The sequence below is a fragment of the Plantactinospora sp. CNZ320 genome (genome assembly GCF_002846275.1).
This window is the reverse complement of sequence record NZ_PJMP01000001.1, coordinates 4408762-4464503: the sequence shown is the minus strand read 5'-3', so window position 1 is coordinate 4464503 and position 55742 is coordinate 4408762. Positions and strand designations below refer to the sequence as shown.

Below are 55742 nucleotides of genomic sequence, written 5' to 3'. Positions count from 1 at the left end.
CAGCAGATGCACCCGCGGACCGCCTGCGGCAGGCGTTTCGGGCATCACGACCGGTTGAGCACGCTCTTCCAATCTGAAGGTTCGATGCCTAGCTGGCGATGCACCACGGGATCATCGTCGTACCGGCCTGCTACGGTGCGCCGCAGTTGGCCGGTCAGAGCAACCCCATGTGGGACAGCGCGGCTACGGGGGGCGGGCACTGGTAGGTCCCCGGAGTGATCCCGGGACTGAATATGGGACACCGCGACCCGCCCCCCGCCACGAGCCGAGGTGAGCGGTCCGCATCCAGTCCGCAAGAGGTCGACGGACGGCGGGGGAGTGGTGCGAGATGTCGAGAGGCGTTCCCGCTGCTAGACCCCCACGCGCCCAGGTCGCCGGAGCTGGAAATTTGATCTCGTAATGCGTAGGTCGACGGTTCGATTCCGTCAGGCGGCTCAGAGAGGGGTCCTGACCAGCAGAAATGCCGGTCAGGGCCGCATGTTTATCTATATGATTTTTGAATCAGTCCCCGCCCCCCAAAACGTCTGTCGGCGACCACGTTCGACATGTCGGCTGGTGGGGCGCCGCTGGCGTGCAGGGCTACGCGCTCGGTGCGGGTCCGTGACCTCGGCGTCCAGGCCCGTTGGCCGCCTGACTTGTGGGGCTTCTTCGACGCACGGCCGGCTGCGCTGCCTCCGTCGCGTACTGCGGACGGGATCGACGTACGGTGCCGTCTACCGGGAGCCGGATCACACCGTGCTGAGGGCGGGCTCCCGATCCCGTCGGTAGGAGTAGAGGGCGATGCCCAGTCCGGCCACGGTGAGCGCCGCGCCGACCAGGTAGATCGACGAGAGCCCGAGCTGGCTGTCGATCACCCTTCCACCGAGCCAACCGGCGAACGCGGCGGCGACCTGGAACCCGGAGGCGTTGACTGCCACCGCGAGTGTCGGCGCCACGGTGGCGGTGGAGAGCACCCGCGTCTGCATGCCGGGGATGATGGCGAAGCCCAGCGCGCCGAGAAGGAAGAGGAGAACCATCATCACCGGCTGGACCCCGCTGACGAACCAGGACAGCGCCAGCGTGCCGGCAAGGGCAGCGAGCAGACCGATGAGCGACGGCATCAGGGCCTTGTCCGACAGCCACCCGCCCACAAAGTTTCCGACAACCGCCCCGGCGCCGTAGACCAGGAGCAGCGCGGGGATGGTGCCGGCCGCGAACCCGCTGACGTCGGTGAGCAGCGGCGCGACGTAGCTGAAGACGGTGATCAGCCCGACGTTGCCCATCGCGGTGAGGGCGATGGCGAGTTGCACGTTGCGGTTGGCCAACACCCGGAGTTCGCCGAGGATCGACCCGGTGGCGGTGGCCGGCTGCGCGGGGAGGAACCGGAGGACCAGCAGAGCGGCGACGATGCTCACCGCCGCCACCGCGGCGAAGGTCGACCGCCAGCCGAAGTTCTGACCGATGACGGTCCCTACCGGGGTGCCGAGAATGATGCCGAGATTCATCCCCAGGGCCACCTTGGCGATCGTGGACGCCGCCTTGCCCGGCTCCGCCATGGAGACCGTGGTGGCGATCGCCACGGCGAAGAACGTGGCGACGACCGAGCCGGCGACGAAGCGCGCAGCCAGGAGAACCCCGTAGTTCGGGGCCAGTGTGGACCCCAGGTTGCCGAGCACCGAGACGGCCACGAGCGCCATGATCAGCCGCTTTCTGGCAGTCCGGGCGGTCAGCACGGTGACCACGGGTCCACCGACGATCATGCCGACGGCGTACGCCGTGATCAGCAGCCCGGCTGCGGCGATCGACACCGAGAGGTCAGCGGCCACGTCCGGCAGGATGCCAGCGATCACGAACTCGCCAGTCGTGAGACTGAAGACGACCAGCATGAGGGCGAAGACAGGCAGCGGCACGAGGCGCTCCTACGAGTCTAGTTCGAATAATACGAACTAGAACTATAATAGCTCGAAGTAGGCGCGCTAGACTTGGGGCATGGCAGCGCATCTGGATGGGCAGGTGGACACCCAGATCGACCGGGACGTGTGCAAGCTCGTCCACGAGTTCGCGCACCGGCTCGACGTCCATGTGCGCCGCGTTGCCGACGCGGTGGGCATCACTGCGTCTCAGGTCGTCGCGCTCCGCGAGCTGTCCGAGCCGATCACCGCGCGGACGCTCGCCTCCCGGATGTCCTGCGAGCCGTCGAACGCGACCTTCGTCCTCGACCGGCTGGAGCAGCAGGGCCTCGTCCAGCGTCAACCGCACCCCACGGACCGACGGGCCAAGCAGATCGTGCTGACGCCCGACGGCCACCGGGTCCGGGCCAACGTGCTCCGGCGCCTGCACGACGCGTCCCCGCTGACCCGCCTCACCACCGACCAGCAGGATTCCCTCCGCCAGCTGCTGCAGAAGCTGGTCGAGCAGGCGTAGGGCGGCCCCTGGCTCCGCCGCACCGGGCCCGTTGACGGGCGCCGGCTCCGCCGACGTCGGGTCGGGGCGCCCACGAGGACCGTCAGCGACCGAGTCGACAGCGGGCGCCCCGCTTCCACCTCACTGTCCGACGCTGACACGGCCCGGGGACCGGCGAGGCCGGGCGGACGACCCTCCGGCACGGACGCCGGCGACGGTCACCTCCAGTTCAGAAGCGCTGCCAGCCGCCCCGACGAGGGAATCCACTGTTCGTACCTGGCGCGGGCGAGAGGCAGGAGAGGGTCAGAGCGCGGCGATCTGCTCGATGGATTGGGCGGCGATGGCAGGCAAGGTCGGATCTCCGGACCGGGCGTAGGTATCGCTCACGCTGTCGACGAACTTGATTGCGTGCGCCTCAGGGATGTTCGCTGCACGCAGCATGATCTCGTCAAGGCTCTGGCGGGTGTCGGCGTGCGGGGTGGGCTGTCCGTCGGCCGGGGCGTAGGCGGCGGTAACCGCGGCTGTTGCCGCCCAGGCCGCGTCGAGGCTCGACTTCCAGAGCGTTGGCGGTAGAGCCGGCAGGGCACGAAGGACTGCGTTCGGCGCGGTCGCAGCATGCACGAGCATGACAGGGCGGGCGTACCCGTGTGTGCCGTGCCGGAAGACTGCGGCATCGACGATGGCCGCGAGCCGGGTGGGCACGTCGTCACTGTTGCTGCCGGGTACTGCGCCGGCTGTTTCCGGCCACCGGGTCAGGTCTGCCAGTTGAGCGAGGCGGGCCCGGATGCCGAACCGCTGGTCGGGTACGCGAGGTACCGCGTCGAGCGCGGCCCGGGCGTCGGTCGAGGAGTACGGCCCGGCACCGGGCGGTGCGAGTGGTTGCCACCGGGCAGCCCAATATGCCAGCCCTTGACCAAGTTCGGCGACGCGCGGTTCGGTTTCCTCGTCGAGTAGCGCGCGTATCGCGTGGCCGACCCGGATCACCCCGTGGGTCGCGCCTGCGGCGATGCCAGGCAGGAGGCGCGGCCACCACCGGATCAACACGTCCCGCCAGGGTTCACCGGCCAGTTCACGGTCGAAGTAGTTCAGCCAGTCGCCCGTACGAACCGGATCGCCGAGCGGGTCACGCCACTCATCCCGTGCGATGGTCTCGATACCCCGAGGTCGCTCTTCCAGTTCGTCCGCGTAGGCGTCGATCCATCGATGAACGGCCCGATGGTGACCGTGATGCACCATTGCCTCCACCGCCATCGGGGCGTGGTTGGACAGCCAACCGTCCCGCTCCGGGCCGGTATGACGCAACCGTTCGTACGCTTCGTCAAGGACCGAATCCGTCATATGAACGAGTCTTCAACTTGAAGCTGGGTTGAAGTCAACCAGAGCGGTGTGGTGGAGGCCCCCCTCAGGCGGGCCAGGAGGCGAGCGCGATGTCGACGATGCCGTGCAACTGCTCCCGGCTCGCCCCGTCGCGGGCCTGGATGGAGAGTCCGTACAACACCGAGTGGTAGTAGCCGGCCAGCAGCCCCGGGTCGACCTTCTCGTCCAACTCACCCGAGGCCACGGCTCGGGCGAACCGGTCCCGCAGCGCCGACTCGTCGCGGCGGCGGAGGTCGGCGACGAATTCCTGCACGGGATCGTTGGCCTCGGTGCAGTTGATCGCCGACAGCACGACCATGCATCCGCCCGGCATGCTGGGGTCGGTGAAGCGGTCGGCGCTCTCGCGCAGCATTGTCTCCACGACCGTCCGTGCGGTCCCGCCGCCGGTCAACGCGCGTCGGGCGATCGAGCCCTCGGTCTCGCCGTAGAGCTCGACTGCGGAACGGAACAGGGTCTGCTTGTCGCCGAACGCGGCGTACAGGCTCGGCGGGTTGATCCCCATCTGGGTGGCCAGGAAGTTGACCGAGGTCGCCTCGTACCCCCGCTCCCAGAACGCCCGCATCGCCAGCCGCAGGCCCTGTTCCCGGTCGAAGGCACGCGGCCTGCCCCGTGTCGCCACCGAACCCACCTCCCGTCGCCCCTTCTTGACCCTAGACGGTGCCGAAGCTAGCCTTTTATTTAGCGAGCGCTATAAAAATAGCTCCGACGGCTTCGTGCCGACCAGGGATCCGGCGAGGGCCGGGTGCGGCCGCTCACGGCCTGCGCATCGACGAGGGGGAAGTGGCATGCCAGGTTCGAGTGAGACGCTCCCGGATCTCGACGCCGAGACCGCGCCGCCGGCCCGGCCGGAGCTTCCGTCCTGGGGCTTCCGGGTCTGGGCGATGCTCATCGTGGTGTGTGGCGCGTTCATGCTGGACGCGCTGGACAACATCATGATCGGCATCGCCACCCCGCCCATCCAGGCGGAGTTCGGCATCTCGAACACCACCCTCCAGTGGGTCGTCAGCGCCTACGTCCTGGGCTTCGGCGGCTTCCTGCTCCTCGGCGGCCGGCTCGCCGACCTGGTGGGCAGACGCCGGGTCTTCCTGGTCGGTGTGGCGGTGTTCGCCGTCGGCTCGCTGCTCGGCGGGCTGGCCGACAGTGGGACGTTGGTCATCGTCGGCCGTTTCGTGATGGGCGTCGGTGCCGCCTTCACCGCGCCGGCAGCCCTGTCGATCATCATCACCTCTTTCCCCGCCGGTGCGCAGCGCAACAAGGCCCTGGGCATCTACACCGCCTGCGGGGCGGTCGGCTACTCGACCGGAGTCGTCGTCGGTGGTCTGCTCACCGAACTCGGCTGGCGGTGGGTGTTCCTGCTGCCCGTACCGATAGTGGTGGCGGCCTTCGTCGGCGCGTTGCTGCTGGTCCCGGCCGACCCCGCGTTGGTCAGGGGCCGCCGGTACGACGTGGCGGGCGCGGTGACCAGTACCGCTGCGATGCTGCTGCTGGTGTTCGCCATCGTGCAGGCGCCCGAGTCCGGCCTCCTCGCCCCGCGTACGGCGGGTGCCTTCCTCGCCGCCGTGGCGCTGCTCGTCGCCTTCGTGATGATCGAACTCCGGATACCGGAACCGCTGCTGCGGCTCGGGCTGCTGCGGGTCGGGTCACTGGTCGGGGCCAGCCTCGTCGCGGCCTCCATCCTCGGCACCTACATGAGCTTCCAGTTCATCGGCGGGCTCTACCTCCAGTCGTTCCTCGGATGGTCGCCGCTACAGATGGGCCTGGCGTTCCTCCCCGTCGGCCTGCTCATCATGGCCATCGCGCCCCGGGCGGGGACGCTGATCGGCAGGTTCGGCGTACCCGGCATGATCTTCCTCGGCTTCGTCGCCTACACGCTGTCCTACGTGTTGTTCCTGCGCATCGGGGAGACCACGTCCTACCTGTGGGTCGTCCTCCCCAGCGTCGTGCTGATCGGCATTGCCTTCCCGTTCTCGTTCCCCGCCGCGAACGTGCTCGCGACCTCGGAGGTCTCCGACGAGGAACAGGGCGTTGCCGCCGGCATCCTGCAGACCGGTTACCAGGTCGGCGCGGCCATCGTGCTCGCCATCGTCGCCGCCGTCTCCGCCACGGGCCACGGGGGTGGCGAGGAGCTCAAGAACCTGGACTACTACCGGAACGCGGTCTGGGTCATTCTCGCCATCTCAGCGTTCACGACCGTCCTCACCGCCGTTCCCGTCATCCGCGCCGTGATCCGACGCCGACGCTCCCAGCGTGGTTGACCCTCCCGGCGACCTCCACCGGGTGACCACTCCGCGCCGGTCCGGCGGTGCGTGTCGGCCTTCGGGGTGGTCGGGATCACCTCTACCTCGCCTGGCGAGCGTGCTTGTCACGGCTGCGGACCGTGGTAATTTAACTGCATGCACATGCAGACACCTGGGGCGGAGCCCGGACCTGCCGGCAGGCTCAGTGCGGCCTGGTCCCAGGTCGCCACGTTCGCGTCGGCGGTGGACGCCGGTCTGGGCAAGTGGCTGCTGGATGGCTACAGCGTCGGGCTCACGGAGTACCGGGCACTGGAGTACCTCGCCCAGGCTCCCGACAACGAGCTGCGGGTGAACGACCTCGCCCAGCGGGTCGGCTTGAACCAGAGTTCCGCCACGCGGCTGGTGAGTCGTCTGGAGGCGAAGGGGCTGACCCGGCGCGACCTCTGCCCCAATGACGGGCGCGGGGTCTACGCCGTCATCACCGAACAGGGAGAGGCCCTGATCCGCCAGGTGCGCGGTCGTTACGAGGAACGGGTCGGCGAACTCCTCGGTGAGGTGGCGGCGAGCTACCCCGAGCCCGACGCGAACCGGCTTGCCCGGACCCTGCGGGAGATCGGCGACCTCGTCCACTCCCGGTGACCATCCGCTGGTGGGGATGCAGGACCATCTTCAACGCCGAAATATGCATGTACATGCAGTATATTGATCCGAGAGGAGGGTGTGCAGGTGAACACCACGGTTGAGGTGTTCGTGGACTACGTGTGCCCGTACTGCTTCCTGGTCGAGGGCGCGGTTGCGGAGTTGCAGCGCGAACGTGACGTGACGATCGTCATCCAGCCGTTCGAGTTGCGACCCGATCCGGTGCCGACGTTGCGGCCGGAGGACGACTATCTGCCACGAGTCTGGAACGCGTCCGTCTACCCGATGGCGCGGCGGCTGGGCGTGGACATCGCCCTGCCCTCGGTATCTCCGCAGCCGCGTACCGCCAAGGCGTTCCTGGCCCTACAGCTGGCAAAGGAACACGGCGTCGCACGGGAGTACTCGTCGACGGTGTTCCGGGCGTTCTTCCAGCACGACCGCGACATCGGCGAGGACGAGGTGATCGTCGAGATCGCCACCTCGGTTGGCCTCGACCGGGCCGAGGTGGAACGTGCGCTGGCGAGTACCGAGCGGCGCGCCCGCCACCTCGCCGATCAGCGGTACGCGGCCGAATCGGTGGGCGTGACCGCTGTCCCCAGTTTCCGCATCGGCGGCCGACTCTATTCCGGGGTGCTGGACGCGGATCGGCTGAAGGAAGCCGTCGATGCTGCGGCCGGTCGGGAGCTGCTGCCATGAATTCGACCGACGCCGCGCTGGCGCGGCTCATGGCGGACGCCGTGGAGTTCAGTATCCGGCATGTCGAGGCCGGCGGCCTGCCGTTCGTGGGTGTGCTGATCGACGATGACGGTTACGTGTCGGCGCCAGGTGTCAATCTCGTGCAGGAAACGGGAGACCCGACCGCCCATGCCGAGATCGTCGCCATGCGGGCCGCGCTGCGCGATCGCGGAGGCGACGACCTGACGGGCACCTGGCTGCTGGCGACAGGCGAGCCGTGCGGTCTCTGCTACCGCTTCGCCCTCGATCACCGGGTAGGGCGCGCCTACGTCGCCGTCGACAGCGACACCGTCGCGGAGCACGGCTTCGACTACCGCGGCAGCTACCCCGCGTTCCGGATCGACCGTTCAACCATGCCCCTCGTCGTACGTCGCCTGCCGGTCGCACGGGCACTGGAGCCGTTCGAGCGCTTCCGTTCTCTCGGACAGGCCGGCACGCGCACCCCCGCTACCTCGGCAAAGAACCTGAAAGGAAAATCATGAGCTGGCTCTACCTGGGCATCGCCGTGCTCTTCGAGATCACGGTGGCCCTGTCGGCAAGCAAGGCGAAGGGCTTCACCCATCAGCGGTGGACCATGGCGACTCTGCTCAGCGGCGCGATCGCGACCTTCTTCCTCAGCTTGGCGCTCCTGACCTTCGACGTGGGGGTCGGTTATGCGATCTGGACCTCGGTGGCCGGCGTCGGAATCGTCATTGTCGGCGCGCTCTTCCTCGGACAGCGCCTGAACGGGAAGAAGCTCCTCGGCATCCTCATCGTCATCGCTGGCGTCGTCGGGCTGCAACTCAGTGGGGCAGCGTGACGACCAGCCGGCTCCCCACCACCAGCCACCCGCTCTTCCCCGCCCCTTCGTTATCCGGAAAGGACTGACCCATGACCGCGACAGTTGCCAGGCACAACACAAAGGCCGGAGCCTGGCTCGTGCTGCTCCTGGCCGGAGCCTTCGAAGTCGGCTACGCGCTCAGCGTTGGAGGCAGCAGAGGATTCACCGTGCTGAGCTGGTCCATCTCCGCCGTCGTGTTCTTCCTCCTGACGCTCTTCTGCCTCAGCGTCGCCCTGCGGAACATCGATGTCGGGATCGGTTACGCCGTCTGGGCCGGCATTGGCGCCGTCGGCGCGGCCGTCCTCGGTCCGGTCTTCTTCGACGAGTCACTCACACCCACCCGGGCGTTCTGGCTGGCTGTGATCATCGCGGGAGTCGTCTGGCTGAAGCTCGCAGACAGCGCCAAGCTCGAAACAAAGAAGACCCGGGCGGCGGCGTACGACGCCATGCCGTGAAGCATCCGTAGGCGAACGCCGGTGCGGCGGCCCAACCGGAAGGAATCTCGTAGGGGTGAGACTCCGGCCGCTTTCCGAGGGCCGCCGGTACCGACATTCGGCCCGAAATAGCGGAACACCCCGGCACGGAGGGTTAGAGGGCGGACAATTCGGGTACAGCAGCGCCAGCAGTATGCGGAGACGTCGACCTGAAGCATGACGAGGACGTCGGGTAGGACGGCTGCGGCGCCGGAATCCGCTGAGCCCTGGGAGGCGACGATGATGGAGAGCCGATTCAAGGTGCTTGGGCACCCGGTCCATCCGATGCTTGTGATGTTCCCGATCGCCCTCTTCGTCTCCGCCACGATCTTCGACGTCATCGACGTGGCCGGCGGCCCGGACTTCCTCGGTGAGCTGGCGTACTGGAACATTCTGGTCGGCCTGATCGGCGGGGTACTGGCGGCGGCGGCCGGCGCGGTGGACCTGCTGGCCGTGCCGTCCGGTACCCGGGCCAAGCGGGTGGGGGTGGCGCACGCGGCGACCAACCTCGCCGTACTGCTGCTCTTCGCCGCCGTCTGGGCGGTACGGCTGGCCGCCGACACCCGGGAGGCCGGCGGTGCCCTGGTCGCGATCGAGGTGGTGGCGGTCGCCGGTGCGGGACTCGGCGCCTGGTTCGGTGGCGAACTGGTGGACCGGCTCGGCGTCGGGGTTGACCCGGACGCCGACCTGAACGCGCCGAGTTCGCTGCGCCCCCGGACGACCGCCGCCGCGTCGGCGGACCGAACCGAGGAGCGGTGACCCGCGCGGGCGACGACCGGGCCGACCGGGGTGATCGCTACGGGGATTCCGGGCGGGTCGATTCGACGAGTGGCAGGACGCGACGGGAGGGAACACGGCGGCATGGATGAGCCAGGACGTGGCAGCGGGGACCGGGGCTGGGATCCGCGCGGTGAGTTGCAGGCACTCCGGGCGGAACTCGGCCGGCTGGTCGGCTCCGCGCTGGTCGGCGGCCGGGGTGGGCAGCCCGACGTCGAGCTGACCCCGAACGACGACGGCTGGACTGTGGTGGCCCGGCTGCCCGGGGTGGCTCCGGAGGAGGTGGCGCTGGAACTCGACGACCGCGAGCTGTGCATCCGGGCCCGTTCCGAGGCCGAGGTCAACGCCGATCACGGGATGGCCGGCAGCGGATCGCAGACCCGGGCCTTCGAGCACCGGGTGCAGTTGCCGGCGCCTGTCGACCCGGACCGGATCGACGCCGTGATGGACCACGGCCTGCTCACGGTCGCGCTGTCGAAGGCACCCCGGCCGGGTCGGCGGACCATCACTATCGGCAGCCGGCGCCACGACCCGGGCCAGCGCGCCGGGGGTACCGGAGGCCAGCGCGCCGGGGGCACGGCCGGAGCCGGCGTCCGGCCCGAGACGGTGGACCCGGCCGCTGACCGGGAACTGCACCGCCCGGACACCGCCGCTGGTACCCCGTCCACCGGATTCACGGGCTGAGCGGGCGGCGGAACCGGACCCGATGATCGGCAAGGTGCGCGACCTCGTCGGTGACGTCGAGCGGATCGCCGTTCTCCGGGCCAACGCGCTCGGCGACTTCATTTTCGCGTTACCGGCGCTCGACGCGCTGCGGGCCGGTTATCCGGATGCCGAACTGGTGCTCATCGGCGCGCCGTGGCACGAGCGCCTGCTCCGGGACCGGCCCGGCCCGGTCGACCGGGTACTCGTGGTGCCGCCCGCGCACGGCATCCGGGTTGCCGGGGCGGACGAGCCGGAACCGTCGGCGGAGTCGATGGCGCAGTTCCTCGACGTCGCCCGCCGGGAGCGCTTCGACCTCGCGCTCCAGATGCACGGTGGCGGGGCGAACTCCAATCCGCTGGTCGCCGCGCTCGGTGCCCGGGTGACCGCCGGGCTGCGCAGCGAGGACGCCCCGCCGCTGGACCGCTGGCTGCGGTACGTCTACTACCAGCCGGAGGTGGTCCGCTACCTGGAGGTCGCCGGCCTGGTCGGCGCCAGTCCGACCAGCCTGGTGCCCCGGCTCGTCGCCACCGAGGCGGACCTGGCCGAGGCGCACCGCGTGCTGGGTGAGCCGGTAGGTCCCCGGATCGCCCTGCACCCCGGTGCGAGCGACCCGCGTCGCCGCTGGCCGCCGGAGCGCTTCGCCGAGGTGGCCGACCACCTGGCCGACGAGGGGTACGAGGTGCTGGTGACCGGTACCCCGGACGAGCGTGACCTTGCCGCGCAGGTGGTGGCGGCGGCCCGGCTGCCGGTCCGCTCGGTGGTCGGCGAGCTCTCCCTCGGCGGCCTGATCGGCTGTTACGCCGGCTGCGAGGTGGTGGTCTCCAACGACACCGGGCCGGTGCACGTCGCCGCCGCACTGGACACCCCGACGGTCGGCATCTTCTGGGTCGGCAACCTGATCAACTGTGCCGTCCCGCTGCGCGCCCGGCACCGGCCGATCGCCTCGTGGACCCTCAACTGCCCGGTCTGCGGCCAGGACTGCAGCCGGGAACTCTATCCGGCCCGGGACGGCGGGCCGGCCTGCCCGCACCGGGTCTCCTTCGTCACCGACGTACCGGTGGTGGAGGTGCTGGCCGCGGTGGCCGACCTGACCCGCCCCGGCGACAGGTCGAGCTGAGCGGGCGGTAGACCCGGCCCGGTCAGGGGTGGCCGCGGTGCCAGGTCACCTCGGGAAAGTGCTCCCGGACCTGGTCGGCGAAGCGCGGGAAGTTCTCCCCGGTCAGTCGATCACCCCAGCTGGCCAGCAGCTCGCCGAACGAGGTGGCCCGCTCGCCAGGTGAGACGTACAGCCACCCCTCCGCGTCCTCGCCGTCGCCTCGGGGGCGCAGGTTGACGTACACCTCGTCGTCGTGTTGCCCGACGATGAGCCGCCCGGCCGGGCAGGGGTACTCAAGCGAACTGAAGCGCCCGATCGAGATGGAGAACTCGTCGGGACGCCAGCCGGCCCGGCGCAGCGCCTCGGCCATCCCCCGGTGCATGCCCGGCTTGTCGTCGTCCGAGTCCGGCCACGGGTCGACCAGGTCGACGAAGCGCTTGTCCTCGCGCAGCGCGGCGAAGTCGTCGTCGGCACGGATCTGCGGCCGCAGCGAGCTGTTCAGCTCCAACGCCTTCGCGATGTCGGCGAGCGCCGGTTCCGGCCGACCGGTCAGGGCATAGCCGCAGGCCCGGGTGTAGAAGGCGTTCGCGTGCTCGGGTAGCAACCGGACCGCCTCGGTGGCGGCGTCGATCGACTCCTGGTGTCGCCCCTCCTTGACGGCGAGCAGCGCCAGCACGTACCAGCCCCGGCCGTACTCCGGCAGGGTCCGGGTGGCGTACCGGCACACCTCCAGCGCATGCTCCTTCCGGCCGGTCGCGTGTAGCACCTCCGCGTACTGGACGTACGCCGGGCCGCTGGCGAAACCCAGTTCGCCGCAGCGCAGGAACGCCCGCCCGGCCTCGTCCGGGTCGGCGATGCCGATGGTCGTACCCCGAAGCAGGTGCGCCGGCCCGTGGGCCGGATCCCGCTGGACCGCCGCGGTGAAACTCTGTGCCGCCAGGTCCCGCCGGTCGTCGGCGAGGGCGGCGAGGCCACGTTCCCACCACAGTTCGGCGGTGTCGTTGCCCGGTTGGCTGAGCAGCCCTTCGATCGTCTCGATCGCCCGGGGCAGCGGGATGGTGATGTCGTCGTCGAGGTCCGCGATGGGGAAGACGACCGGCTCCAGTTCGTCTTCCCCCGGCTGGTACATCGCGCAGCAGAGGTCGAGCGCGGCGACGAACCGCATGAACGTCTCGGCGTTCACCTGGCGCGTCCAGGTAGCGAGCACGTTCAGTACGTCCGTCATGCGGTCCCGGGGGGCGACCCGGGCCGGCTCCGTCACGTCGAGGACGAACTCCGCCTCCGCGCCGGACCCGCCGGCCGGATCGTCGGGCAGCGTCACCGTCAGGGTCAACGCCTCCGGCAGTGGGTCGATCCGGTGGTCCAACCGGAGCACGGCGCCGAATCCGTTCCGGACGTGCCGGCTCGCCACGCACCCCTTCCGGTCCGGTGCCGGGCTCCAGCCCGCCGGGCCGAGGATCCGGGCGAGCGACTCCGCACGCTGCTCGACGCCGGCGGCCAGGGCGATGTCCCGGGTCTGGTTTCCCGGCCGGATCCGGTGCCAGCGCTCGTCGCTCTCCGCGAACACCTGGGGGTACGCGCCGAGCAGGGCCTCCATGAAGTCCCGCCACGTCTCCGGGGTGATCGCCTGCTGCCAGTGCGTGAGCAGGCCGATCAGCCGGTCGGCGTGTTCCGGGCGGGTCAGGCCGTCGATCCGGAACCGGATCTGGGTGTCGTCGATGATCAACCGGACCCGGGTCTCCGACTGGTTGACCCGACCGACACTGAGCCGCACCGGTCCGGCGTCCAGATAGAAGTCCTCCAGGACGTCGAAGATCTGGGCCTCTTCCGGGCTACGCCGCCAGCCCGTCCGGGACAGCTCCCGCCACAGCCGGTCGGTCACCTCGTCGAGGTAGGAGATTTCGACGTCGTCCTCGTCCGGGGCGTCGTCGTCGGATGTGGAGACGCTGCCCGGGTCGGCTCCGTCGTCGGCGTCCGCCCCGGTCAGCAGCACCAGTCGGCCGTCCTGGTCGAGCCGGATCGGCATCAACCCGTTGGCCTCGTCGACGCCGAAGACCGGGCAGATCCTGACCAGGGCAGGCAGGACCCGGGCGAGCCGCTCCGCGTGCCCCTGTTCGGGGCCGTCCCGGAGTATGTCCAACACCTCGGCGAGCCTGTCGGAGGTCTCGCCGGCCGCTTCGTCCCGCCTCGCGGTGAGACCGAGGAAGTCGACGGCGACGGTGAACTGGCCGTCGTCGTGGTGCCAGACGAGTTGGAGGAACTCCGGCAGGACGCCGTTGCCGGTGATGACGTACTCACAGCTCGCCTGGGCGCCGAAGGACCGGCGACGCATGACCGCGACCCAGTCGCTGCTGATCCCGGCGTCCCAGAGCGCGTTGTCGGAGGTCCAGCCCGCCTGCCCCAGCACGCTCAGGATGGTTGCCCGGCGGTGGGCCTGGGCCGCGGTGAGCTCGTCGACGGAGGGCAACCCCTGCTCCTTCTGATGGCCGGCAGGCACGGGTGACGGGTTGCTCAACGTACATCATGGACGTTTGCAAGGTCATTCCGACCGCTCCTCGAGGAGCCCGGGCACCGCCTCCCAGGCTTCCATGGTCCGCTCGGTGACTGTTGTCGGCGCCTCCAGGTGGTACGCGCCGCTGGGCAGGACGCCGGCTCCGGCGTACCGGGCCATCACGGCGAGCTGGGCGGCCACGTCCTCGCCCTGGTGCCCCGGGTCGAGTCGGGTCCAGAAGTCGAAGCCGCCCGCCGCGCACAGGAGGGACCGGTCGTAGAGCACGCAGCCACCGATCCAGGAGACCTTGTACGCCCGCCACTGCCCGGCCGGCAGCCGGCGGTTCTCGGTCACGTGCAGCAGGTTCGCGGCCGAGTGGATCTGCGCCCGGTCCCACTCCGGCGTGCCGGGGTGCAGCCGTTCCGGCTTCGGCGGGCCGTCCCACTCGGCGTAGTGCCGATGCGTCCGCGGCCGTACGTCGTCCAGATAGGACAGTCCGTGCACCGCGTTGCCGACGAAGCCGCAGCCGAGTTCCCGGATCGCGGTGAGCAGCCGGTCGACGGTGCCGGGTTCGAGCCAGACGTCGTCGTCGAGGAAGAGCACGTACCGGGCGGCCGAGGCGTCCAGCAGATAGCCGCGGTGTTCGGCCAGTCCCCGCCGGGGCAGCCGCCGGGTGAGCAGCACCGGATGTCCCCGGTGCCGGAGTACCCGGACCATCGCCGCCGCCGCCGGATCGGCCCAGCCCGGTTCCCCGTCGGACTGGTCGCTGACCACCACACCGAATCCGTCCGACCCGTCCGGTGTGCCGCTCTCGGCGGGACGTTGGGCGGCCAGTCCGGCCAGGGTGACGGCGAGTTCGGCGGGGCGGTTCCGGGTCGGCACCAGCACGTCCAGCAGCCGGGGCACCCGGAACTCGGCCGCACTGCCCTGGTCGAGCGGCCGGTTGGTCGTCCTCGGCGCCGCGTCGCCGGAATCGGCCGGTGCAGCCGCGTTCACGCCGGAATCGCCAGGTGCAGCCGCGCTCACGCCGGGCGGCTCGACCTGGGCGCCGTGTCCCGGGTCTCCACCGAGGCGGGTACGCCCGCCTGGTTCCCGTCCGGCGCGTCGCCCGCCCCGCCCGGGTCCGGACCGGCGGTGACCTCGGACCGAGCCGCCGCCTGCCGCCGGTCGTCGCCGTGCGAGCGGATCCGGTCGATCACCGCCGAGGTGGACCGGTCGGGTACGTAACCCAGGGTGCGCACCTGGCCGCCGAGCCGGCGTACCAGCGGCGCCTCCGGGACCATGTCCGGCGGGTAGTCACCGCCCTTGACGTAGACGTCGGGGCGGACCGCCTCGATCAGCCCGGCCGGCGAGTCCTCCTCGAAGACCACCACATGGTCCACACAGGATAGTGCGGCGAGCAGTGCGACCCGGTCCTCCACCGGGTTCACCGGCCGGTCGGTGCCCTTGAGTCGCCGTACGCTGTCGTCCGAGTTGACCGCCACCACCAGCAGGTCGCCGAGCTGGCGCGCCTGGTCGAGATAGCGCACGTGTCCCCGGTGCAGCACGTCGAAGCAGCCGTTGGTGAAGACGACGACCCGCCCCTCGGCCCGGTGCCGCCGTACGAGTTCGACCAGGGCCTCCCGGTCGAGTACGGTCCCGACCGGTTCCTCGTCGGTCGCGCCCAGGGCGGCGAGCAGGTCCTCGCGCAGACAGACGCAGGTACCGGTGTCCGAGACGGTGGTGGTGGCGGCGAGCTGGGCCAACTGGGCGGCGGTGGGCAGCGGTGCGTTGGCGGCCAGCGCCAGTGTCATCGCGGCCAGGTACGCGTCACCGGCGCCCACGGCGTAACTCGCCGGTACCGGGGTGGCGTGGCTGCGCCGGGACCGCCCGTCGGCTCCGCCCACCACCGCGCCCTCGGCGTCCAGGGTCACCGCCACCACGTCGGCGCCGGTGCGTTCGCGCAGTTCGGCGAGGCGTGCCTGGGCGACCAGCGCCCGGCTGACGCCGCCGGCCGCGACCGGACGCCCACCGGCGGCACTCGACGTCTCGTCGCCGGCCACCACGATGTCGTCGCCGGAGACCCCGATCTCGTCACTCGTGACCGTGAGACCGTCCCCGCCGCTCGGACCGCCGACCTCGCCGCCGCCCGGCGACGTGACCTCCGGCATGGCCGAGCCGTCACCCTCCCGGCCGCCATCCTCGGCACCGCCGGAGGCGACCGGCGAACCGCCGCCCTCGGCGGCGCCCCTTCCACCCCTGGCCACAGTCGAGCGGTCGCCCTTTCCACTGTTGGCCACAGTCGAGGGATCGTCCTTGCCGGCGCTGGCCACCGACAGGGGGGCGTCCCTTCCGCCGGCGGTCACCGGCGAGGGGGCGTCCTTTCCACCGGTGGCGAACGTCGAGCCGTCCTCGGCGACGCTTACCCGGGTGCCGGCGACCGCCGATGTCGAACTGGCCGGGCCGGGCGAGACCGCCTCGTTCAACAGCCGGGTCGCCTCGGCGAAGCTCGGGGTCACCACGGTCGGGGCGAGGCCACGCCAGTAGGCGAGGTCGTGCGCGTCCAGGGCGACCGTGGCGAAGCAGTCGCGGTGCCGGACCAGCCAACCCCGTACCGCCTCGGGCAGGGCACCGAGTCCGTAGTCGCAGATCACCAGGGTCGGGGCCTGCCCGTCCCGGTCGGCCCGCAACTCCTCGGTCGCCCGGGCGAGCGCGTTGAGCATCCGGTGTACGCCCTCCTCGGGCAGCGTCTCGTCGGCGTCACCCTCGTCCTCGCGGAGCAGGATCTGGTCGGCGGCGAGCAGTCGCCGTTTCACCGGGGTCGGCCGGCCGGGCTGGCTGATGGTCCGGTCCCAGACGCCGGCCCGGTCCAGACAGTCGTGCAGTTCGTCACCTGCCACGTCGGCACCGACCGGGGCGACCAGCGCCGCCCGGCCGCCCAGCGCGGTGAGGTTGACGGCGGTGTTCGCCGCGCCACCGGCAGCGGTCAGCCGGCGACGCAGGGTCAACACCGGTGCCGGGGCCTCCCGGCACAGCCGGTCCGACTCGGCGAACCGCCATTCGTCGAGCATGGCGTCGCCGACCACGAGTACGCCCCTGCCGAGCCAGCTCTCCACCACCGAGGCCAACCGGCGCTGTTCAGATGCGTCTGTCGCCATGTGGCGCGGGTCCCCGGTGCCCGGCCGGGCAAACCTGCTCCCTGCCGTACCCGTGCGACTCGGTGACCGCCGTACGGCGGGTTTGGCATTTGTCATACCGGGAACGTCTTTTGGTTGAGACCTGACCAAACGGTTTCTCGCCACATACATCACCTTCTTCCCGGAAAGGAGAATCGAGATGACCGCGACATTGCAGGGCAAGCGCATCGCGTTCCTGGCCACCGACGGGGTGGAGGAGGTCGAGTACACCCGCCCCCGGGAGGCGGTCGAAGCGGCCGGCGGCCGGGCCGAACTGGTCTCCCTGGAAGGCGGCCGGATCCAGGCCTTCAACCACCTGGACAAGTCCGGGACGTACGAGGTCGACACGACCGTGGCCGAGGCGGACCCGGCCGGCTACGACGGTCTGGTGCTGCCGGGCGGGGTCGCCAACCCGGACGCCCTGCGGGCGAACCCGGACGCCGTCCGGTTCGTCCGGGCGTTCTTCGACGCCGGCAAGCCGGTCGGGGCGATCTGCCACGCGCCGTGGACGATGATCGACGCGGACGTGGTCAAGGGGCGCACCCTCACCTCCTGGCCGAGCCTGCGCACCGACCTGTCGAACGCGGGCGCGCACTGGGTCGACGAGGAGTGCCACGTCGACAACGGGCTGGTGACCAGCCGCAAGCCGGACGACCTGCCGGCGTTCTGCGCCAAGCTCGTGGAGGAACTGGCCGAGGGCCGGCACTGACGCATCCCCTGCTCGCGGTTCGGCGCTGGCCCCTCGGCCGGCGCCGAACCGTTTACCGAGCTGCCGAGTGTGCCGGTCGCCCGGGGAGCTGAAACCGCTCGGCACCTCTGCCAAGCAGGGCTAGGCCGGCACCAGCGGTAGGCATCTTCTGTGCCAACGGGGGGAGAAGGCACTATGACCACCGCTGAGGACGCGCGGCCGATCCTGACCCATCGGCAGATCCTGCTGCTGATGAGCGGTCTGATGACCGGCATGCTGCTGGCCGCCCTGGATCAGACCATCGTCGGAACGGCGCTGCCGACAATCGTCGGAGAACTCGGCGGGATCAACCACTACTCCTGGGTGGTCACCGCGTACCTGCTGGCGTCGACCGCCTCCACCCCGCTGTACGGCAAGATGGCCGATCTCCTCGGCCGCCGCCCGGTCTTCCTCTTCTCCATCGGTACGTTCCTGGTCGGCTCGCTGGCCGCCGGCTTCGCGCAGGACATGACCCAGCTCATCATCACCCGTGGGGTGCAGGGCCTCGGCGCGGGCGGTCTGATGACACTCGCCTTCACCATCATCTCCGACGTGGTCTCGCCCCGGGAGCGTGGTCGCTACCAGGGTCTCTTCGGTGCGGTCTTCGGGGTCTCGTCGGTGGCCGGCCCGCTGGTCGGTGGCTACTTCGCCGAGCACGACTGGCGATGGATCTTCTTCCTGAACGTGCCACTGGGGGTGGTGGCGATCATCGTCTGCTACCGGGTGATGCGGCTGGTCCCGTTCCAGCGCCGGCAGCACGCCATCGACTGGCTCGGCGCCGGCCTGCTGGTGGCAGCGGTGAGTTCACTGCTGCTCGCGCTGAGCTGGGGCGGCAACGAGTACGCCTGGGGCTCGGGGGTGATCATCGGGCTCTTCGTGGCCGGCGGGGTGCTCGGCGTACTCTTCCTGGTCCAGGAGGCCCGGGTGGCCGAGCCGATCCTGCCACTCAAGCTGTTCCGGCGGTCCACCTTCGCGCTGGCCAACGCCGCCGGCTTCATCCTCGGTCTGGTGATGTTCGGGTCGATCATCTTCATCCCGCTCTATCTCCAGATCGTCAAGGGCGCCTCGCCGACCGACAGCGGCCTGCTGATGCTGCCGATGATGGCCGGGGTGATCGTCACCTCGGTGCTCTCCGGGCGCGCGATGAGCCGGATCGGCCGGTACAAGTGGTTTCCGGTGGCCGGGGCGATCGTGCTGGTCGCCGGCATGCTGCTCTTCACCCGGTTGCAGGTCGACACGCCGCTCTGGAACGCCTTCATCTACATGGTGATCATCGGTGTCGGGCTGGGCCTCTGCATGCAGTCGCTGGTCCTCGCCGTGCAGAACGCGGTCGAGACGCGCGACCTCGGCGCCGGTACCTCGGCCGCCACCTTCTTCCGGTCGCTCGGCGGCTCGTTCGGGGTGGCGATCCTCGGTGCGGTGCTCTCGGCCGGGCTCTCCGGCGGGCTGGCCGACCGGCTGCCCGGGGCGATCGCCCAGCTTCCACCCGAACAGCGGGCGCAGTTCGCCGGCGCCACCAAGGAATTCTCGGTCAACGAGCCGTCCCGGATCCTGGCGCTGCCGGATCCGATCCGGGCCGCCGTCCAGGAGTCGTTCGTCGGCGCGCTGCACACCGTCTTCCTGGTCGCCGGGCTGATCGCCCTGCTGGCCGTGGCGGTCACCCTGGCGATGCCGAACAGCGAACTGCGTGGCGGCCCGCCGCCCGGCTCCGGGGAGCGGCTGGCCCGGGACCGGAAGGGCGACGCCGCGACCGAGATGGAGGCGAACGCCCAGACGCTGATCTGACCAGCGCTGACCCGGCGTCGACGCGGGCTACTTCAGGACGACCTGGCCGGTTCGCTCGAACGTGGCAAGGTCGTCCAGGGTCTCCGGCACCGTGCTGGAGACCGGCGAGGGCAGCGTCCGGGCCGAGAAGAAGCCGGCGCCGGTGGTCTCGTCGGTGCTGGTGAGCAACTCGCCGGACCACGCGTCGACCCGGAAGGCGACGACGAAGAGTTGGTACGTGTCGCCGTACATGTTGGTGAAGGTGCGCTCCGGGCCGGTGTACATGGCGAACGGGGTTACCTCGGTGGCGGTCAGCCCGGTCTCCTCCCACACCTCGCGGATCGCGCACTGGTCGATCGACTCGCCGAGTTCCATCGCGCCGGCCGGCAGCGCCCAGTAACCGTTGTCCGAGCGCTCGATCAGCAGTACCCGGCCGGAGGGGTCGCGTACCACGGCACGGGCGCCGACGAACATCAGTACGCGGTCACCGGCGAGGGCGCGAAGCTGACCGAGGTACGAATCGGCCCACGGGATACTGCTCATCGGCCCGCCTTCCAGGGGTGGTCGAGGTGTGAACTGCGACACTAGGTTGTGGTCCATGCGTAGCACGATGATGGACGCACCCCTGCTGATTTCCCGCATCCTCGAACACGGCAGCACCGTGCACGGCGACGCCGAGGTGGCCACCTGGCTGGGCGACGGCTCGCGCCGGATGACGTACGCCGAGGTGGGTGCCGCCGCAGCCCGGCTCGCGCACGCGCTCCGCGACGACCTCGGGATCACCGGTGACCAGCGGGTGGCGACCTTCATGTGGAACAACGCCGAGCACCTGGTCGGCTACTTCGCGGTGCCGAGCATGGGTGCGGTGCTGCACACGCTCAACATCCGCCTCTTTCCGGATCAGGTGGCCTACATCGCCAACCACGCCGAGGACCGGGTGGTGCTGGTCGACTCGACCCTGATCCCGGTGCTGGCCAGGGCGTTGCCCGAGATGTCCACTGTGCAGCACGTGGTGGTGGTCGGCGACGGCGACCCGGCCGCACTGCTGGTGGCCGGAGGCGGGCGGATCGTCGTACACCGGTGGGACGAGCTGCTGCGGGACAGGCCGGACCGGTACGACTGGCCGGAGCTGGACGAGCGGGACGCCGCCGCCCTCTGCTACACCTCCGGCACCACGAGCTGGAGGTCCGCGGCCCGTGGGTGACCGCCAGGTACGTCGGTGACGACGCACCGGACGCGGAGAAGTTCCGGGACGGCTGGCTGCGTACCGGCGACGTCGGCACGCTCTCCGCCGACGGCTTCATCACGCTCACCGACCGGGCCAAGGACGTGATCAAGTCCGGTGGCGAGTGGATCTCCTCGGTCGAGTTGGAGAACGCGCTGATGGCGCATCCGGCGGTGCTGGAGGCGTGCGTGGTCGGCGTACCGGACCCGCGCTGGGACGAGCGTCCACTCGCGACAGTGGTACGCCAGGAGGGCCCCGGGGTGGACGCGACGGAACTGCGGGACTTCCTCGCCGAGCGGGTGGCCGGCTGGCAGCTGCCGGAGCGGTGGGCCTTTGTCGACGCCGTACCGAAGACCTCGGTGGGCAAGTTCGACAAGAAGCGGGTACGCGCCGACTACGCCGCCGGCACCCTCGACGTGGTCGAACTTCCGAGCTGACCTCGTAGCTCGCCTCCGGGTACCCCGTCCGGTCGGCCCGTTGCCAAGCCGATGTTGCGGCGGGAAGGATGTTGACCACGCGGGAAGGGACGGGCGATGCGAGCGGTGGCGGTGACGGCACTGGGCGGTCCCGGTGTGCTGCGGGTGGTCGAGTGGCCGGATCCGACGGCCGGCCCCGGCGAGATCCTCGTGCGGGTACGCGCGACGGCGGTGCATCCCGCCGACCTCGCCGCCAGGATCGGGCGGATTCCCGGTGGCCCGGTCGAGCCGCCGTTCCTGCTCGGCTGGGACTTCGCCGGTGACGTGGTGGCCGTCGGGGAGGGAGTCACCGGACACCGCCTCGGCAGCCGGGTGGCCGGAATGGTGCCCTGGTATCTGACCCGGGGCGGGGTCGGGGCGTACGCCGAGTTTCTGGCCGCCGAACCGGACTGGCTGGTCGCCGTACCCGACGAACTGGACCCGGCGGAGGCGGCCACGGTGGGGCTCAACGCGCTGACCGCCCGGCAGGGGCTGGAGATGATGTCGCTGGCTCCCGGCTCGACGGTGCTGATCACCGGCGCCAGCGGCGGGGTCGGCGGCTTCGCCGCCCAGTTGGCGGCCCGGGCCGGGCACCGGGTGGTCGCGGTGGCCAGCTCCGACGACGAGGAGTGGGTACGCGGCCTCGGCGTCGCCGAGGTGCTGCCCCGCTCCGCCGACCTGGCCGGGCTCGGGGTCCCGGCGGTCTTCGACGCGGTGCCGGTCGGGGCGGCGGCCGGATCGGCGGTCGCCGACGGCGGCGTCCTGGTGACGACCCGGCCGGTCCCGCCGCTCGACCCGCCGCGCGACGTGCGCCAGCAGACGGTGCTGGTCCGGCTCGACCAGCCGATGCTCGCAGAGTTGCTGACCGAGGTGGCCAAGGGGCGGCTGCGGACCCGGGTCGCGGCCTCGCTGCCACTGGCCGAGGCGGCCCACGCGCACCGGTTGGTGGAGGCCGGACGCCTGCGCGGAAAGATCGTCCTCGTACCGTAGCGGCGCCGACCGCTCGATCCCTGCCGATTCGAATGTCACCGCACGGCCCGCCGAGAGGTCGTACTGGGTGAACCGATCGGTGGCAGGGGATGGTGTGGACGAACATCAGGCAATTCGAGAGGTGTACGCGGCTTCGGCGGCCCGGCTGGTGGCGCAGCTCTTCGCGGTCACGGCCGACTACGCCGAGGCGCAGGACGCCGTGCAGGAGGCGTTCGCCCGGGCGTTGAGTCGGGCGGGCCGGTTCCGCCAGCTCGACAACCCGGAGGCGTGGCTGCGTACCGTCGCGCTGAACGTGGCCCGGAGTCGCTTCCGGCGTCAGCTGCGGCTCGACCGGCTGCTCCGGTCCGGCCGGCTGACCGGCGCCGAGTCCGGTGCCCCGGAACTGTCGCCCGACCACGTGGCGCTGGTCGCTGCGCTGCAACGGCTGCCCCGGGCCACCCGGGAGACCGTGGTGCTTCATCACATCGGCGACCTGCCGGTGGCCGAGGTCGCCGCGACGCTCGGCTGCTCGGTGGAGGCCGTCAAGTCCCGACTGGTACGCGGCCGGCAGGCGCTCGCCGGGCAACTGGCCGAGTCGCCCCGGGCGGCCACCGGTGACGCCCCGGTCCGGACGAACCGCCGCTGACCAGTCCGATCTTCCCGACTTCACGTCACACACTCAAACCGGAGGATCCTCATGCCGGAACTCGACTTCACCGGCCTCGGCCGGGCGGCCCAGGCCGCGTTCAAGCCACACTTCGCCGAGGTGGAACGCCGGGCGCGGCGCCGACGGCGGCGTACCCGGGTGGCCGGGGTCGCCGGCCTGGCCGCCGTGGTCGCCGTCGGTGCCGGCCTGGTCTGGCGCGGCCTGCCGTCGGACGACGGCGGCGCCGACCGGATCGGCACGCTCGGCCCGCCGGTCCAGCTCGACCGCACCCCCGACTTCGTACCGACGCCGGACCCGAGCGCCTCGGCGCGCGGCGGTACCCCGGCCCCCGGCACGGTCAGCGGCCGGATGCTCGCCGGCGACCTGCGCCACCTCTACCTGCGGTACCGCGACTGCCAGGAGGACAACTGCGCGATCCGGCTCGCCGCCACCGCCGACAGCGGCGCGACCTGGAAGTCGTACCCGCTGCCGGTGCCGGACAACAGCCTGGTCAACCTGCGAGTGGTCGGGCCGCGGACGCTTGTGGCCGAGGTGCAGACCATGCCGAAGCGCAACGACGGGATGATCGACTCCGACCGGATCGAGCAGTTCGCGATCGCCAGCACCGACGGTGGGGTCAGCTGGCGGAAGATCCAGGTCACCGAGGTCGACATCCTGCCCAAGACGTACCGGCCGTTGGAGTGGACCCCCGACCTCGAGGGGCGCACGTTGGTCGGGGCTGACCCGGCGACCGGCGAGGTCGTCCGGTTGGCCACGAAGGCGCCGCTGCACCACACGCTGGTGCTCGAGGGCCGGACGGTGGAGGCCGGGTTGTGGGTGAGCGGCTGGACCGACCGGACCATCGGCTCGCGGCAGGAGGAGAACGGCACCGTCTCGGAGAACGTGGCCATTTTCAGCGGCAGCGCGATCAGCACCAGCTGGGACGGTGGGCGCAGTTGGCGGCAGTCGGTACTGCCAGAGGACATCTCGGCCGGCGGCAACTTCGGCGCGGCTGCCCTGGCCATCGGCGACAAGGTCGCGTACGCGGTCGGCCAGGTCGACGGCCGGTTGCGGGTCTACCGCAGCGTCGACCAGGGGCGGAGCTGGCAGCGTACGGCCGCGCGGGCCCAGGTCGGGGACCGGATGATCCACGCCGCGGTCCGGCCCGACGGTGTGTTGCTGATCCAGGCCGGCATCCTGGCCGGCGAGAACCCGGTCATGTTCCAGGGCCTCGACCAGGGTGAACGGCTCCGGGAGGTCCCGGTCGGGCCGGGCGCCTCGGCGGTACCCATCCCCAGCGGGTACGCCCAGACCGGCAACCAGGACTCCTCCGGTGGATGGCTCTCCCCGGACGGCCGCACCTGGTCGTACGTCGGTCCGCCCACGATCAACCGCTGACCCCGTCCCGCCATGCCGACCGGACCGGTGGTGATCAGGACTCGCTGGTCACCACCAGCACCTTGCCCACCGCCGAGTTCTGCACGGCGGTGTGCGCCTCGACCACCTCGTCCAGCGGGTAGTAGTGCAGTGGCAGACCCGCCTCGGCGCCGATCCGGAGCACCCCGGAGGACGCGGCGGCGGCGACGTCCGTCACGGCCTGCGCCTTGGCCACCGCCGGCAGGGTGTAGACCAGCACGAACTGCCAGCGGACGTTCGGCACCATCAGCGGCCGGACCGGCAGGGTGAGTTCGGCGCCACCGTCGTCGGCGTACACCGCGACCGCGCCGTTGGCGCCGATCACCTGGCAGTCGATCCCGGCGTTGCGGGCGGCGGAGACCTCGACGATCGCGTCCACCCCGTCCGGCGTGATCTTCCGGATCTCGGCCACCACGTCCTCTTCGCGGTAGTTGATCACATAGGAGGCGCCGGCCGCGACCGCGAGCTGGGCCTTCTCCGCGCTGCTGACCGTGGCGATCACGGTGGCGTCGGCCCACCGGGCGAGCTGGATGGCGGCATTGCCCACCGCACCCGCCCCGCCCTGGACCAGCACCGTACGCCCGGTGAGCGCGCCGACGTCGAGGTGGTCCGGCATCGTCTCGCCGACCGTCAGGCAGCGGTGCGCGGTCATGAACGGAATGCCGAGCGCCCCACCGAGGTCGAAGGAGGCCGAACCGAGCCGCACCACCTGCCGGGCCGGCACCACCGTGTACTCCGCCGCCGTGCCCCACGGCCGCTGCCAGGCCGCCTCCCAGATCCAGACCCGCTCGCCGGTCAGCTTCGCGTCGACACCGGTACCGACCGACTCGATGATCCCCGCCCCGTCCTGGTTGGGGATCTGCCAGCCGTGCCGGGGCGGCGTGCCGGAGCCGTCGCCCTGTCTGAACTTCCAGTCGGTGGGGTTCACCCCGGAGACGGCGACCCGGACCAGGACCTCACCCGGCCCCGGCTCCGGAACGGGCCGCTCCACCACCTCGAGCACGGACGGATCGCCGGTGCACTGGTAGACGGCCGCCCTCATCGTCGACTTCTCCGGTGCTGTCACGTCGATCACCTCTCGTCTCGATCCGCCCGGCCGGGCCGGCCACCCCTCGGGCTGCTGCCCGGCGGGCAGTGCGCCGCACCCGGGACGACCGATCACCATCTTGCTGCCCGTACGGGTGGATCGGCGGAGTTTCCGGCACCGGATCCGGGTGGGCGGGGTCACAAATCCGGCTCCGCGCCCGATCGGGTGCTCAGCGACGAGAAACACGCCGTGAAACCCCAGTCAGGGATCATTCAGGTTTGTCGGGTAGGACTGTTGGGCAAGGGTCCGTCTGTCAAAGGGCGCCGGCCTGCCGGGCGGGTTCGGCCGGAGGCGGCAGCCGGGCGGGCGGCGTTGACGCGGAGTCGACGGAGGCATTCCGGGGCGCCCGCGCCAGCGACGTACGAGCCGCCCTGACCGTCGGGCGGGGCCGACCGGAGACGTGGAGACGCCGATGCGAACCTCAGCCGAGCCTGCGGTGGCGGCTGCGGTCGCACCGTCGGCCGGGCCGGCCGAGGGCCGGGCTGCCGGGGGCTCGTCGGGGGGCCGGGACCGGTATCTGGACCTGTGGCGGGCAGCCGCGCTGGTCCGGGTGGTGACCTATCACGTGCTGGGCTGGATCTGGCTCACCGTGCTCTTCCCGGCGATGGGGCTGATGTTCGCGCTCGCCGGTTCGCTGATGGCCGGCTCGCTGGACCGTACCGGCTCGGGCGCGGTCGGGCGACGGTTGCGCCGGTTGCTGCCCCCGCTCTGGGGCTTCGGGGCGGTGACGCTGACGCTGCTGCTGGTCACCGGCTGGCGTACGGCGCCGACCGCCGCACTCGGCTGGGGCGAACTGGTCTGGTGGATCTTCCCCGCCCGTACCCCGCCGGTCGGCGACCAGTCGTGGGCCTGGGCCTACAACGTGGTGCTCTGGTACATCGTCACCTACCTCTGGCTGGTGCTGCTCTCGCCGGTGCTGCTCGCCCTGTTCCGCCGCTGGCCGTGGCAGAGCCTGGCGCTGGCCGTGGCACTGCCGATCGCCTTCCGGTTCGACATCGTCAACGTCGGCGGGTACTTCAACGAGCAGGCGCTCAACGTCAGCACGTACCTGGCCTGCTGGCTGCTCGGCTTCGCGCACCACGACGGGCTGCTGCGCCGGATCCCGGCCCGGCGGTACGCGATCGCCGTCGGGCTGCTCGCGGTGACCGGGGCGGGCTGGGTGCTCGCGGTCGGCTGGTCGACAGGCAACTACGACCTGAACCGGGTCGCGGGCGGCAACACCCTGTGGTCGATGGCGTTCGTCGCCACCGTGCTCCGGTTCCGGCCCCGACTCGACTGGCTGGGCCGGATCCGCCTGCTGGACCGCCTCGTGGAGCTGTTGAACGCCCGTGCGGTCACCATCTATCTGTGGCACCTGCCGCTCGGCGTACTGGCCGGGGCGCTGATCGCCCCGCTGGCCGTCTCCGGCTGGGTGCAGACCGTCACGGTCCGGCTGGCCGCCGTCTGGCTGCTGGTGGCGGTGGCGGTGGCGCTGTTCGGCTGGATCGAGGATCTGGCCGCCCGTCGCCGCCCGTCGCTGATGCCGGCCCGGGTCAGCCCGAACCGGCGCGGAAGGGCACCCGTCGGGACCACTTCGGTGGTGCCGGCGCCGGGGGCGCGGCGCTGGCACCGGGCGATGGCCGGCACCGTGGCGGTGCTGGCCGTCGGGATGGGCGTGATGGCGCTCAACCTCTGGCCCGGGGTGACCACCCGCACCCAGGCCCAGCCGTCCCCGGCCGAGGTCACCTACCACCTCTCCGACCTGCCCATGCTGCTGGACGGCGATTCGGAGCGGCCGTCGCCGACCCCGGCCACCGGCGCGAGCCCCGGCTCCGTCACCGTGCACGGCCAGGTCTATCCGCGTGCGGTGCTGACCGCCGCGCCGAGCCGGGTCCGGGTGCAGCCCCCCGTCGGCTGCGAGCGGCTCAGGGCCGTGATCGACGTCGGCGCCGATGACGTCGAGGTCGCCTTCGCGGTACGCGCTGACGACGTGACCGTCTTCGAGTCGGGCGTGCGCAGCCGGGCGGACAGTGCCGAGCAGATCGACGTGGCGATCGCCAGTGCCAGCTTCGTCGACCTGGTGACCAGCAGTCCGTCCGGTGGCGCGGTCGGGGTCTGGGCCGATCCGCAGTTCGTCTGCGCACCGTAGCTGTCGGGCGAGTGCCGGGGCGGCTGCTTTCCGCACCGTCTCCGCGCCGCCGGCCGGCCGGTCAGTCCGATCGGAGCACCACGTCCTTGCTGAGGTCGCCCCAGCCGGTCTCCCGGGCCCGGGCGACGGTGTCGCGCAGTTGCGACTCGTCCACCGACTGCTCCCGGCCGCCCTGCTGGAGGGCGACCGAGAAGTTGGCGCAGAGGTATTTCAGCAGGTCGTCGTCGGCGTGCAGGATCTCGCAGATGCCGGCGACGTGGCGGCGGTGGAACAGCCTGGCCATCCCCTCCAGGGCGGCCCGCTCGTGACCCTCCACGTCGATCTTGAACAGCAGCGAGTCGTCGTCGCCGAGCCTGATCCGCTCGTCCAGCCGGAAGCACTCCACCTCGACGCCCCGGTCGTTGCGCACCCGCAGTGACGCGACGCCGGTGTGCTCGTGCAGGTAGAGCCGGGCGGTGCCGGACCGGTCGCTGGCGGCACCGGCGTGCAGTACGGTGCCCGGGTAGTCACCGGTGGCCGCCGCGATCGTCTTGCGCAGCCAGGGCAGGACGGCCGGGTTCGGCTCGACCAGATGCAGCTCGCGGAGGCCGTAGTAGCAGGTCGAGAAGGCCACCTCGCCATAGTTGGCGCCGACGTCGACGGCCACGGTGGGCCGGATCTCGGAGACCAGGCGCCGCCAGGCCGCGACCGCCTTCCGGTCGAGGTTTCCCTTGTAGACGGCGAGTTCGGTGCCCCTGACGTCGGTGTGGTCGGCGTGCAGCACCACGCCGATCTCGTTGCGGAACGCCCCGTCCCGGGTGCGCAGGGCGATCCGGTGGGCGGCCCGGCGGACGTGGTGCGCACCGGACTGGTGAAAGGCACGGCGGAGCGTCGATCGAAAAGTTGACATACCGTTGACCGTTCTCGCTGATCGTTGGGGGTTGTCACATGTCCGGTGGACCTGCCGGCGCTCCCCGACGGTCCGGCGGCGGTGCCGGTCAGTTCCGTTGCGGTACGGGCGGTGCCGGGCGGGGCCGGTTCATCCGCCTCACGGTTCGCCCTCCAGCGACCTCCTCGAACTAGGGCCTGCTCCTCGGGCAGGTTACACAGACAATCACCCAGAGCAACAGACCCGATACGCAACGGAGTAGTACGCGGAAATGTCTCGGGTTTTCCCTGGTCGCAGCACAGGCGCGGAACACTCCCGGCGCACCCGGGCGTACGCCGCAGAAACCTCGATGTCAGACGCTGTTCCGCCCGGCTGGGGAGCCGCCCCGGGTACCCCGGCGGAGGTGACCGCCACCCCGGGCCGGCCCCGGCCGCCGGGCCGGCGCGGTCGGAAAACCGACAGCGGTTCGCGGGACCGTCAGGCGGCCGGTGCCGAGGTCAACCCGGCGAGAACACGGTGCAGACGAGCGGCGGTCTCCGGATCGAACTCGGGGCGGGTCAGGTCGACCGGCGTGTCCCGGCGGAAGGCCGAGAGCGGTCGGTCGGGCGGGTCGGCCAGCAGATCCAGCAGTGCCGGGGTGGCCTGCTCCACCCGCCTGGCGAAGAGCCGGGCCAGCACCCGGACCAGGGTCCGGGCCGGCTGCCGGAACGCGTCGGGCATCCCGGTGTCGACGAAGAGCGGGTTGTAGAGCACGTACCGGATTCCGCTGGCGCCGTGCCGGGCCGCGAAGGAGACCCCGAGCAGGTCGTTGGCCCGGGCGCCCTGCATGGTGGCCCGGAAGGCGCCGTACCGGTGTCGCAGTTGCAGGTCGTCCCAGTGGATCCGACCCGCCCGGATGCCACCGGTGCCGCAGAGGTTCAGGATCACCGGCCGGTCCGCCCGGCCGAGTGGCTCGAGCAGCAGCTCCGGCAGCAGGAATCGGCTGAGTACGTACAGCGCGAAGGTCCGCTCGAAGCCCTCCACGGTCTCGGCACGCCCCCGGGGGTAGCGGCCGGCGCAGAGCACCAGCGCGTCGATCACCTCGTACCGGGCCCGCAGTTCCTCGGCGAGCGCGGTCGTCGCGGCCATCGAGGCCAGGTCGACCCCGTGCACGGCGAGCCGGTCGGCGTACCCCCGTCGGGCCGCCTCGGCCCGCAGCGCCGCGCCGGATCCTTCGGCACTGCCGATCGCCACCACCCGGGCCCCACCTTCGAGGAGCTGCCGGGCCAGCCCGGCCCCGATGCCCCGGGTACCTCCGGTGATCAGCACTGTCCTCATCCGTCGTCTCCTGTTCCCGTCGCCGATAACCTTGATCCTCGGCTTGCTGACGGACGGGTGAAAGAAGGCACATTGATGTCCCCTGACGAGGCCCTGGCCGACGCGTCGGCCCCGGATCCACCGCCGAACCCGGTGGTCGACATCCGGGTGCCGGTCACCGAGGCGGACCGGGCGGCCTGCTCGGCACCGGACGTGCTGCACCGGGTCGGTGACAAGTGGAGCGTGCTGGTGCTGTCGCTGCTCAGCCGGCGCAGCTACGGCTTCAACGAGCTGGACCGGGCCGTCGTCGGGCTCAGCCGTCGGATGTTGACCCGTACGCTGCGCGGACTGGTGCGCGACGGACTCGTCAGCCGTACCGGCCCGGTGGCGGTCGCCGGCCGGGTCGAGTACGCCCTCACCGGCCTGGGGCACTCGCTGCTGCCGCTGGTGATCGCGCTCGGCGAGTGGGCGGTGGCCAACGAGGCCGCCATCAGCCGGGCGCGGGCCCGGGACGACGCCCTGACGGTTGCGGGTCAGCAGGTGGAGTGGAAGAGCCCGCCGACCGGTTCCCCGTCGGCGGCGAGGGCGTTGTAGAGCTCGACGGCCTCCTCGGTCCGGGCCACCTGCACCTCGACCGCCCGTTCCTGGAGGTACCGCAGCGTCGCCGGGTCGACCTTGAGCCGCCCGTCGAAACCCTCGGAGAGCACCACCCGGGTGGCCCCGTTGTCGAGCAGTTCCTCGACGTCGGCCGGCTGGATCCCGGGCTCGTGCCGGGTGCCGGTCTCGGTCCAGTCCCAGGGCCGGCCGCCGCCGGGATGGAGCTTGAAGTCCTTGCCCTCGCCGAGCCCCTGCACGGTCATCCGGCCCCAGGAGATCTCCTGGATCCTGGGCGACCGGGCCGCCGGCACCGTCTCCTCGGTGAGGTCGGCGACGTGTGACAGCACCATCGTGGCGAGCTGTTCGGCGTCCGGGTCGAGCGGGTACGACCCGTGCGGGACCGCCACCACCCGCATGCCGGCGGCGGCGGCCGAGCGTACCCCGTTGCTGGAGTCCTCGACCGCGACGCAGCGACCGGCCGGCACGCCGAGGCGCTGCGCGACCGCCAGGTAGGCGTCCGGGGCCGGCTTGCCCCGGGGCACCTCCTCGGTGGAGAGCGTCACCCGGAACTCCTCGGTCAGCCCCATGGCCGCCAGCGCCACGTCGATCAGCTGGCGCGGGGACGAGCTGGCCAGTCCGAGCGGCCAGCGCCGGGCGAGCCGGCGGACCACCTCGGGCGCGCCGTCGATCACCGGCAGGCTGCGCTGGTACTCCCGGGCCATCGCGTCGATCACGTCGGTGGCGATCTTCTCGGGGCCACCCGGTACGCCCAGTTCGCCGAGGTAGCGGGTCCATTCGCCGGTGTTCATCCCCATCAGCCGGCGCTGGGTGTCGGGCTGCCACCGGCCGCCGGAGGCGTCGACGTAGCGCCGTCGGACCCGCTCCCAGACCGGCTCGGAGTCCACGAGTACGCCGTCAAGGTCGAAGATCACCGCATCAGCCACGGGCTCCATCCTGCCCCAGCCGGCCGCCACCGGCCGACCTACCTCCGCTCCCACCCGCGAGCGGTGCGCCAGCTGACTCGGCGCCGGACGCGGCCGGCCGCATACTGTCTCCGTGGTTGATGATCTCAGTGCGGAAGTGCAGCGCGCCGCGGCCGGTCTGGTCGAGGTGACGCGGGGCCGGGCCGGCGGCGGACTCGACTATTCCGAGAGCAGCCTCGGCACGGTGGAGGAACTGCTCGCCGAGGCGTCCGAGTTCGCCGGGGACATGTCGCCGGACGAGGTCGACAACGTCGCCCGGCAGTTCGGCTGCTACGTCCTGGAGGTCGGCCGCAGGCAGTTCGGCGGCCGGTACCTGTGGCACCCGGACCGTGACGCGCCGGTCCTGGTGGTCGGTGAGCCGACGTTCCGGATAGCGATGCTGAGCTGGGACAAGACCAGGGGACGTCTGTCCGGGGACCCGGCCGACAACCTGCCGTTCTTCTACGCGGGGTTCGCCGACCGGGTGCGAGGTGCGTCCCCCGGTGACGACGCGCTCTACGTCTGAGCAGCCGGTCCATCCGCTTCGGCGGCGGGCGACCGGTGCCTTCCCAGGCCGGCGCGACCTGCCCGAGCCGGCGAGCGGGTCGGGAGGGCCGAGTCGGGTATCGGACCAATGTTCCTGACTCGCCACTCAGATTAGGAATGATGGCTGGCATCGACGCTGATCATCACTCTGAGGGGGCGGACATGGGACGACGGGCGGTCAGGGCGCTGTTGGTGGCCACGCTGGGCGTGACCGGAGTGCTCCCGCTCGCCGGTCCGGTCGCCGCCGCACCGGCACCGACCGGACCGGGCGGGACGGTGGCGCGGGTCGTCGTCCCGGAGACCTGCCCGGACGGCGGGGCGGGCTGTGTGGACGACACGATCGCCCGACTCCGGGAACGGTTCGCCGCGCTCGGGCGCTCCTGCGACCACCACGCCACCTTCACCCTCGCCTATCTGCGGACCACCCAGGGCTTCAAGTGGGGACGGGACCAGGACGGGTACTTCGCCGACAACGCCTGGGTCAACCGGGAGGGCGCGCTCTTCGCCGAGTACTACTACCGGGCGTACGACGACTGGGCCGCCGGGCGGCGCTCCGCCGTACCGGGCGCCTGGCTTACCGCCCTGGACGCGGCCCGGTCCCGCCGGCTCAACGGCGCCGGTGACCTGCTGCTCGGAATGAACGCGCACATCAACCGGGACCTGCCGTACGTGCTCGAACGGGTCGGGCTGACCGCGCCGGACGGCAGCAGCCGGAAACCCGACCACGACAGGGTCAACGAGATCCTCGCCGAGGTGATGGACCCGCTGCTGGCCGAACTGATCGCCCGGCTCGACCGGGACGGTTTCGACACCGGCATCCCGACCAGTACCGCGCTCGGGCTGCTGGTCAGTTGGCGGGAGCAGGCCTGGCGCAACGCCGTCCGGCTGGCGAACGCCCGTACCCCGTTGGCCCGGACCCTCGTCGAGCTGGACATCGAGTCCAGCGCGGTGGCGATCGCCACCGGAATCGCCACGCTCACCAGCTACCTACCGCCGTTCACCGGCCCCGCCCCCCGGGCCGGGTACTGCGCCACGCACAACGCCGACGCCCCGCCGGTGGCGTACCCGTTCGGCGTACCGCCGGCCTACTGAGGCGGGGCGGGCAGGGCGGTCAGGCGGACTTGCGGGGAGCCTTCTTCGGGGCGGCCTTCTTGGTCGCGGCCTTCTTGGCCGTACCCGACTTCGACGCCGTCTTCTTGGCCCCGGCGGCCTTCTTCGCCCCGGTGGACTTCTCCGCCGTCTTGCTGGCCGCCTTCTTCGCGCCTGTCGCCTTCTTCGCCGCAGCCGCCTTCGCGGACTTGGCCGACGAGATCGGGGTGGGCTGGCCGGCGCCGGCCCCGGCCGGCTCCTCGCCCCGGGCGGCGCGGGCCCGGTCCACCGACGCCCGCAGCGCCGCCATCAGGTCGACCGCCGCCGCCGGTGCCTCCTCGACCTCCTCCGGCTGCACCACCTCCCGGCCCTCGACCTTGGCGTCGATGACCTCCTGGAGGGCGGCCCGGTAGTCGTCGGTGAAGACGTCCGGCTCGAACTCGCCGGCCATCGAGTCGATGAGCGAACTCGCCATCGCCAGCTCCGGCGGGCGCACCTTGATGTCCTCGTCCAGGAAGCCGAAGTCGGGGCGGCGGATCTCGTCCGGCCAGAGCATGGTGTTGAGCAGCAGCACGCCCTCCCGGACCCGCAGGGTGGCGAGCTGCTCCCGCTGCCGCAGCGCCACCTTGACGATCGCCACCCGCTCCGAGTCGGTGAGCGCGTCCCGGAGCAGCACGTACGGCTTGGCGGCCGCGCCGTCCGGCTCCAGGAAGTACGCCTTGTTGTAGAGGATCGGGTCGACCTGCTCGGCCGGGACGAACTCCAGTACGTCGATCGCGTGCGAGGTGCTCAGCGGCAGCTCGGCGAAGTCCTCGTCGGTGAGGATGACCATCTCGCCGCCGCCGATGTCGTACCCCTTGGCGATGTCGTCGTAGCTGACCTCCTCGCCGTCGATCGAGCAGACCCGCTTGTACTTGATCCGCCCGCCGTCGGTCCGGTGCACCTGGTGGAACCGGATGTCCTTCTCCTCGGTCGCCGAGTAGACCCGTACCCCGATGGAGACCAGTCCGAACGAGACCGCTCCGCGCCAGATAGCCCGCATGATCTCGTACCTTCCCCTCTCCGGGCGGATATTCACCCCGTCGAGTGAAAGTGCCCCCGAGCAGCGGGTATCCCCACCGTTTGCCGGTGGGTGACGACCCGTTCGATCCAGGATCGCACCGGATCGAACCGGGCGCGAGTGTTTCGGCGTGGACCTAGAGTGAGGTTCGTGCCCGGCACCCCGGTCAAGCCGATGCTCGCGGTCACCGGGGAGCTGCCCGCAGGCCCCGGCTGGGTGCATGAGTTCAAGTGGGACGGGGTGCGGGCGGTCTGCGACTTCACCTGTGGTGAGCTGCGGCTCTACGCCCGTTCCGGGGTGCAGATCACCGCCGCCTATCCGGAACTCGCCCCGCTCGGCGCCCAGCTCGCGCAGCGGGGGCTGGCCGACGCGGTGCTGGACGGCGAGGTGGTGGTGCTGACCGAGCAGGGGCAGCCGTCGTTCACCGCGCTCGCCGAGCGGATGCACGTGCGGGAACCGGCCCGGGCCGCCCGGCTGGCGGCGAGCCTGCCGGTGACGTACATGATCTTCGACCTGCTGCGTCGGGACGGGACCGACCTGACCGGGTGGCCGTACCAGCGCCGCCGGGAGGCGCTGGAGGCGCTCGACCTGGCCGGGCCGCGCTGGGCGGTGCCGCCGGTCTTTCCGGATGGCCGGGCCACCTACCAGGCGGCCGGCGAGCACGGGCTGGAGGGCGTGGTCTCGAAACGAATCGACGCGGTCTATCGGGCCGGGGTCCGGTCGCCGGACTGGGTGAAGGTGAAACTCGAGGTCACCGACGACTTCGTGGTCGGCGGCTGGCGCCCCGGGGTACGCCGGATCGGTGGGCTGCTGGTCGGGGTGCCGGCGCCGGACGGCGGGCTCGTCTACCGGGGTCGGGTCGGCGGCGGCATCGGCGCGGCGATCGAGCGGGAGCTGCTGGCCGTACTGGAGCCGCTGCGCACCGGCACCTCGCCGTTCGTGACCCCGGTGCCCAGGGAGGATGCCCGGGGCGCGATCTGGGTAACTCCCCAGATCGTGGTGGAGGTGAAGTACGGCCAGCGCACGCCGGACGGCCGGCTGCGGTTCCCCCGGATCCGCCGGCTGCGCACCGACAAGACCGTGGCGGACGTCGATGGCACGTGAACAGCGGGTACGGGTCGAGGTGGAGGGGCGCAGCCTCGAACTGTCCAATCTGGACAAGGTGCTCTATCCGGCGTCCGGGTTCACCAAGGGTGAGGTGATCGACTACTACACCCGGGTCTCGAACGCGCTCCTGCCACACCTGCGGGACCGGGCGCTGACCCGGATCCGCTACCCCAACGGCGTGGACGGGAACTTCTTCTTCGAGAAGAACGCCCCGGCCAGTACCCCGGACTGGGTACGCCTGGAGCGGCTGCCCGCCCCCGGCTCGACCAAGGGCCGGGAGATGCTCGACTACGTCGTCTGCGACGACCTGCCGACCCTGGTCTGGCTGGCCAACCTCGCCGCGCTGGAACTGCACACCCCGCAGTGGCAGGTCGGCGCCAACCCCGACCTGATGGTGATGGACCTCGACCCGGGCGCCCCGGCCGGGCTGGTCGAGTGCTGCGGGGTGGCGCTGCTGATCCGGGAGCGTCTCGCCGCCGACGGCATCGCCAGCTATCCGAAGACCTCCGGCAAGAAGGGCATGCAGCTCTGCTGCCCGGTCTCCGGCCGGCAGTCCGCCGACGTGGTCTCCGGCTACGCCCGGCGGGTCGCCGAGGAACTCGCCCGGGAGGCGCCGAAGTCGATCACCGCCCAGATGGCGAAACGACTCCGCCCCGGCAAGATCTTCATTGACTGGAGCCAGAACAACGCGGCGAAGACGACTGTGGCGCCGTACTCGCTGCGGGCCCAGCAGACGCCCTCGGTCTCCACCCCGCTGACCTGGGCCGAGGTGGAGGCCGCCGCCGACGGGGAGGCCGGCGCCGTCCGCCAGTTTCCCGCCGCCGAGGTGCTCGACCGGATCGAGGAGTACGGCGACCTGCTGGTGGACCTCCTCAGCAGCGGCCCGGAGTTGCCCACGAACCGGTGAAGCCGGAATGAAGTCGCCGGCTGCCACCCTCGACGGCGTCGTGTCCGGCAGACATACCCGGGGGGAAGCGTGCCGTACTTCAAGGCGGAGCCTGCCGTCATCCGCGAATTCGGCGCCGAGATCGCCGGCCTGGTCGACGATGCCCAGGCAGCGCAGCGGTACAACGAGCGCTGGCTGGAGATCAGCGGTGCCAGGGGCCCGCTCTACCAGACGGCCTTCGACGCCGTCGCCAGGATCAGGGGGACACTGACGCTCTCCTACAGCCAGCTCGCGAGCGTACTGACCCTCTCCGCCGAGGAGGTCGACCGGGCCGCGGACCACTACCAGAACACCGACGTCGCGTCGGCCGAGAAGTTCGACCGGACGTACTGAACGGGCTGGGCTGGGAGAGGAGGAAGACCGGCATGGCCAGTCCAATGGACGACCTGATCGAGCCGAAGGCCCAGGACCCGATCCCGGACACCATCGAGAACGTTCTCGGCCTACCGCAGTACATCAGCCCGTCGTACTGGCTGGGGCGGGCGGCCGAGTTGGTCTGCGGTACCAACCCGTGGCAGTGGCTTGCCGAGGAACTCGCAGGCGACTGGCAGGCGTTGCAGACGGCAGGCAGCGCGGTGCAGAACCTTGCCGGGTTCAACGACGCCTGCGCGAGCGTCATCAACTCCGCCGCCGCCACCGTCGGGTACGGCTGGGCGGGCAACGCCGCACGTCAAGATCCGCATCATCCCGGCCGACTGGGAGGGCATTCACGTCGGGCTTTCCGGCCCGTTCGACATCGCTACCATGCCGGACGGGCGGCGAGTCGCTCAGATGGACGACCAGTTGATCGGACACCCGGTGACCGACCGTGGCGACCTGGGGCACCTGGAACTAGCATGGGAAGAGATCGATGCGCTGGCACTACCCGTGGTCCAGTCCCGAGACTTGATTCTGAGGATGCTCGATGATCACAAATGAACCGCGCTGGCGGACCTCCAGCCGCAGCAACGCCACCGGCACCTGCGTGGAGGTCGCCGACAACCTGCCCGGTCGGGTGCTGGTCCGGGACAGCAAGGACCGGCAGGGGCCGGCGCTCACCTTCGGTCCGGCCGCCTGGCGCGCCTTCGTCCAACTGGCCCGCGAGGCCGCCTGAAGCCGCGCACCCCTGGCACTGTTTGATGTCGGCCACCTGTGCCGGCTGCCATCCCGATCGGTTCTGAGAACTGTCCCGGCTTCGCCCCAGCCCGATCCCCGGGAGCACCGCATCGCGCCCTGGTGCGGGCCGATGCGACACCCCCGTCGTCTACCGTGGCGACGCAGGTCCTGCTTGAAGGTGGCGAGTCTCCCTCGATCAGACGTCGTCGGGGTTCACCCTCGACCGTCAGCCTGGCGGAGCATCGCGGCTGTCTCGGGGTCCGGCAGGAGTTCCCGGACCTCCTGCGGGCAGCGGCAAGCGCCGGCGAACTTGGCAGCCCAGGTCAGCGCCTCCTCGTGTGCGGCCACGTCGACGACCACGAACCCACCAATGACCTCCTTGGTCTCCGGGTAAGGGCCGTCGGTGACCGCCCCGTCCGTGGCCACGACGCTCGCCCGCTGGCGTTCGAGTCCGGCGCCGAACACCCACACGCCGGCGTTGACGGCCTCTTGGATCACCGCGTGCGATGCCTTGCCCACGGCGGGCATCTCCTCGGCGGGGATGTGGTCCATCGCGCCATCGTTGAACGAGATCAAGTACTTCGTCATCCCATGATTCCCTTGTCCCGGCGGCCTCGTCCGGTCGCCTCTCGTCTGTGCTACGAACGACGCGCCCCGGAATCGACGTATGCCAGAAAAAACTTCACGGGTTCTCCGCCGCTCGGCGCTGGCGAGCGTCGTGTCGCCCCTGTTCGCGGGGATCATCGCCGCCACCAGCTACGGATAGTTGCACACGCCCGTCTGTCGCAGAGCAGGTGTGGCGGCCATTCGCCTGGGAGGTGGAGGTAACTACACCTCCATCGGGCAGGAAGCCTCATCCCGGCCGCGGCGCTCCGATGACATCGTGGCCAAGTGCGATTCCTGACGACCATTGCGACCGTCTGCGCGCTCCTGGCGCTGCCGGCGCCCGCAGCATCCAAACCCGCCGCGCCCGCCGCGCCCGGCAAGGTGCGTACCGACACAGGCTGGATAGCTGGCACGGTACGTGGTGACCACCGCCTCTTCCAGGGCATTCCCTATGCCGCCGCCCCCGTCGGCGAGCTGCGCTGGCGCTCGCCGCAGCCCGCCCCGCCCTGGACCGGCGTCCGGGACGCGACCCGGCCCGGCCCTCGGTGCGCCCAGACGGCTGACAGTTGGGGCCTGCCGGCAAGCGACAGCGAGGATTGCCTCTTCCTCAACGTGACCGCGCCGCGCGATGCCTCCCCCCGCCGCCCCAAACCGGTGCTGGTCTGGCTGCACGGCGGCAGCCTGACCAAGGGGGCCGGCAGCGACTACGACGCTACCCGCCTCGCCACGCGTGGTGACGTCGTCGTGGTGACCGTCAACTACCGGCTGGGGATCTTCGGCTTCTTCGGCCACCCGGGGCTGTCCAATGGTGGCGCGTTCGGGGTGGAGGACCAGCAGGCGGCGCTGCGGTGGGTGCGGCGCAACGCGGCAGCGTTCGGCGGTGATCCGGGCAACGTCACGCTCGCCGGCGAGTCGGCGGGCTCGCACTCGGTATGCGCCCAACTCGCCTCCCCGGGCGCGGCCGGCCTGTTCCACCGTGCCATCACCCAGAGCTCACCGTGTTGGGTCCAGAACGACCCGCCGACGATCCTGGGTGCACCCTGGGTCCCTGCGGCGGCGCACGAGGGGCACGGGCAGATGATCGCCGGCCAGCTCTCCTGCCCGGATGTCGCCTGTCTCCGGGGTAGGTCCGTCTCGGAACTCCTCGCGCAGCCCGTACTGCCCCTGCCTGGATACGGCAACGCCGTGTTGCCCGAGGACCCGGCGACGGTCTTCGCCGAGGGGCGCTTCCACCAGGTGCCGATTCTGTCCGGCATCACCCGGGACGAGGGCACCATGTTCGCCGCGATGATCTTTCCGAAGCTCACCGCTGCGCAGTACGTCGACGGGGTCGCCCAGATCTTCGGGGAACGGGCACCGGCCGTCCTGGCCGCCTATCCGCCCGGCGAGGTGCCTGCCCAGACCACGGCTGCCATCATCAGCGACCTCGACTTCGCGCGGGCGGCGCGGGACACCGATCGGCTGCTGGCCCGGTACGTTCCGGTCTACTCCTACGAGTTCCTCGACCGGACGGCACCGCAACTGTTCCCGTTCCCCGACGACGAGGTGGACCCCCTGGCTTCGCACGGCTCGGAGCTGCCGTTCCTGTTCGACCCGTCCTGGGAGTCTGCCCCGCTCACCGCCAAGCAGCGTCAGCTCGGCCGCCTGATGGTCGACTACTGGGCACGGTTCGCCACCACGGGTGACCCCAACGGCCCCGGACTACCGGCATGGCGACACCACCCGTACGTCCAGGGCCTGGACCTCGGCCGGGTGGGCCGGTTCGACCGGACCACCGCGCACCGGTTGACCTTCTGGGACGGGATCTGACCCCACGCCGGGCCGGGAGACAGGCTCACTCCACGCTGGGCAGCGGGGGGCCGAGCACGTCGTCGGCGTCGACGATCGTGTACGCGTACCCCTGCTCGGCGAGGAAGCGCTGCCGGTGTGCGGCGTACTCGGTGTCGATGGTGTCCCGGGAGACCACCGTGTAGAAGTGCGCCTGCCGGCGGTCCGCCTTCGGCCGGAGTACCCGGCCGAGCCGCTGCGCCTCCTCCTGGCGGGACCCGAAGGTGCCGGAGACCTGGATCGCCACCGCCGCCTCCGGCAGGTCGATGGAGAAGTTGCCGACCTTGGAGATGACCAGGGTGGAGATCTCGCCGGCCCGGAAGGCGTCGAAGAGGCGCTCCCGCTCCTTGTTTGTGGTCGAGCCCTGCACGATCGGCGCGTCCAGCGTCTCGCCCAGCTCGTGCAGTTGGTCGATGTAGCCGCCGATCACCAGTACCTGGTCGGTCGAGTGCCGCTCGACCAGGGCCTTCACCACCGGCAGCTTGGTCCGGGCGGTCGCCGCCACCCGGTAGCGCTCCTCCGGCTCGGCGACCGCGTACGCCATCCGCTCGGCGTCGGTGAGCGTGACGCGTACCTCGGTGCAGTCCGCCGGGGCGATCCAGCCCTGTGCCTCGATGTCCTTCCACGGCGCGTCGTACCGCTTCGGGCCGATCAGCGAGAAGACGTCGCCCTCCCGGCCGTCCTCCCGGACCAGGGTGGCGGTCAGGCCGAGCCGGCGGCGGGCCTGGAGGTCGGCGGTGAACCGGAAGATCGGCGCGGGCAGCAGGTGCACCTCGTCGTAGATCACCAGGCCCCAGTCCCGGGCGCCGAAGAGGTCCAGGTGGGTGAAGGCGCCGCCGCGCCGCGCGGTGAGCACCTGGTACGTCGCGATGGTGACCGGGCGGATCTCCTTGCGCTCGCCGGAGTATTCCCCGATCTCCTCCTCGGTCAGCGAGGTGCGGGCGATCAGTTCCCGCTTCCACTGCCGCCCGGCGACGGTGTTGGTGACCAGGATCAGCGTGGTCGCCTTCGCCTCGGCCATCGCGGCGGCCCCGACCAGGGTCTTGCCGGCCCCGCAGGGCAGCACCACCACACCCGACCCGCCGGCCCAGAAGGTCTGCACCGCCTCCCGCTGGTACGACCGCAGCTCCCAGCCGGGCCGCCCGTCGGTGCCCTCGGTGGCCAGCTCGATCGGGTGCGCCTCGCCGTCGACGTAGCCGGCCAGGTCCTCGGCCGGCCAGCCGAGCTTGAGCAGCGCCTGCTTCAGTCGGCCCCGCTCGGACGGGTGCACGATCATCGTGTCATCGTCGACCTTCCCGCCGAGCATGCCGGCGAGCTTCTTGCTCTTGGCGACCTCGATCAGGACCATCCGGTCCACCGCCCGCAGCACCAGGCCGTGCGTCGGATGCGCGGTCAGTTGCAGCCGGCCGTACCGGTCCATGGTCTCGGCGACGTCGACCAGCAGCGCGTGCGGCACCGGATAGCGGGAGAACCGCAGCAGCGCGTCGACCACACCCTCGGCGTCGTGCCCGGCCGCCCGGGCGTTCCACAGGCCCAGCGGGGTGAGCCGGTAGGTGTGCACGTGCTCAGGCGAGCGCTCCAGCTCGGCGAAGGGCGCGATCGCCATCCGGCAGGCGAGCGCGTCAGGGTGGTCGACCTCCAGCAGCAGGGTCTTGTCCGACTGCACGATCAGTGGTCCGCCGCTCACGCTCAGGCCCTTCCGTCCCAGGTCGGGCGCCTTCCGCGCCGACCCTCCAGTCTTGCACGATGGATAACGAACCGGAAAAATTCTTCACCTGGCGCAACCGAAGCGGCACTCACGTGCGTCTTTCTGTCGACGGCTTCTGGGAGGGCAGATGGTACTGACGCGATTCGGCACCGGTCTGATCACTCTAGTGGCGGTCACCCTGTTCGGCGCCGGTGCGTGCGCGTTTGATCCGCAGTCGGACCAGTCGGGAGCAGCCGGGGGGCTCGCGCCGGTCGGGGCGGAGGACGCAGCGGGGGCGAGCGCGCCGCCCGCGCCGGACCAGGTAGCAACCAGCCCGAGCCCGCGTACCACCCCGCGCCGTCCCGCACCGACGACGAAGGCACCGCCGACCAGGAAGCCGACGAAGAAGCCGGCCCGGACCGGTTCGCCGAAACCGCCGGCCGGCTGCCCGCAGGGGGAGCGGCAGCGCGAGGTCGAGGGCTACCTCGCCCGGCTGGGCGGATTCGGCACCGTCACCGTCGACGGCCGGCAGTCGGCCGCCGACTGCGCCGCCATCAAGAAGTTCCAGCGCCGCTACGACATCCGGCCGGCCGAGGGCAGGGCCGGACCGACCACCGCCGACGTGGCCCGACGGCTGGCCCGGACCGACACCGGCAGGTGCAAGGCCGGCAGCGGGACCACCTTCTGCGTCGACCTGACCCAGCAGACCGTCTGGGCGATGCGCGCCGGCAAGGTGGTGATGGCGCCCACCGTCACCCGCACCGGCATGTCCGGGTACGCCACGCCGGCCGGCACCTACAAAATCAACTTCCGCAACACGAAGGAGTGGTCAGACCCGTACGAGGTGTGGCTGCCGTACTGGCAGCGCTTCGTCGGCGGGATCGGCTTCCACGAGACGACCACCTACCTGCACAACAAGGCGATCGGCTCGCACGGCTGCGTCAATCTGCTGCCGGTCGACGCCCGGCGGATGTGGCAGCTCGGCAAGGTGGGCACCCGGGTGCACGTGCTGGGCCGCCGGCCGGGGACCTGACGCGACTTCGGTCGCTGAACCTGTCATATCGGCACGGCAGGTGCGAGTCTGGACTCTGTCGAGCAGACGCCCGTGGCGGGAGGTTCGCAGATGACGGTCGACGGCGAGGTGAGGTCCGAGACGGATCCCCCCACCGGTCCCGCACCCGTCCCGGCGCCCGTCTCCCGGGCCACCGTCGTCGCGTACGCGACCGTGGCGGTGCTGCTGGCCTGCTGGGTCCTCTTCGGCTGGCTGGTGCAGCAGCAGGGCTTCGTCAACTCGCTCGGCGAGGGGCTCGGCGCCGCGTTCACCCTGTTGCTGATCGTCTCCGTGGTCGGCTCGGTCCGGCAGCACCGCCGGGACTGAGCCGCCTCACTCGTCCAGCACCGCGGCCGTGATCCGGTGCAGCGCGAAGGTGTGCAGCATCTCGGTGCGCTCGTCCTCGGCCCGCAGATAACCGGCGCCGATCGAGACCGGCCGGACCAGCCGGGACGCGGTCGCGCCGTGCGCGTCGACGTAGCCGACCCAGACCAACGCCTTGTCCCGGACCGCCTGCTGGAGTACGGCCAGCGCCTGGGTGTGTGCGTGCGCGGTCGGCATCCCCGGACCGGTCCCGCCCGGCCGGCCGGCGCCCCGGACCGTGCTCGGCGCCCGGCGGGCCGCCCGGGCGGCGGCGTCACCCCGGCGGATCTGCTCCACGATGCCGACCAGCCTCGGCGTGGTCAGCCTCGGGGTGGCCAGCGGATCGGCGACCCGGTTGGCGACCGAACCCCGGGCCGGCGCCCGGCGCACCTTCGGCCGGGTCAGCACCGTCGCCCCGCTCGCATCCTCGGAGACCGGGGCGTACCCGGCCTCGCGCAGCGCGCTGAGCAGCCGCCCCACCAGGTGCGGGGTGGTGAGCACGGTCGGCGCCAGCCGGCGCAGCGACATCGGGGCGAGCCGGCGGTCGGCGAGTACCTCGGTCAGCAGCGCCTCGTCGTCACTGCGCAGGTACGCCCCGGCGGAGCCGACCCGCAGCCCGCCGTGCTTGCGGGCCACGTCGTCGATCAGGTACGTCAACCCCTGCGGTACCGGGGTGCGGGACCGGCGCCTGAAGAGCGCGTGCAGGTCGTCGGCGGCGTACCCGGCATCCAGCGCCCGGCGCACACTCGCCCCGGTGACCCGGTGCACGCTGGCTCCGCCGGCCGACTCGTGTTCGGCCACCGTGGCGAGTTCGGCGGCGACGGTCGGCTCGGGTGGCCCCGGCACCACCACTGTCAGGTCGGCCTGCACCAGGAAGTGGTCGACAGGTGCCGGCAGCAGCGCGTCCAGGGCCCGGACCGCGGCGGAACCGCCCCCGGCCGCACCGTTCGCGTCCGGCCGTACGCCGAGCGGATCGTCACCGGGCTCACCGGGTCGGGTCTCCCCGGCGGTCCACTGCGCCAGCAGCAGCCGGCCGTACGTGGTGAGCGCGCCGAGCCCGGTGACGCCGAGCAGTGCCGCCTCGGCGAGTACCTCCCGCTGCCCGGCCTCCCGGCCCAGGCTGCGCCGGGGCGAGCGCCAGGCGAGCAGGTCCACCACCTCGTCGACGCTCGGCGCGGCACCCGGTTCGAGGTCGGCGAGCACGGCGAGGACGGCGCGGCGTACCCCCGGCACCCCGGCCCGTTCCGCCTCGGCCGAGAGCACGGTGATCGGCCGGTCCCGGTCGTCGCGCTGGCCGATCAACCCCACCTGCCGGGTCATGGTGAGCCAGGCCCGGGCCAGGTGCTCCCAGCGGTGTGCCAGTGAGGCGTCCCGCCAGCCCTCGTAACCGGCGGACGGCAGCATCTGCTGGTCAGCGCCGTTGCGGGCGGTGACGGCACCGGGCAGGTCCAGTTCGCCGAGGAGTCCTGCCGCGTACGTCACCTCCAGCAGCAGCGCGGCGGTCGGCTCGTCGAGCCCGGTGGCCCGGGCCAACCGGCGCAGGTCGCGTACCCCGAGTCCACCGGAGCGGAGTACCGGGGCGGGGTCGGCGGCGAGCTGTTCGAGCAGCGCCTCGGTGTGTCGTACCGCCTCCATCGCCTGACCGGCCCCGGCGGAGTCGGCGGCCTTCGGCTCCCGGGCCGCGCCCGACACGGTCGGCGAGATCGGCCGGAGCGGGCCGAGCGGGCCGGAGTCGCGGCGCAGCAGCAGGCCGACCTCCCGGGGCAGTTCGACCGCTGTCGGCTTGCCGGCCGGGCCGCTCGGCTCGGTCACCGGCACCAGCAGGCGGTTTTCCACGAGCCAGGAGACCGGGGACGAGGCATCGGACGGTACGGCGGCCGGCAGCGTACCGATCGGCGGGCCGGCGGCGAGCCGGTCCAGGATCGCCCGGGCCGGTGGCGGTGCGGCGAGCAGGGTACGGCGCAGCCGGGCCGGGTCCGCGACCAGCGCGGCCGCCTCCGCGTCCAGCTCCGCCGCCGGCCGGCCGAGCCCCGCCGGGTACGGCGAGCTGACCTCGTCCACACCCGGCACGACCACCAGCGACTCCTCCGGCCCGTACAGCAGGAAGAGCGCCCGGAGCCGGTCGACGGCCGACCGGACGGCGGCCCGGTCCGGCCGGCGGCCCGCCCCGGCGGCCAGGGTGAGGATCTGCTCCGTCGACGTCTCGCCATGATCCGCGTCACGGGTGAGCCGGGCCGCGTCCAGGATCCGCAGGGTGAACTCGTCGAGCCCGTCCAGCGCCCGGGCCACCGAGACCCGGGACTGGGCACGGACCGCCAGGGCGGACAGATCGGCCGGTACCGGCACGACGAGGTCCGGACGCAGCCGGAACAGGGCGGCCAGCGCCTCGTCGGGCAACGCCCGCAGATGGTCGGCGAGTGTGGTCATCGTCTTTCCACGCTATCCGGCCGGGCGCCCGTCGTGCGCGTCGGACGCCCGAGCGGCAGCGTCGGACGCCCGAGCGGCAGCGCGGCGCTGCCCGCCGAGCGTGCGATCATGGCGGCGTGACCACTGCGGCAGTCGGGTTCGATCTCGACCTGACCCTGCTCGACACCCGGCCCGGCATCGCCGCCGCCTACCGGGCGCTCACCGCCGCGACCGGGGTGTACGTCGACGTCGAGGTCGTCATCTCCCGCCTCGGCCCGCTGCTGCGTACCGAGATGCAGAACTGGTTCCCGCCAGAGCGGCTGGACGAGGCGATCGAGACGTACCGCGCGCTCTACGCGGAGTACGCCATCACGTTGTCCCCGCCGCTGCCCGGCGCGGTCGAGGCGCTGGCCGAGACCCGGGCCGCCGGTCTGCGGGTGGTGGTGGTCACCGGCAAGTACGGCCCGCTGGCCCGGCGGCATCTGGAGCACCTCGGCATGGAGGTCGACGAGCTGGTCGGCGAACTCTTCGCTGAGGAGAAGGCGACCGCGCTGACCACGCACGGCGCGGAACTCTACGTCGGTGACCACGTCGCCGACATGGTCGCGGCGCGGACCGCCGGCATCCCGGGACTGGGGGTGACCACCGGCTCGCACGACGCCGACGAGCTGCGGGCGGCCGGTGCCGATCTGGTGGTCGCGGACCTTACCGGATTCCCACAGGCGCTTCGGCGGCTGATGCGGCTAGCCTTGTGAAAGACAGCAATCTCATCAGGGAGTCGAGGTTTACAGGTGCCGACGGGTCGAGTGAAGTGGTACGACGCGGCCAAGGGATACGGGTTCGTCACCAGTGACGAGGGTGGCGACGTGTTCCTGCCGAAGGGCGCGCTGCCGGCTGGTGTCACCGACCTGAAGGGCGGCCAGCGGGTCGAGTTCGGCGTCGTGGACAGCCGCCGGGGCGCGCAGGCGCTCGGGGTGAAGCTGCTGGACGCGCCACCGTCCATGGCGGAGCTTCGCCGCCGGCCGGCGGAGGAGCTGCACGGCCTGGTCGAAGACATGATCAAGGTGCTGGAGGCGAAGGTCCAGCCGGACCTGCGTCGCGGCCGGTTCCCCGACCGCAAGACCGCGCAGACGGTGGCTCAGCTCGTCCACGCGGTCGCCCGCGAACTGGAGATCTGAGGGGTCAACCCGGCCGCCGTCGCCCGGCCGAGCAGGGCGTCGACCGCGGCCTGGCCCTCGGCGCCCAGCTCGGCGGTGAAGTCGTTGACGTAGAGCGCGATGTGCCGGTCGACCACGTCGCGCTCCATCTCCTGGGCGTGCGCGAGCACGTACTCCTCGGTGCCGGCCGGGTCGGCCCAGGCCCGGCGTACCGACTCGCGGATCCAGCCGGTCGCCTCGGCCGGGTCCACCGCACCCCGGCGAGCCAGGATCGCGCCGAGCGGGATCGGCAGCCCGGTGTCGGCCTCCCACCACTGCCCGAGGTCGACCAGCGCGGTCAGGCCGTACCGGGGGTAGGTGAACCGGGCCTCGTGGATGACGAGTCCGGCGTCGTACCGGCCGGCCGCCACCCCCGGCATGATCTCGTGGAACGGGACGACCTCGATCCGCGCCGGTGGCCGCCGCGCCGACCAGAGCCGGAACAGCAGGTACGCCGTGGTCCGGTCACCGGGCACCGCCACGGTCGCCCCGGTCAGGTCGGCGGCGCCGGCCCGCTCGCCCCGGGTCAGCACCAGCGGACCGCAGCCCCGGCCCAACGCCCCGCCGCAGGGCAGCAGGTGGTAGTCGTCGAGCAGCCACGGCAGCGCCGCGTAGCTCACCTTGACCAGGTCGTACGCCCCACGTTCGGCGGCGGTGTTGGTGACGTCCACGTCGGCGTAGGTGACGTCGATCGCCGGGGCGCCGGGCACCAGCCCGTGCACCAGGGCGTGGAACACGAATGTGTCGTTGGGGCAGGGCGAGATCGCCAGGGAGAGCGCCACGGGTTCACGCTAGTCCGACCGCTGCCGTCGCCCCCTGGCACCCACTGCCCGGTTGCCTGGGTCACCTCCGGGGCGGGGTCCGCTGCGGGTTCCGGCCCGAGCCGAGCCGGCCGATCCGGCTGACCCTGCACCGCCCCGACTGACGGGCACGGCCCGGGCCCCGGCCGGGAGCCGGGGGTCGGGGGTCGGGGGTCGGGTCAGAGCTTCGGGCCGACCGTGGCGAAGGCGGCGGTCAGGGCCGCGAAGGCGTCACCGATCCGCCAGGCGGAGCGGTCCCGGGGGCCGATCGGATTGGAGATCGCTCGCAGCTCGGCGAAGGGAAGCCCAGCGGCGACGGCGGCGCTGGCCACTCCGTACCCCTCCATCGCCTCGGCCACCGCGTCCGGGTGCCGGACCAGCAGGGCGGCGGTGGTCGCGGCGGTGCCCGTCACCGTGCTGAGGGTGAGGACCGCTCCGGTGACCGCGTGCGGCAGCCCGGCCCGGAGCACGTCCAGCAGCGCCGGGTCGGCGGGCAGGGTGGTGGTGCCGAAGCCCAGCTCGTCGAGGGTGAGGAAACCGTCCGGCGACTCGGCGCCGAGGTCAGCTGCGACGCTGCGGGTCCCGATCACGACCCCGCCGACCGGGGCCCGACCGGGGAAGCCGCCGCCGATGCCGGTGCTGAGGACTCCCCGGTACGGCCGTCCGGCCGCCTCGGCCAGCGCGATCAGCCGGGCGGTGCCGGCGGCGGCCGCTGCCGGACCAACCCCGACCGCCGCGACGTCGACCGCGTCGTCGACCAGGCCGGCCCGTACCGCCTCGGCCTCGGCGGCGACGGCCGTGACCACGAGCATGCCGTCGTGCACTACTTCCCCCGAGCCTCGTCGCCGGGCACGGCCGAGGAGGAGGGGCGGTAGATGTGGTAACCCGGCGGGGCCAGCTCCGCGTCCTCGTCGCTGCGCGCCGCCGCGCCGTCGGCCGGTCCGTCGGTGTGGCGCTGGTCGTCGGGAGGTTCCACGTCCGCCGTGGGCCTGCCCGGCTGTCCGGGAGCGGGGCGGACCGCCTCGGTGTCGGTGGCCACGGGCGGATCCTCCTCGGGCATCGCCCGGCCGGAGAGTCGCTCGCCGTGCAGCCGGGTGGCGACGACGAACGCCCAGACGGTACCGGCGGCGGCGAGGCCGGTGAGCAGGCCCACCCCGATCCGGCCGTCCAGCGGTACGAGCCCGAGCCCGCCGCCGGCCACGAACGCCAGCATCAACACCGTCTCGGAGTGCGCGAACCCGGTCGCCCGGAGCCGCTCGGGGACCCGTTCCTGGATGGAGGCGTCGACGGCCAGCTTCGCTATGCCGCTGGTCACGGCGGTGACCAGGCAGAGCAGGGCGACCAGCAGCAGGGAGAAGCGGAGCGTGGCCAGCACCCCGACCCCGGTCACCACCACCAGACCGGCGGCCTGGAGCGCGACGGGACGGTGGATGCGCAGCCGGGTGCCGAGGGCGGTGGCCAGGAACGTGCCGATGCCGAGGGCGCCGCCGACCGCCCCGAGCGCGACCTCCGCGCCGTACTGGCGACCGAAGAGTTCGGTCTCCAGGTCGCCGGCCTTGATCGCGAAGGCGAGGAAGAGCAGTAGGAAGCCGTAGAGGGCGCGCAGGGTGGCGCTACCGACCAGGGCACTGATCACCAACCGGCCGCCCGGGCCGCTGCGGCTGAGCGCCCGTTCCCGCCCGTTCCGCCCGGGGCGCAGCGCTTGGAAGGCCCTCGGCACCGTCTCCGGCGGGTCGGCGTCGGCCCGGGGTGGCAGGCGCAACGCGATCACCATGCCGACCAGGAAGATCACCGAGGCGACCCGGAGCGGCCACTGCGGGCCGAACCAGAACGCGGCCACCCCGATCGGTACGACCAGGCCACCGGCGATCGAGCCGTACACGCTGGCCCGGGCGCCGGCCTGGGAGAGGCCGAGCCCCGCCGGCAGCAGCCGGGGCACCGCCGCCGACCGGGCCACCCCGTACGCCCGGGAGAGCGCCAGTACGCCGAAGGCGGCCGGGTAGAGGCCGAAGCCGTGGATGTAGTCCGAGATCAGCCAGGCCAGGAACGCCCGACCCAGCATGGTGGCGGCCAGGGCGTAGCGGCGCCCGTGCCGGAAGTGGTCGAGCAGTGGCCCGACCACCGGTGCGAGCAGCGCGAACGGCACCATTGTGATCAACAGGTAGAGCGCGACCTTGCTCCGTGCCTCGCCGAGCGGGGCGTTGAAGAAGATCGTCCCCGCCAGCCCGATCGTGATCAACGTGTCGCCGGCACACGAGGCGGCGTGCAGGTCGAAGAGCCGGACCATCCCGGTCTCGCCACCGGCGCCCTTCGCGCGTACCCGGGCAACCCGGCGGGTCGTCCAGCGTGCGCTGCCGAGCGAACCCCGGAAGAGCAGCCGGACGCCCCGGATCGCCGTACCGACGACACGCCCGGGTACCGACCGCCCAGAGCGGGTGAACAGCGGCATGAGCACCATCCTCGCCCATCCGGTCGACGACCGTCTGATCTGTGCCGAGATATCTCTGCGGAGAAAAGTGCCGGGGAGTGCCGCCGACCCGCCGTCAAGGATAGGCAAGAATGGGTGAGTGACCAGGAGCACCACGGCCAGAGCCGCCCGCCTCGACCAGGTCTGCGCCAGCGCCGTCGACGTGGCGCGAGAGGGCATCACCGAGGTCGACCCGGCCGATGTCGGCGACCACCAGGGAGCGGTCGCCGAGGGCGACCGACTCGTGACGCATCTCTTCGAGTGCCGGATGGCCGGTTACCAGGGCTGGCAGTGGGCGGTGACGGTGACCCGGGTGCCGCGCAGCCGGCACGTCACCATCTGCGAGACCTTCCTGCTCCCCGGGCCGGACGCGCTGCTCGCGCCGAGCTGGCTGCCCTGGCAGGAGCGGCTCCAGCCGGGTGACCTCGGCGTCGGTGACCTGCTTTTCACTTCACCTGACGACGAGCGACTCGTCCCCGGCTACCTGCTCTCCGACGATCCGGCGGTGGAGGAGACGGCCTGGGAGCTCGGCCTCGGGCGCCCCCGGGTGATGTCCCGGGAGGGCCGGATGGAGACCGCCCAGCGGTGGTATGACGGGGATCACGGGCCGAGCGCGCCGATCGCGGTCGCCGCACCCCGGGCCGCCCGCTGCGGTACCTGCGGCTTCTACCTCCCACTGGCCGGCGCGCTGCGCCAGTCCTTCGGGGTCTGCGGAAACTTCTTCGCCCCCGACGACGGCCGGGCGGTGAGTGCCGACCACGGCTGTGGGGCGCACTCCGAGACGCTTGTCGAGTCGCCCGAGACGCCTGTCGACGAGCTGCCGACAATCTACGACGACAGCGAGGTCGAGGCGATCGCGGTCAGCCGGGCACCCGGCTCGGTCGAGGCCGCCGAGCCCCCGGAGCCGTACGGGCACGGCTGAGGCAGTTCTGTTCTCCGGCGGGCGCGACCACGCTCCGCCAGGCCGTGGTCGGCGATGCTCTCAGCGGCCGGTGCGGCGACGGCGGTTGGCGTCGTGCCGGAGCATCACGGCCAGCCCGGCGAAGCCCGCGAGGAAGCCGGCCAGGCAGGTCCAGAGCCAGTGTTCCCGGCCGGTGTCGGCCAGCCAGTCCCGGAAGAAGACCAGCAACACCAGCCCGACGACCGCCCAGACCACGATCCCGGCAACGGCGAACGGGACCATCGGCGGGTCGAGCGGCTCGATCCGCGGCTCCTCCTCCTCCGACATCGCTCCAGAGTACGGGCGTACTGGTACGTGGTGGTAACCGGGAAGGTCTTTGCTGGTAACCGCTGATCTGGGACGATGCCTCGATCAACGATCAGCCGATCACTCGTAACCCCCTGCGAGGACCCGATGGACAAGATCCCTACGAAGCTGCCCGGGCGGCCCACCGGCGGTAACGCCTTCGACCGGTACTTCGAGATCACGGCACGCGGCTCGACTGTGGGTCGGGAGGTGCGCGGCGGGCTCGCCACCTTCTTCACGATGGCCTACATCGTGGTGCTCAACCCGTTGATCCTGAGCAACGCGGTCGACGGGGACGATGCGAGGCTGCCCATCGCCGCGCTGGCGGCGGCGACCGCCCTGGTGGCCGGGGTGATGACGATCCTGATGGGCGTGGTCGGCCGATTCCCGCTGGCACTGGCCGCCGGGCTCGGCGTCAACGCCCTGGTGGCGTACGAGATCGCACCGCAGATGACCTGGGCTGACGCGATGGGTCTGGTGGTGATCGAAGGTGTGATCATCGCCGTGCTGGTGTTGACCGGGCTGCGTACCGCCGTGTTCCGGGCGGTGCCGACCCAGCTCAAGACCGCGATCGGGGTGGGCATCGGGCTGTTCCTGACGATCATCGGACTGGTCGACGCCGGGTTCGTCCGGCGGGTCCCGGACGCCGCCAACACCACAGTGCCGGTCGGGCTGGGCATCGGCGGCAAGCTGGTCACCTGGCCGGCGCTGGTCTTCGTACTCGGGCTGCTCATCACGCTGGTGCTGGTGGTACGCCGGGTGCGGGGCGCGATCCTGATCGGCATCCTCGCCTCGACCGTGCTGGCGATCGTGGTGGAGGCGATCGCCAAGGTCGGCCCGTCGATGGTGGACGGGAAGCCCAACCCGTCCGGCTGGTCGCTCAACGTGCCGGCGCTGCCGGACAAGGTGGTGGACACCCCCGATCTCTCCCTGCTGGGTCACTTCGACCTGCTCGGCTCCTGGCAGCGGGCGGGTGTACTCGTCGCGCTGATGTTCGTCTTCACGCTGCTGATCACGGACTTCTTCGACACCATGGGCACGATGGTGGCGGTCGGCCAGGAGGGCGGGCTGCTGGACGAGGAGAAGATGCCGCCGCGTACCCGGGAGATCCTGCTGGTGGACTCGATCGCCGCGGCGGCCGGCGGCGCGGCGAGTACGTCGAGCAACACGTCGTACATCGAGAGTGCCGCCGGGGTCGCGGAGGGTGCCCGGACCGGGGCGGCCAACCTGGTCACCGGCGGGTTGTTCCTGCTGGCGATGTTCCTGGCCCCGCTGGTCCTGGTGGTGCCCTTCGAGGCGGCCTCGGTGGCACTGGTGATCGTCGGGTTCCTGATGATGACCGCGGTGAAGACCATTGACTGGAACGACTACGAGATCGCCATCCCGGCGTTCCTGACCATCGTGCTGATGCCGTTCACCTATTCGATCTCGAACGGCATCGGGGCCGGTGTGATCAGCTTCGTGCTGGTCAAGCTGGCCAGGGGCAAGGTCCGGGAGGTGCACCCGCTGCTCTACGGGGTGGCCGCGCTCTTCGTGGTCTACTTCCTGCGCGGCCCGATCGAGACTGTGCTGTTCTAGCCTGTGGGACGGTACGGGGCGGAGGCCCGGTGACAGTGGTCATAGTCGGTGGTCGTTAGCCAAGCTTATTAGTTAAGCTAACGACCGTGACGGAGTGGACGGTGATGGCGAAGCACATGCCACCGGCGCAGCTCGCGACGTTGTTGCGCGACGCGATCACCCGACTCAACCGACGGGTACGACAGACCCGGCCGGTCGGCGACCTCACGGGGACCCAGCTCTCCGCGCTGACCAGCCTGGAGCTGGCCGGCGCGCTGACACCACGCGAGCTGGCCGACACCGAACGGGTCCAGCCGCCGACGATGACCAAGATCGTCGCAAGGTTGGAGGAGCGCGGCCTCGTGCAGCGCACACCCCATCCGACCGACGGTCGACAGGTCATCCTCTCGACCACCGACACCGGCCGCGCGATGCTCGCCCAGTTCGACCGGGCCCGCAACAGGTGGCTGGCCGTCCGGCTCGCCGAGCTGAGCCCAGAGGAACGCGACGCGCTCCAGCGTGCCGCGGAGATCCTGCAGAAGGTGGCGCGCGACTGATCGCCGCAGACGTCCGGGTCCGCTTCGTCCGCTAGGACCTTCCGGCCGCAATGTCGAGGCCGGAGGTCGGGATGACGCGTACGACCCGAGGAGGCGCACTCCGAGTGCGGGCAAAGCTGAGCACCACCTTCCAGTCCATGAAGGTTCGCAACTACCGGCTCTTCGCCACCGGTCAGCTGATCAAACTGATCGGCGTGTGGATGATGTTCACCACACAGGACTGGTTGGTCCTGGACCTCTCGGACAACTCCGCCTCCGCGCTCGGCGTGGTCATCGCACTTCAGTTCACCCCGGTGCTCCTGCTCACACTGCTCTCCGGCCGCCTCGCCGACCGGTACGACAAGCGGCTGCTCCTGTTCGTCGCCAACTGCACCTGGAGTCTGCTGGCGCTCGGCATGAGCGTGCTGGTCCTCACCGGTGTGGTGCAGTTGTGGCACGTCTTCGTCTTCGCCGGCCTGCTCGGGGTGGCGAACGCGGTCGAGACCCCGGTACGCCAGTCCTTCGTCTCCGAACTCGTCGGTACCCCGCTGCTGCCCAACGCGCTGGCGCTCTCCTCCGCCACCTTCAACTCGGCCCGGATCGTCGGCCCCGCGCTGGCCGGGGTGGCGATCGCCCTCTTCGACGTCGGCCCGGTCTTCCTGGTCAGCGCGGTCAGTTCGATCGCTCCGGTGATCTGCGTGGTGCTGATGCGCCCGACCGAGCTGCACCGCGAGGAACTGCTCCCGCTCGCCGAGCGCGGCTCCGCCCGGGTGATCGACGGCCTCCGGTACGTCGCCCGCCGCTCCGACCTGGTGCTGCCGATGGTGCTGATGTCGGTGATGGGGCTGGCCCTGTTCAACTTCCAGCTCACCCTCTCGGCGCTGGCCAAGACCACCTTCAACACCGGTGCCGCCTCGTTCGGCCTCTTCACCACCGCGCTCGCGGTGGGCGCGCTCGCCGGGGCACTGGCCGGCAGCGGCCGGCGCAGCCGGCCGTCGGTCTGGGTGGTGCTGGGCGCCGCCGTGGCGACAAGCGTCTGCGGCATTCTGGTCGGGCTAGCTCCGACGTACTGGCTGGTGGTGGCGTTGCTGCCGCTCACCGGTTTCTTCATGGTCTTCTTCGCCCAGGCGTCCAACCAGCGGGTCCAGCTCGGTGTCGACGCGGCGTTCCGGGGCCGGGTGATGGCGCTCTGGGTGCTCGTCTTCCTCGGCACCAACCCGGTCGGCGCGCCGATCATCGGCTGGATCGCCGAGCACTTCGGTGCCGGCGCGAGCATCTGGATCGGCGGACTGATCTCGCTGGCCACCGCCGGTACGGCGCTGATCTGGCAACTGCACCGCACCGGTACCCGGTTGCGGCTGCGCATCCTCCCGCTGCCCCGCTTCTACGTGGTGCACCCGGCCGACATGTGAGGCACCGGGTGCGGCGCCGTCGCCGTGCCCGCCGCCGTCCAATCGAGCGTCGCCGCCGTCGTCGCGCCATCGACCGCCGTCGAGCGTCGTCGGTCGATGGCGCGGCGCCCTGCGGGTGTCGGATCCCTCTGGTTAGCTGGCCTCATGCTGCGCGTGCGACTTCTGGAGTGCCTGGCCGCCGACCAGGCCCGGCTGCGGCAGGTCGCTTCCGCCGATCTGGCCGCCGCCGTGCCGAGCTGTCCGGGCTGGACCGTCGCCGACCTGCTCCGGCACGTCGCGACGGTCTACCTGCACAAGGTGGAGTGCATGCGAACCGGGCGGATTCCGTCGTCGTGGCCGCCGGACGTCTCCGCAGAGGAGCCGTTGGCGCTGCTCGACCGGGCATGTCTCGCGCTGGGCGCCGAGTTCGACAGCCGGGATTCCGCCGCGCTCGCCCCCACCTGGTACGACCCGGACCAGACCGTCGGCTTCTGGCTCCGGCGGATGACACAGGAGACGCTCGTGCACCGGGTCGACGCGGAGTTGGCGGTCGCCGAGCCCGTGGCGGAGATTCCCGCCGACCTGGCCGCCGACGGCATCGACGAGGTGCTGCGGATCCTCCTCGGCTACGGCAGCCGGCGCTGGCCCGAACGCTTCGCCGACGTGTTCCCCGATTCCGCGATCCGGGTGCTGGTCACCACCGGACCGGCGAGCTGGCAGGTCCGGCTCGGCCCCGAGGGTGCGACGGTCGCCGCCGACCGGGCCGGGGTCGCCCGGGCACCGGTGGCCGCCCGGACGGCGGACGATCCGCCGCCCGAGGCCGGGCCGGTGGCGACCATCAGTGCGGACCCGGAGCGGTTGCTGCTCTGGCTCTGGCGGCGCTTCGCCGACGACGCGATCAGCTGGACCGGCGACCGGGCCGCCGTCGATTGGCTGCGCCTGGCACTCGCTCCGGCTACCCGATGAATGTTCGTTGATTGCAAAACGGGTGGCGGGTCGGGGTACTGCCGGTTAGCGTCGGAGAACGTGGCCATCGTGCATGCATTCGCGCTGCCGCTGGCCCTTCTCGCCATCGCCAGCCTGCCAGTCGTCATAGCCGCGCTGATCTGCGCCGACGAGCTGATCGACGGGCTCGCCCGCCGGCTCGCCGACCAGCGGGACGGTCGCCGGTCGCGGCGGACGATGGAGCGGCTCGACCGGACGTTCGAAGTGGAGTCGCCCGGCACCGGGGCCGATCTCACCGAGTTGGACCGGGTGGACCATCCGACCATCGAACGGATCGCCGCCGACCTGCGCCGGCTGGGTGACCAGCGGCTGCGCGTCGCCGGACGGTCCCGGCTCTGGCAGGACGCCGTGCTGGAGGCGTACGACGACCGGCTGCGTCTGGCCAGCCGGTGCCTGGGAGTGGCCGAGCATCTCGGCGATCTCGACGGAATCGACCTGGAGATCGAACGGGTACGTGTCGAGGGCGAGTTGCAGGCCGCCGGGCTGATCCTGGCCTCCCCGCAGGCCGGTCCGCGGCAGGGCAGCGGTTGAGCCGCCCGTCCACCCCGCACCGCCGCCCGGAACGGTGCTGAGATGCGGCTCTTCGTGGCCGTCTATCCACCGCCGGAGGCGCTGGACGACATGGTCGCGCAGACCCGCCGGCTCCGGATCGGTGCGGCGGCAGACACCGGGATCAACGTACGGCTGACCGCCCGGTCGACCCTGCACGTCACGGTCGCCTTCCTCGGCGAGGT

At 71.5% G+C, this 55742-nt stretch carries 56 protein-coding genes and 2 pseudogenes (2 of these 58 only partly in view); 37 read left to right on the top strand and 21 right to left on the bottom strand.

What is annotated here, in order from left to right:
• On the bottom strand, positions 1–12 hold the 5' portion of the coding sequence (locus CLT71_RS19810; protein WP_101368416.1) for a hypothetical protein. 219 nt of this gene lie to the left of the window's left edge; only the first 12 of its 231 coding nucleotides appear in the window; the start codon lies at positions 10–12; its stop codon lies beyond the left edge, outside the window.
• A 716-nt stretch (positions 13–728) separates the two neighbouring features.
• Positions 729–1889, bottom strand: a complete 1161-nt coding sequence (locus CLT71_RS19805; RefSeq protein WP_199187657.1) for an MFS transporter — start codon at positions 1887–1889, stop codon at positions 729–731.
• A gap of 79 nt (positions 1890–1968) precedes the next feature.
• On the opposite strand from CLT71_RS19805, the gene CLT71_RS19800 reads away from it, so the two are divergent.
• Positions 1969–2403, top strand: coding sequence for a MarR family transcriptional regulator (locus CLT71_RS19800; RefSeq protein WP_101368415.1), 435 nt, complete (start codon positions 1969–1971; stop codon positions 2401–2403).
• A gap of 282 nt (positions 2404–2685) precedes the next feature.
• Here the strand turns inward: CLT71_RS19800 and CLT71_RS19795 are convergent, their stop codons facing one another.
• Both CLT71_RS19795 and CLT71_RS19790 read right to left on the bottom strand, forming a co-directional pair.
• Positions 2686–3720, bottom strand: coding sequence for a questin oxidase family protein (locus CLT71_RS19795; RefSeq protein ID WP_101368414.1), 1035 nt, complete (start codon positions 3718–3720; stop codon positions 2686–2688).
• Between the two features lie 64 nt (positions 3721–3784).
• Entirely contained in the window at positions 3785–4378 is a 594-nt protein-coding gene (locus CLT71_RS19790) for a TetR/AcrR family transcriptional regulator (protein ID WP_101371612.1), read from the bottom strand.
• 166 nt (positions 4379–4544) lie between these two features.
• Here CLT71_RS19790 and CLT71_RS19785 point away from each other — a divergent pair, with 166 nt between their 5' ends.
• The 9 genes from CLT71_RS19785 (at position 4545) to CLT71_RS19745 (ending at position 11262) form a co-directional block, all read left to right on the top strand.
• On the top strand, positions 4545–6014 hold the full coding sequence (locus CLT71_RS19785) for an MFS transporter (RefSeq protein WP_101368413.1): 1470 nt from the start codon (positions 4545–4547) through the stop codon (positions 6012–6014).
• A gap of 138 nt (positions 6015–6152) precedes the next feature.
• On the top strand, positions 6153–6635 hold the full coding sequence (locus tag CLT71_RS19780; RefSeq protein WP_199187656.1) for a MarR family transcriptional regulator: 483 nt from the start codon (positions 6153–6155) through the stop codon (positions 6633–6635).
• An 87-nt stretch (positions 6636–6722) separates the two neighbouring features.
• Positions 6723–7331 (top strand): DsbA family oxidoreductase, encoded by a 609-nt coding sequence (locus CLT71_RS19775; RefSeq protein WP_486483356.1) that lies wholly within the window; start codon positions 6723–6725, stop codon positions 7329–7331.
• Positions 7328–7852, top strand: coding sequence for a nucleoside deaminase (locus tag CLT71_RS19770; protein WP_101368412.1), 525 nt, complete (start codon positions 7328–7330; stop codon positions 7850–7852). Before CLT71_RS19775 ends, CLT71_RS19770 begins: the two co-directional genes overlap by 4 nt.
• Positions 7849–8169 (top strand): SMR family transporter, encoded by a 321-nt coding sequence (locus tag CLT71_RS19765; protein WP_101368411.1) that lies wholly within the window; start codon positions 7849–7851, stop codon positions 8167–8169. Before CLT71_RS19770 ends, CLT71_RS19765 begins: the two co-directional genes overlap by 4 nt.
• A 71-nt stretch (positions 8170–8240) precedes the next feature.
• Complete coding sequence (locus tag CLT71_RS19760) at positions 8241–8645, top strand: DMT family transporter (RefSeq protein WP_101368410.1); 405 nt, start codon at positions 8241–8243, stop codon at positions 8643–8645.
• A 261-nt stretch (positions 8646–8906) separates the two neighbouring features.
• Positions 8907–9422, top strand: coding sequence for a DUF2231 domain-containing protein (locus tag CLT71_RS19755; RefSeq protein WP_101368409.1), 516 nt, complete (start codon positions 8907–8909; stop codon positions 9420–9422).
• Between the two features lie 102 nt (positions 9423–9524).
• Positions 9525–10124, top strand: a complete 600-nt coding sequence (locus CLT71_RS19750; protein ID WP_101368408.1) for an Hsp20/alpha crystallin family protein — start codon at positions 9525–9527, stop codon at positions 10122–10124.
• Between the two features lie 22 nt (positions 10125–10146).
• Entirely contained in the window at positions 10147–11262 is a 1116-nt protein-coding gene (locus CLT71_RS19745) for a glycosyltransferase family 9 protein (protein WP_101368407.1), read from the top strand.
• A 22-nt stretch (positions 11263–11284) separates the two neighbouring features.
• Here CLT71_RS19745 and CLT71_RS19740 read toward each other — a convergent pair whose 3' ends face one another.
• The 3 genes from CLT71_RS19740 to rfaE2 form a co-directional block, all read right to left on the bottom strand.
• Entirely contained in the window at positions 11285–13708 is a 2424-nt protein-coding gene (locus tag CLT71_RS19740; RefSeq protein WP_143743514.1) for a tetratricopeptide repeat protein, read from the bottom strand.
• A 72-nt stretch (positions 13709–13780) separates the two neighbouring features.
• Positions 13781–14728 carry a glycosyltransferase family A protein gene (locus tag CLT71_RS19735; protein ID WP_101368405.1) on the bottom strand — a complete coding sequence of 316 codons (948 nt, stop codon included), beginning with the start codon at positions 14726–14728 and terminating at the stop codon, positions 13781–13783.
• A gap of 26 nt (positions 14729–14754) precedes the next feature.
• Positions 14755–16869, bottom strand: coding sequence for a D-glycero-beta-D-manno-heptose 1-phosphate adenylyltransferase (gene rfaE2, locus CLT71_RS19730; protein ID WP_101368404.1), 2115 nt, complete (start codon positions 16867–16869; stop codon positions 14755–14757).
• Between the two features lie 178 nt (positions 16870–17047).
• Here rfaE2 and CLT71_RS19725 point away from each other — a divergent pair, with 178 nt between their 5' ends.
• The gene (locus tag CLT71_RS19725; RefSeq protein ID WP_101368403.1) at positions 17048–17596 is read left to right on the top strand and encodes a type 1 glutamine amidotransferase domain-containing protein; all 549 of its coding nucleotides are present in this window, start codon (positions 17048–17050) and stop codon (positions 17594–17596) included.
• Positions 17597–17770: 174 nt separating this feature from the next.
• Positions 17771–19399, top strand: coding sequence for an MDR family MFS transporter (locus CLT71_RS19720; RefSeq protein WP_101368402.1), 1629 nt, complete (start codon positions 17771–17773; stop codon positions 19397–19399).
• A gap of 27 nt (positions 19400–19426) precedes the next feature.
• Here CLT71_RS19720 and CLT71_RS19715 read toward each other — a convergent pair whose 3' ends face one another.
• The gene (locus CLT71_RS19715; RefSeq protein ID WP_486483355.1) at positions 19427–19921 is read right to left on the bottom strand and encodes an NUDIX hydrolase; all 495 of its coding nucleotides are present in this window, start codon (positions 19919–19921) and stop codon (positions 19427–19429) included.
• A gap of 55 nt (positions 19922–19976) precedes the next feature.
• On the opposite strand from CLT71_RS19715, the pseudogene CLT71_RS19710 reads away from it, so the two are divergent.
• From CLT71_RS19710 to CLT71_RS19695, 4 genes and pseudogenes are all read left to right on the top strand, one after another.
• Positions 19977–21040, top strand: a pseudogene (locus tag CLT71_RS19710) (AMP-binding protein).
• 96 nt (positions 21041–21136) lie between these two features.
• Positions 21137–22048, top strand: a complete 912-nt coding sequence (locus CLT71_RS19705; RefSeq protein ID WP_101368401.1) for an NADP-dependent oxidoreductase — start codon at positions 21137–21139, stop codon at positions 22046–22048.
• A 121-nt stretch (positions 22049–22169) separates the two neighbouring features.
• A complete protein-coding gene (locus tag CLT71_RS19700; RefSeq protein WP_486483354.1) occupies positions 22170–22673 on the top strand; it encodes an RNA polymerase sigma factor in 504 nt (167 codons plus the stop codon).
• A 51-nt stretch (positions 22674–22724) separates the two neighbouring features.
• Entirely contained in the window at positions 22725–24071 is a 1347-nt protein-coding gene (locus CLT71_RS19695) for a hypothetical protein (RefSeq protein WP_101368399.1), read from the top strand.
• A 34-nt stretch (positions 24072–24105) separates the two neighbouring features.
• Here the strand turns inward: CLT71_RS19695 and CLT71_RS19690 are convergent, their stop codons facing one another.
• Positions 24106–25131, bottom strand: coding sequence for an NADPH:quinone reductase (locus tag CLT71_RS19690; protein ID WP_101371608.1), 1026 nt, complete (start codon positions 25129–25131; stop codon positions 24106–24108).
• 457 nt (positions 25132–25588) lie between these two features.
• Between CLT71_RS19690 and CLT71_RS19685 the strand changes: the two genes are divergently transcribed.
• Positions 25589–27304: an acyltransferase family protein gene (locus tag CLT71_RS19685; protein ID WP_143743513.1), complete on the top strand. Its 1716-nt coding sequence runs from the start codon at positions 25589–25591 to the stop codon at positions 27302–27304.
• A gap of 61 nt (positions 27305–27365) precedes the next feature.
• On the opposite strand, the gene CLT71_RS19680 is transcribed toward CLT71_RS19685, so the two are convergent.
• Positions 27366–28193, bottom strand: coding sequence for an FkbM family methyltransferase (locus CLT71_RS19680; RefSeq protein WP_101368397.1), 828 nt, complete (start codon positions 28191–28193; stop codon positions 27366–27368).
• Between the two features lie 456 nt (positions 28194–28649).
• Entirely contained in the window at positions 28650–29489 is an 840-nt protein-coding gene (locus tag CLT71_RS19675; RefSeq protein ID WP_101368396.1) for an SDR family NAD(P)-dependent oxidoreductase, read from the bottom strand.
• Positions 29490–29564: 75 nt separating this feature from the next.
• Between CLT71_RS19675 and CLT71_RS19670 the strand changes: the two genes are divergently transcribed.
• Positions 29565–30062, top strand: a complete 498-nt coding sequence (locus tag CLT71_RS19670) for a winged helix-turn-helix transcriptional regulator (RefSeq protein WP_101368395.1) — start codon at positions 29565–29567, stop codon at positions 30060–30062.
• Here the strand turns inward: CLT71_RS19670 and CLT71_RS38125 are convergent.
• The gene (locus tag CLT71_RS38125; protein WP_486483698.1) at positions 30002–30328 is read right to left on the bottom strand and encodes an Mth938-like domain-containing protein; all 327 of its coding nucleotides are present in this window, start codon (positions 30326–30328) and stop codon (positions 30002–30004) included. The genes CLT71_RS19670 and CLT71_RS38125 overlap by 61 nt on opposite strands.
• Positions 30329–30352: 24 nt before the next feature.
• Positions 30353–31009 (bottom strand): annotated as a pseudogene (locus CLT71_RS37510) (HAD family hydrolase); the annotation flags it as partial.
• Between the two features lie 112 nt (positions 31010–31121).
• On the opposite strand from CLT71_RS37510, the gene CLT71_RS19660 reads away from it, so the two are divergent.
• The gene (locus CLT71_RS19660; protein ID WP_143743512.1) at positions 31122–31553 is read left to right on the top strand and encodes a hypothetical protein; all 432 of its coding nucleotides are present in this window, start codon (positions 31122–31124) and stop codon (positions 31551–31553) included.
• A gap of 182 nt (positions 31554–31735) precedes the next feature.
• On the top strand, positions 31736–32665 hold the full coding sequence (locus CLT71_RS19655; RefSeq protein WP_101368393.1) for a DUF5995 family protein: 930 nt from the start codon (positions 31736–31738) through the stop codon (positions 32663–32665).
• Positions 32666–32684: 19 nt separating this feature from the next.
• Here the strand turns inward: CLT71_RS19655 and ku are convergent, their stop codons facing one another.
• Positions 32685–33704 carry a non-homologous end joining protein Ku gene (gene ku / locus CLT71_RS19650; protein ID WP_101368392.1) on the bottom strand — a complete coding sequence of 340 codons (1020 nt, stop codon included), beginning with the start codon at positions 33702–33704 and terminating at the stop codon, positions 32685–32687.
• A 168-nt stretch (positions 33705–33872) separates the two neighbouring features.
• On the opposite strand from ku, the gene ligD (CLT71_RS19645) reads away from it, so the two are divergent.
• From ligD (CLT71_RS19645) to CLT71_RS19630, 5 genes are all read left to right on the top strand, one after another.
• Positions 33873–34826, top strand: coding sequence for a non-homologous end-joining DNA ligase (gene ligD / locus CLT71_RS19645; protein ID WP_101371606.1), 954 nt, complete (start codon positions 33873–33875; stop codon positions 34824–34826).
• A complete protein-coding gene (ligD, locus tag CLT71_RS19640) occupies positions 34816–35736 on the top strand; it encodes a non-homologous end-joining DNA ligase (protein ID WP_101368391.1) in 921 nt (306 codons plus the stop codon). The genes ligD (CLT71_RS19645) and ligD (CLT71_RS19640) overlap by 11 nt, the downstream gene beginning before the upstream one ends.
• A 69-nt stretch (positions 35737–35805) precedes the next feature.
• Positions 35806–36108 (top strand): type VII secretion target, encoded by a 303-nt coding sequence (locus CLT71_RS19635; RefSeq protein WP_101368390.1) that lies wholly within the window; start codon positions 35806–35808, stop codon positions 36106–36108.
• 189 nt (positions 36109–36297) lie between these two features.
• Positions 36298–36693, top strand: a complete 396-nt coding sequence (locus CLT71_RS38120; RefSeq protein ID WP_486483353.1) for a Scr1 family TA system antitoxin-like transcriptional regulator — start codon at positions 36298–36300, stop codon at positions 36691–36693.
• Complete coding sequence (locus CLT71_RS19630) at positions 36680–36868, top strand: DUF397 domain-containing protein (RefSeq protein ID WP_101368389.1); 189 nt, start codon at positions 36680–36682, stop codon at positions 36866–36868. The genes CLT71_RS38120 and CLT71_RS19630 overlap by 14 nt, the downstream gene beginning before the upstream one ends.
• Positions 36869–37083: 215 nt before the next feature.
• On the opposite strand, the gene CLT71_RS19625 is transcribed toward CLT71_RS19630, so the two are convergent.
• Entirely contained in the window at positions 37084–37458 is a 375-nt protein-coding gene (locus CLT71_RS19625) for a YciI family protein (protein ID WP_101368388.1), read from the bottom strand.
• A 303-nt stretch (positions 37459–37761) separates the two neighbouring features.
• On the opposite strand from CLT71_RS19625, the gene CLT71_RS19620 reads away from it, so the two are divergent.
• Entirely contained in the window at positions 37762–39285 is a 1524-nt protein-coding gene (locus CLT71_RS19620; protein ID WP_101368387.1) for a carboxylesterase family protein, read from the top strand.
• Positions 39286–39310: 25 nt separating this feature from the next.
• Here CLT71_RS19620 and CLT71_RS19615 read toward each other — a convergent pair whose 3' ends face one another.
• Positions 39311–40990, bottom strand: coding sequence for a DNA repair helicase XPB (locus CLT71_RS19615; protein ID WP_101368386.1), 1680 nt, complete (start codon positions 40988–40990; stop codon positions 39311–39313).
• A gap of 148 nt (positions 40991–41138) precedes the next feature.
• On the opposite strand from CLT71_RS19615, the gene CLT71_RS19610 reads away from it, so the two are divergent.
• Together CLT71_RS19610 and CLT71_RS19605 are read left to right on the top strand one after the other, a co-directional pair.
• Positions 41139–42023 carry a L,D-transpeptidase family protein gene (locus tag CLT71_RS19610; protein ID WP_101368385.1) on the top strand — a complete coding sequence of 295 codons (885 nt, stop codon included), beginning with the start codon at positions 41139–41141 and terminating at the stop codon, positions 42021–42023.
• A gap of 90 nt (positions 42024–42113) precedes the next feature.
• Positions 42114–42368 (top strand): hypothetical protein, encoded by a 255-nt coding sequence (locus tag CLT71_RS19605; protein ID WP_101368384.1) that lies wholly within the window; start codon positions 42114–42116, stop codon positions 42366–42368.
• A 6-nt stretch (positions 42369–42374) separates the two neighbouring features.
• On the opposite strand, the gene CLT71_RS19600 is transcribed toward CLT71_RS19605, so the two are convergent.
• Positions 42375–44831 (bottom strand): helicase-associated domain-containing protein, encoded by a 2457-nt coding sequence (locus CLT71_RS19600; RefSeq protein WP_101368383.1) that lies wholly within the window; start codon positions 44829–44831, stop codon positions 42375–42377.
• Positions 44832–44947: 116 nt separating this feature from the next.
• Between CLT71_RS19600 and CLT71_RS19595 the strand changes: the two genes are divergently transcribed.
• The gene (locus CLT71_RS19595; protein ID WP_486483352.1) at positions 44948–45565 is read left to right on the top strand and encodes an HAD family hydrolase; all 618 of its coding nucleotides are present in this window, start codon (positions 44948–44950) and stop codon (positions 45563–45565) included.
• A gap of 36 nt (positions 45566–45601) precedes the next feature.
• Entirely contained in the window at positions 45602–45988 is a 387-nt protein-coding gene (locus CLT71_RS19590; protein WP_101368382.1) for a cold-shock protein, read from the top strand.
• Here the strand turns inward: CLT71_RS19590 and CLT71_RS19585 are convergent.
• The 3 genes from CLT71_RS19585 to CLT71_RS19575 all read right to left on the bottom strand — a co-directional run bounded on the left by CLT71_RS19585 (position 45949) and on the right by CLT71_RS19575 (position 49255).
• The gene (locus CLT71_RS19585) at positions 45949–46788 is read right to left on the bottom strand and encodes a 1,4-dihydroxy-6-naphtoate synthase (protein ID WP_101368381.1); all 840 of its coding nucleotides are present in this window, start codon (positions 46786–46788) and stop codon (positions 45949–45951) included. The two genes, CLT71_RS19590 and CLT71_RS19585, sit on opposite strands and share 40 nt — an antisense overlap.
• 197 nt (positions 46789–46985) lie before the next feature.
• Entirely contained in the window at positions 46986–47618 is a 633-nt protein-coding gene (locus CLT71_RS19580; RefSeq protein ID WP_101371604.1) for a futalosine hydrolase, read from the bottom strand.
• An 11-nt stretch (positions 47619–47629) separates the two neighbouring features.
• Entirely contained in the window at positions 47630–49255 is a 1626-nt protein-coding gene (locus CLT71_RS19575) for an MFS transporter (RefSeq protein WP_101371603.1), read from the bottom strand.
• A 118-nt stretch (positions 49256–49373) separates the two neighbouring features.
• On the opposite strand from CLT71_RS19575, the gene CLT71_RS19570 reads away from it, so the two are divergent.
• A complete protein-coding gene (locus tag CLT71_RS19570; protein WP_101368380.1) occupies positions 49374–50195 on the top strand; it encodes a DUF3027 domain-containing protein in 822 nt (273 codons plus the stop codon).
• A 60-nt stretch (positions 50196–50255) separates the two neighbouring features.
• Here the strand turns inward: CLT71_RS19570 and CLT71_RS19565 are convergent, their stop codons facing one another.
• Positions 50256–50501: a DUF2530 domain-containing protein gene (locus tag CLT71_RS19565; protein ID WP_101368379.1), complete on the bottom strand. Its 246-nt coding sequence runs from the start codon at positions 50499–50501 to the stop codon at positions 50256–50258.
• 126 nt (positions 50502–50627) lie between these two features.
• Between CLT71_RS19565 and CLT71_RS19560 the strand changes: the two genes are divergently transcribed.
• The 6 genes from CLT71_RS19560 to CLT71_RS19535 all read left to right on the top strand — a co-directional run.
• On the top strand, positions 50628–52097 hold the full coding sequence (locus CLT71_RS19560; RefSeq protein WP_101368378.1) for an NCS2 family permease: 1470 nt from the start codon (positions 50628–50630) through the stop codon (positions 52095–52097).
• 86 nt (positions 52098–52183) lie between these two features.
• Positions 52184–52633, top strand: a complete 450-nt coding sequence (locus CLT71_RS19555) for a MarR family transcriptional regulator (protein ID WP_199187655.1) — start codon at positions 52184–52186, stop codon at positions 52631–52633.
• 104 nt (positions 52634–52737) lie between these two features.
• Positions 52738–54024: an MFS transporter gene (locus CLT71_RS19550; protein WP_101368377.1), complete on the top strand. Its 1287-nt coding sequence runs from the start codon at positions 52738–52740 to the stop codon at positions 54022–54024.
• 153 nt (positions 54025–54177) lie between these two features.
• Positions 54178–54969 (top strand): maleylpyruvate isomerase N-terminal domain-containing protein, encoded by a 792-nt coding sequence (locus tag CLT71_RS19545; RefSeq protein ID WP_199187654.1) that lies wholly within the window; start codon positions 54178–54180, stop codon positions 54967–54969.
• Positions 54970–55029: 60 nt separating this feature from the next.
• Positions 55030–55539, top strand: a complete 510-nt coding sequence (locus tag CLT71_RS19540; protein WP_101368375.1) for a hypothetical protein — start codon at positions 55030–55032, stop codon at positions 55537–55539.
• 42 nt (positions 55540–55581) lie between these two features.
• A protein-coding gene (locus tag CLT71_RS19535) for a 2'-5' RNA ligase family protein (RefSeq protein ID WP_101368374.1) crosses the window boundary here: on the top strand, positions 55582–55742 show its start. It continues 538 nt past the right edge of the window; 161 of the gene's 699 nt are visible here — the first part of the coding sequence; its start codon is at positions 55582–55584; its stop codon lies off the right edge, out of view.

Excerpts from the sequence above, each read along its gene's own strand:
- CLT71_RS19800 (WP_101368415.1), top strand. The coding sequence starts at position 1,969 with ATGGCAGCGCATCTGGATGGGCAGGTGGACACCCAGATCGACCGGGAC.
- CLT71_RS19795 (WP_101368414.1), bottom strand. The coding sequence starts at position 3,720 with ATGACGGATTCGGTCCTTGACGAAGCGTACGAACGGTTGCGTCATACC.
- CLT71_RS19785 (WP_101368413.1), top strand. The coding sequence starts at position 4,545 with ATGCCAGGTTCGAGTGAGACGCTCCCGGATCTCGACGCCGAGACCGCG.
- CLT71_RS19780 (WP_199187656.1), top strand. The coding sequence starts at position 6,153 with ATGCACATGCAGACACCTGGGGCGGAGCCCGGACCTGCCGGCAGGCTC.
- CLT71_RS19770 (WP_101368412.1), top strand. The coding sequence starts at position 7,328 with ATGAATTCGACCGACGCCGCGCTGGCGCGGCTCATGGCGGACGCCGTG.
- CLT71_RS19765 (WP_101368411.1), top strand. The coding sequence starts at position 7,849 with ATGAGCTGGCTCTACCTGGGCATCGCCGTGCTCTTCGAGATCACGGTG.
- CLT71_RS19760 (WP_101368410.1), top strand. The coding sequence starts at position 8,241 with ATGACCGCGACAGTTGCCAGGCACAACACAAAGGCCGGAGCCTGGCTC.
- CLT71_RS19755 (WP_101368409.1), top strand. The coding sequence starts at position 8,907 with ATGGAGAGCCGATTCAAGGTGCTTGGGCACCCGGTCCATCCGATGCTT.
- CLT71_RS19750 (WP_101368408.1), top strand. The coding sequence starts at position 9,525 with ATGGATGAGCCAGGACGTGGCAGCGGGGACCGGGGCTGGGATCCGCGC.
- CLT71_RS19745 (WP_101368407.1), top strand. The coding sequence starts at position 10,147 with ATGATCGGCAAGGTGCGCGACCTCGTCGGTGACGTCGAGCGGATCGCC.
- rfaE2 (WP_101368404.1), bottom strand. The coding sequence starts at position 16,869 with ATGGCGACAGACGCATCTGAACAGCGCCGGTTGGCCTCGGTGGTGGAG.
- CLT71_RS19725 (WP_101368403.1), top strand. The coding sequence starts at position 17,048 with ATGACCGCGACATTGCAGGGCAAGCGCATCGCGTTCCTGGCCACCGAC.
- CLT71_RS19720 (WP_101368402.1), top strand. The coding sequence starts at position 17,771 with ATGACCACCGCTGAGGACGCGCGGCCGATCCTGACCCATCGGCAGATC.
- CLT71_RS19715 (WP_486483355.1), bottom strand. The coding sequence starts at position 19,921 with ATGAGCAGTATCCCGTGGGCCGATTCGTACCTCGGTCAGCTTCGCGCC.
- CLT71_RS19705 (WP_101368401.1), top strand. The coding sequence starts at position 21,137 with ATGCGAGCGGTGGCGGTGACGGCACTGGGCGGTCCCGGTGTGCTGCGG.
- CLT71_RS19695 (WP_101368399.1), top strand. The coding sequence starts at position 22,725 with ATGCCGGAACTCGACTTCACCGGCCTCGGCCGGGCGGCCCAGGCCGCG.
- CLT71_RS19690 (WP_101371608.1), bottom strand. The coding sequence starts at position 25,131 with ATGAGGGCGGCCGTCTACCAGTGCACCGGCGATCCGTCCGTGCTCGAG.
- CLT71_RS19685 (WP_143743513.1), top strand. The coding sequence starts at position 25,589 with ATGCGAACCTCAGCCGAGCCTGCGGTGGCGGCTGCGGTCGCACCGTCG.
- CLT71_RS19680 (WP_101368397.1), bottom strand. The coding sequence starts at position 28,193 with ATGTCAACTTTTCGATCGACGCTCCGCCGTGCCTTTCACCAGTCCGGT.
- CLT71_RS19675 (WP_101368396.1), bottom strand. The coding sequence starts at position 29,489 with ATGAGGACAGTGCTGATCACCGGAGGTACCCGGGGCATCGGGGCCGGG.
- CLT71_RS19670 (WP_101368395.1), top strand. The coding sequence starts at position 29,565 with ATGTCCCCTGACGAGGCCCTGGCCGACGCGTCGGCCCCGGATCCACCG.
- CLT71_RS38125 (WP_486483698.1), bottom strand. The coding sequence starts at position 30,328 with ATGACCGTGCAGGGGCTCGGCGAGGGCAAGGACTTCAAGCTCCATCCC.
- CLT71_RS19655 (WP_101368393.1), top strand. The coding sequence starts at position 31,736 with ATGGGACGACGGGCGGTCAGGGCGCTGTTGGTGGCCACGCTGGGCGTG.
- ku (WP_101368392.1), bottom strand. The coding sequence starts at position 33,704 with ATGCGGGCTATCTGGCGCGGAGCGGTCTCGTTCGGACTGGTCTCCATC.
- ligD (WP_101368391.1), top strand. The coding sequence starts at position 34,816 with ATGGCACGTGAACAGCGGGTACGGGTCGAGGTGGAGGGGCGCAGCCTC.
- CLT71_RS19630 (WP_101368389.1), top strand. The coding sequence starts at position 36,680 with ATGATCACAAATGAACCGCGCTGGCGGACCTCCAGCCGCAGCAACGCC.
- CLT71_RS19625 (WP_101368388.1), bottom strand. The coding sequence starts at position 37,458 with ATGACGAAGTACTTGATCTCGTTCAACGATGGCGCGATGGACCACATC.
- CLT71_RS19610 (WP_101368385.1), top strand. The coding sequence starts at position 41,139 with ATGGTACTGACGCGATTCGGCACCGGTCTGATCACTCTAGTGGCGGTC.
- CLT71_RS19605 (WP_101368384.1), top strand. The coding sequence starts at position 42,114 with ATGACGGTCGACGGCGAGGTGAGGTCCGAGACGGATCCCCCCACCGGT.
- CLT71_RS19600 (WP_101368383.1), bottom strand. The coding sequence starts at position 44,831 with ATGACCACACTCGCCGACCATCTGCGGGCGTTGCCCGACGAGGCGCTG.
- CLT71_RS19580 (WP_101371604.1), bottom strand. The coding sequence starts at position 47,618 with ATGCTCGTGGTCACGGCCGTCGCCGCCGAGGCCGAGGCGGTACGGGCC.
- CLT71_RS19575 (WP_101371603.1), bottom strand. The coding sequence starts at position 49,255 with ATGCCGCTGTTCACCCGCTCTGGGCGGTCGGTACCCGGGCGTGTCGTC.
- CLT71_RS19565 (WP_101368379.1), bottom strand. The coding sequence starts at position 50,501 with ATGTCGGAGGAGGAGGAGCCGCGGATCGAGCCGCTCGACCCGCCGATG.
- CLT71_RS19560 (WP_101368378.1), top strand. The coding sequence starts at position 50,628 with ATGGACAAGATCCCTACGAAGCTGCCCGGGCGGCCCACCGGCGGTAAC.